Raw genomic sequence first — 43,511 nt, 5'->3', positions numbered from 1 at the left:
GTGAAGACTTCTTTACTACTGATCAATCCATCCTCCTTCCGAAGTTGGTTTGCTAAGTGCTGCTATTGTACCCCTTGAGCCCTTAACAGGCTGTAGTGGTGGCAGTGGAAAATCACCGGCTCGCCAAAGAGAGAAATGAGCTTGCGCTCGCGGTCAAGGCGTAGATGCTCCAACATAGGTGGCTTGAGCTCGAGGCGATAGGAAGGGGCAACAGTTGACGACTTCTACAACCTTAGCCTTTAGCTAGGCAAGGCAATAGGCAAGCGCTCTACCCCCAATACCTCAGATACCGCTTTGTGGAGAATGCGGAGCTCCTGGGGGTTTAGGGTGCCTTTTTCTAGGCGGATGCGGTCAATGCCCGTTTTTAGGGACAAGCGCAGCATGACAAAGTTGGGATCCGGAGCGTAGCGCTTGGCGTAGCTAATCAAAGCCTGAGCAGTGGATAGGGTGCCGTCTTGAACAGGAGGCAGCAGCGGTTTGCCGTCGATGAGGATAGCTTTGATCCGCTCTGAAATTGCTTTGAGGTCGGTGATGGAGCGGGTCAAAAACAAAACAAAGTAGGGACTTTTGGGGAAAGACTTCAGGATCACCCGCACATGAGATGAGCCCGTTGTGAGGTAATCCGTCTCCTCCTCAGGGCTGACCGTTTGGCAAAGGCGGTTGTTGGCTTGGAGCAAATCGCTGGCGTAGGTGCCCAAAAGTTACAGCGCCTGTTCTTCCTGGGCATCGCGGGCGTAAGTTACTTTGGCTACCGTTTTGCCATCCGTGACCCGCCCTACCAAGACGGCGATGAGGCCAGGGAGCCCAGGAATATGCTGCTCAATTACACTTTGCAGGGTGCGAATAGCCATGCTCCTCTCCGAGGTTAAGACTAGGTTCTTCGCTCATTGTAGCGATTAGGAAGCCTAACCCACGAACATTTACTGATATTGACGAAGCTTTCCGAGGAGGCTCAGCCCTCGCGCCACGGATCCCAGTTCTCATGAAATTTGCCTTCCAGGATGGCCTGGCGCATCTTTTGGGTGTAGCGCATCAGCTCCGTGATGTTGTGGATGGAAAGCAAGGTGTAGCCCAGGATCTCTTGGGCGCGGATGAGGTGGCATAAATAGGCGCGGCTGAAGTGGCGGCAGGTGTAGCAGGGACAGTCGGGATCGATGGGATCCAGGCTGCGGCGGTGTTCGGCGTTCTTGATGTTCCAGCGTTGGCCGCGGCTGATCACGGTGCCGTGGCGGGCATAGCGCGTGGGAATGACGCAGTCAAACAAGTCCACGCCGGCGGCCACGGCGGCCCGCATCTCGGCATAGGTGCCCACCCCCATGAGATAACGGGGGCGATCTGCCGGCAGTAGAGGGGCTGTTTGCCGCACAACGGCGTGCATAAACTCGACCGGCTCCCCCACACTCACCCCGCCAATGGCATAGCCCGGCAGATCCAACCGACAGACCTCTTCCACTGCCCGCCGGCGCAGCTCAGGGTAAACTCCCCCCTGCACAATGCCAAACAAAGCCTGATCTGAGCGGCGATGGGCTTCCACGCAGCGCTTCAGCCATTGAGTAGTCCGCCGCACCGCTGCCGCCACCGCCTCAGGGCTAGCAGGATAGGGCGGGCACTCGTCAAAGGCCATGATGATGTCTGCCCCCAGGGCATTTTGGATCTGGATAGACAGCTCCGGGGTGAAACGGATGAGACGGCCATCGCGGGGCGAGCGAAACGTTACCCCTTCCTCGTCGATTTGGCGGATGGCGCTGAGGCTGAAGACCTGAAAGCCGCCCGAATCCGTGAGGATGGGGCCCGGCCAAGCCATGAAGCGGTGCAGCCCCCCGGCCTCTTGGATGATGCTTTCGCCAGGCTGGAGGTGGAGGTGATAGGTGTTGCTGAGGATAATGTGGGCGCCGGTTTCCTTGAGTTGGGCAGGGGTGAGGGTTTTCACATTGGCCAAAGTCCCCACCGGCATGAAGCAGGGGGTGGGGATCTCCCCGTGGGGGGTAATGAAGTATCCTGCCCGCGCCTGGGTATTGGGACAAGTGCCCTCGCAAACAAAGGTAAAAGCTGCCAAAGTTAGCGCTCTGGATCCAGTGAGTGCGCAGCCGAGCTTAGCATAAGAGTAGGATCCCTTTGCAGAACCTGCCTCTGCCCTTGACAGGGATCCCTTTTCTTGGGCAGACTTATAGATCGCTGCGGAACTGGCGGAATGGTAGACGCGCTAGATTCAGGTTCTAGTGGCAGCAATGCCATCGGGGTTCAAGTCCCCGGTTCCGCACTCCTCCAAAATGGGTTTCAGGGGATACTGCCAGGTTGTCCGGCTTCACCTCCACTTCTAGAGGGTCAGCTCCTTTTCGATTTGGCCAAGCTTGATGCGGGCAAGGGCCAAGTTGCTTTTCTCTCGATCCAGAACCAGATAGAAAAACAAACCAGAGATGTGCTGGACTAGATGCATTAGGTGGTACTGAGTCTCCAGCAGGATAAGAATCTCCTCGATTTTGTCAGTAAGCTTAAGAGACTCAGCAGCTCGCATTTTGGCGCGAATTACTTCTGTATTTCCGGCGATTGCCAGCTCCAAGTTAGCTTCAGGAAAAGCGGGGCTGTTGGTGCCCTTATATCCCAAGCACATCCCAGTTTTCCAGTCCCCCAGCGCTACCCCCAGTGCTCCATCGATGCTCAGAGCTTTTACCAAACTGTCTTGGAGTTTTTGCATAACTGAGAGTATTCCCCCTTTACAAAGCTCGTCGCTCTATAGTAAGTCTTCCGTTGAGAAATTTCAACTCGAAGCTTGCTTAATTTGCAGGAGCTAGAGTAGCTGACGCAGGCATGGTGAAAATGTAGCGAACTGAACCAATGGGAAGCTGGTTTGGGGATCGGATCCCTGTAGCTTCCGGTGGAGAGGCCTGGAAGTTATGCTGGGGTTACCTCTTTTACCTTGAGACTATCGACCTCCGAGATCGGTGGATCGGGATCCCTTTCTCTCCGCTTAGTTTGACCTATGCCTAAGGCCCCCCTCCCTCCCAACGAAAAAGAGCGGCTGGCTGCCCTGCGGCAGTACCAGATTCTCGATACGGCACCTGAAACTGCCTTTGACGAGATCGTCCGCCTTGCCGCCTACATCTGCGGCACACCTATCTCTCTGGTGACTCTCATAGACGAACACCGCCAGTGGTTTAAAGCCAAATTCGGCGTCGATGTGCAGGAGACTCCCCGGGATGTGGCCTTTTGCGCCCACGCCATCTTGTCTCCCCAAGAGCCGCTGGTGGTGCCGGATGCCACTCAGGATCCCCGCTTTGCCGACAACCCTTTTGTTACCCAAGAGCCGCACATCCGCTTCTATGCTGGCATCCCTCTGGTAACTCCAGAAGGGCAGACCCTGGGCACGCTTTGCGTTGTCGATTATCAGCCTCGGCACCTGACCCCAGAACAACTGGAGCAATTACAAGCCCTGGCCCATCAGGTGGTGGCCCAACTGGAGCTGCGCCGTACTTTGAGGGAACTGGCTCAAACGCCTCTGCTGCCTAAGTCGGGGGATACTAAACCTGCCCGCAAAAACCGCTTTCTCCTCAAAGTTACCGCCGGTTTTGGCCTGGCTGCCTTGCTTTTGGGCGGGATCACCTACTCAGCTCAGCGGAATGCCTCTCAACTGCCGCAGCTTACAGAACGAGTGGCCCACACTCTAAAAGTGATCCAAAACTTGGAAGGATTGCTGGCGGAAACCCGCGCCGCCGAGGCCGGTCAATATGGTTATCTTCTGACCAATAATCCTCGCTATCTCAGTGAGTACCAAGCCAGCCGTGATGCCACCTCCACCCATCTGCGCTTGTTGAAAGAGCTCACTGCTGACAACCCCCTGCAGCAAGAGCGTCTGAAGCGCCTAGAGCTGCTGGAGCAACGGCTACGAGTCATCCAAGACTTGATCCGGCTGAGGGAGCAAGAGGGGCTACCTGCCGTTCAGGAAGCTCTAGAAAGCAGCGAAGGGCCAAGGTTGGTGGAGCAAATTGTCGAGTTGATTCGGGTGCTGCAGCAGGAGGAAAATCGCCTTCTGCAGCAACGCAATCAGGAACTGCAGTTAACCTGGGTTAGAACCAATCTCATTGCTTTTGGCGGGCTCATTTTTACTTACCTGGTTTTGGCCTCGGTTTACTTCCTCATCCGCCGGGAGACTGCCGAGCGAGAAGAGGCAGAGCGATCCCTTAGGCAAGAGCGGGACTTTACCAACGCAGTTATCGATACAGCAGGGGCGTTGGTGGTGGTTCTGGATCCTGAGGGACACATTTTGCGCTTCAACCGCGCTGCCGAGCAGCTTTCTGGCTACTCGCTGGCAGAGGTCAAGGGCCGGCTGCTGTGGGATTTGGGTTTGATCCCGCCGGAGGACGTGCCCAGTGTAAAGCAAGCTTTTGAACAGCTCAAGGGCAACTATTCCCTCTTTTTGAATCGCCATGAGAACTTTTGGCGCACCAAGCAAGGGGCACTGCGGCTGATTGCCTGGACCAATACCGCCTTAATCGGTGCCAACGGTGAGGCAGAGTTTCTCATGAGCACTGGCATCGACATCACCGACCGCAAGCTGGCGGAGCTGGCCTTGAAAGAAAGCGAAGAGCGCTACCGGGATCTCTTTGAAAATGCCACTGACCTCATCCAAAGCGTGGATGCTGAAGGGCACTTTTTATATGTCAACCGCGCTTGGAAAGAGACCTTGGGCTATGACGAAGCTCAAGTTTATCAAATGACCCTCTTCGACATTCTCCATCCCGACTGCCGAGAGCACTGCCAGGCTCTTTTCCAGAAGCTTCTAGCAGGGGAGAAACTGGAGAGGGTAGAGACAGCTTTCCTCACGGCCACTGGTGAAACTGTTTGGTTGGAGGGCAATGTCAACTGCCGCTTTGAAGATGGAGTGATGGTGGCTACGCGAGGCATCTTCCGCAACATTACCGAGCAGAAGAAAGCGGCAGAGGAATTGGAGCGGCAAAACCGCCGGGCTCAGTTGCTAGCCAATCTCAGCTTGAAGATCCGCGAATCTTTGGATATCGCCGAGATCCTAGAGACGGCGGTAACAGAAATCCAAGCCCTGCTCAAAGCCGACCGAGTCTTGGTCTACCGCTTCCAGCCGGATGGTTCTGGGATCATCTCCAACGAGAAAACCCAGCCGGGGATCCCCTCCTTGATGGGAGAGGTGATCGAGGATCGGTGTTTTCAGGAGAAATACGTCGAGCTCTACAGCCAGGGCCGCGTTCGCGCCGTCAGCAACGTGGAGACCGAAGGGCTGGAGCCCTGTTACCTGGAGCTGCTGCGAAAAATGCAGGTCAAGGCCAACCTGGTGGTGCCCCTATTGATGGAGCAGCGGCTGTGGGGGCTGTTGCTGGCTCACCAGTGCTCGGCACCCCGCCAGTGGCAGCCGTTTGAGATTGAGCTGTTGGCGCAACTGGCTAACCAAATTGGCATTGCCCTCACCCAAGCAGCCCTTTTGGAGCGGGAGAGAAAGCGCAGCCTCGAGCTAGAACAAGCCCGCAAAGCGGCAGAGCAAGCTGCCCAGGCCAAAAGCAGCTTCTTAGCCACCATGAGCCACGAGATCCGCACTCCCATGAACGCGGTGTTGGGGATGACGGGCCTGCTGCTGGAGACGCCCCTTACCCCAGAGCAGCGGGATTTTGTGGAGACTATCCGCGTCAGTGGCGACGCGCTGCTGACTCTCATCAACGACATCCTGGACTTCTCCAAATTGGAGGCCGGGGAAATGGAGCTGGAGATCCTGGATTTCGATCTCCGCTCGTGTCTGGAAGAGGTGGCGGATCTGTTTGCCCCCACTGCCCACGCCAAGGGCCTGGAGCTGGCGGTGCTCGTGCCGCCGGAAGTGCCCCACTATCTGCGGGGGGATGCGTCGCGGCTGCGCCAAATCCTCAACAATTTGGTCAGCAACGCCATCAAGTTCACCCACCAAGGGGAGGTGGTCATCCAGGCCGAGCTGCTGCAAAAAACAGCCACCCACGTCCAACTGCGGCTCTCGGTCAGGGATACAGGGATCGGGATCCCCAAGGATGCTCAAACCAAGCTATTTCAGCCCTTTACCCAGGTGGATGCTTCCACCACCCGCAAATACGGGGGCACAGGGCTGGGCCTGGCCATTTGCAAGCAACTGACAGAGCTGATGGGAGGTCGGATCTTCCTGGAGAGCGAGGAGGGCCGCGGCAGCACCTTCAGCGTCGAGCTGACTCTGGAGCGGCAGCCCTATGCCCAGCAGCTTTCCCAGCCTTCTGCTCGTGTCCCGGTGGATTTGCAGGGCAAGCGGCTGTTGGTAGTCGATGACAACGCCACCAACCGCAAGATTGTCCGCTACCAGGCCACCGCTTGGGGCATGGTGGTGGAAGAGGCCGAGAACGCATATCAAGCTCTGGACAAGCTGCGCCAGGCTGCGCGGGAAGGGATCCCTTTCCCCTTGGCGGTTTTGGACATGCAGATGCCGGAGGTGGATGGGGAGACCCTGGGCCGCTGGATCAAGGCGGATCCCGAATTGTCCCAGACGCAACTGGTGATGATGACCTCGCTGGGGTTGGGAGAACACTCCCGCCGCGCCGCCGAAATCGGCTTTGCCGCCTACTTGGTTAAGCCGGTAAAACAAAGCCGCCTGCAGGAAGCGTTGGTCATGGCCCTGGGGAAATCTTCTGGTTTATCCACTTCGCTCTTGGGAATGAGGCCCGTCCTCCCTCAGACGACCCCCAGGGAGGATCGTCCCCGTCAATCGCTGCGCATTTTGCTGGCAGAGGATAACCCCGTCAACCAAAAGGTGGCTTTGCGCCAGCTCGAGAGTTTGGGCTACAAGGCCGATGTGGTGGCCAATGGTCAGGAGGTATTGGATCTCCTACAGCAGGTCAGATATGACCTTATTCTCATGGATTGCCAAATGCCGGTGATGGACGGCTACGAGGCCACCCGCCGCCTGCGCCAACAGGAACGGAGATCCGGCCACCGCACCGTGGTGATCGCCATTACAGCCAACGCCATGCAGGAGGATCGGGAGCGCTGCTTGCAAGCTGGCATGGACGACTATCTCAGTAAACCGGTGCTGAAGGAGGATCTGGAAAGAGTGCTCAACCACTGGAGCCAAAGGATCGCTCCCTCCGCAGCAGGAGCAGCCAATGGGCCTGCCTCGCCCGATCCCCCTTCTGCTGAGGGCGCCAACGGCAACTCTGCTCCCACGCTGCCCTACCCCATCGACGCCGCCTACTTGGATCGAGTTACCGGCGGAGACCGCCAGTTTCAGCGGGAGCTGCTGCAGGTGTTTGTCCAAGATTGCCAGAACCAGTTGCCGCACCTGCGCCAAGCGGTTACGAAAGGTGACCCTGAAGAGCTGCGGAAAGTTGCCCACCGCCTCAAAGGGGCTAGCGCCAACGTCGGGGCGAATGCCTTCTGTCAAGTGGCCCGCGAGCTGGAGCACCTAGGGGTGGGATTGGCCCAGCCGGGATCCCAGGCTGATGAGCTAGCCTGGACCAGCGCTTCCCAGAAGCTGGAGGAGCTGGAGCGGATCTTGGCCGACATTCGCCAGTACTTGCAGGATTTGGAGGCCTAGGGCTTCTTAGACTTGTCGCCCTCACCCCCAGCCCCTCTCCCAAAGGGAGAGGGGAGATGGGGATCAAGAGGAGCAAATTGGTGCAGCTGTTTGGGCCTCGTTCTGGCTCGAAATTGAGGCAAAAGCCCGGCTGCTTGATCAATCTGGGAGAGGACAGCCGGGCAGACAGTATCTAGCTAGTGCTTCAACCCGATCGATCGGGCGGGTTGGGCTTACATCAGGCCGATTTGAGAGAGGATCCCTTGGCCCGTGAGCAGCTCGGTCAAAACGCCAATTACAAAGCCCAGCATCGCCAGCCGGCCATTCCATTTTTCGGCAAAGGGCGTAAAGCCAAACTTAGCTTCTTGGTTTTCCATGGCTGCAACTCCATCAGTAGGTGACATTCCCAATGTGGCTCAGATATTAAAAAGTGTCAAGTTTTGTGTCGAGAGCTAACAAGCCGCAGGCAGTGGATCCCTAGCTGCTTTTGACGGCAGTCCAGACAGCGTCAACCAGACGTAGCTGCTCCTGCGACAGCACTTTGAGGTACTTTAGCCTGGCAAAGGTCGTCTCATCGGGATAGATAGCTGGGTTTTGGCGATCCCGGGGGTTGATCCTGGGTAGGGCAGCAGCGTTGGGGGTGGCAAAGCGGTTGTAGTTGCTCAGTTGGGCGCCAATTTCCGGCTCCAGAATGAAGTTGATGAAGCGGTTGGCCAGCTCCGGGTTAGGAGCTTTGGCAGGGATAGCCATCACGTCAAGCCAAATGTGGGCGCCCTCGCGGGGGACAAAGTAGCCAATGCTGGGATTTTCTTCGGCAGCTTGCAGGGCATCGCCGCTGTAGACAACCGCCACATTGGCTGTCCCGGAGACCAGTTGATTTTTGCCGCCCACCCCGCCAATGAGGCCGGCGCTGCGGCGTTTGGCTTGAATCAACAGCTCCTGAATCTGTTGCAGCTCCGCGGGAACGGTAGTACTGGGGTCAAAGCCCAGGTAGAAGGCGGCAGCCGCAAGCATAGAGCGCATCTCGTCGATCATCACAAAGGGGCCGTACTGCTGCTTAGGATCAAAGATCAGCCCCCAGGAACGCTCAAAGTTTTCCGGCAGGCGGTCTTTGCGGTAGCCAATGCCGGTGGTGCCCCACTGGTAGGGAACGGTGTAGGTGTTTTCTGGGTCAAAGGGCAAGCCGACAAACTTCTCGTCCAGGTTGCGGAGATTGGGAATGAGGTTTTTGTTGAGAGGCTGCAGCAGGCCCAGCTCCACCATGTTGGGCACCACATAATCGGTGGGCACGACAATGTCGTACTGGCTGACGCCGCCCCCCCGCAGCTTGGCAATCATGTCCTCGTTGGACTCGTACACACTCACCACTACGCGGCTGTTAGTGGCTTTCTCAAAGGCCGTGAGAATGGCTGGGTCAATGTATTCCGACCAGATGTAGAGTTGGAGGGTTGGTTTTCGGGCAGCAGTTCCTAAGCGCCAAAAGAAAAGTAGGGCCAGTAGACAGCAGAGCAAAGCAACGGCCGTGGCAATTCTCTTTTTCATGGGCATTTTCAAACCTAGTGGAGCTGGACGTCGCCCTTACACCTAGCCATGGATCTGGAGCGATCCTGTCCGGCCAACTGCGGTTCAAACCCCTGCTCTAGCCTACCACCTGGACTTCCCCGTTGCTGTTCTCCCCAACCAAGAAGAGCAACTGATATAGCCGCTGCTGCTCGGCAGGGTTACAGTAACGCTGTTGCTGCGTGGGCCAATCTTGGAGAGCCAGCTTCTGTTGTTCCTGCAGCCAGTTCTGCAAGCTTGAGTCGGCAGGTAGCTGGGCCTGTAGAACTTGCAAGTCGTTAAAGCGGCCCAACTGTTCCTGCAGACGCTTGAGGGCCTTCACCCAGCTTTGGAGGGTCTCTCCGTAGAAGGGGGCAAAAAACTCTAGCTGGTAGCGCAGGCGTTTGGTGGCTTTGCGCAGGTCATGCAGTTGTTCAGCCTGAGCTTCGGTTTCGGGGAAGGCCGGGATCCGCCAACCCGGCTGCAGGAACCAGGCAGCCAGCAAAGGGGCCAACAGGTGAGGCAAGCTCTCCCGGAGGGGAAGCTGGGCCGGAGGCCGGTAGCGAGGGTGCTCCAGCCACTCGGCGCAGGCTGCCTGAAACTCTTGAAAGTCGGCATCTTCCAAAATGCGACGGGAACGTTTCTCAGCTTGGGCCTGCCGCTGCCGCAGGTCTTCCTCCAACTCCTTCAGCTCTGCCTGCTCGGCTGCCGGGAGCCCCTGCCAACAGGGCTCCTGGAGGATTTCCAGCAATACGTCCAGATCCCGCTGCTGGCCCAGAGTTCTGGTCAGCTTCTGCAAACGCTTGGGTTTAAGCGGCTTGGGCAGGCGCACGGATCCCTGAAACACCTCCACCCAGGTGCCGATGCGGCGCAAGCTCACCCGGATCTGATGAAGGGATTCTGCCGCCTCCGGGTGGTGCTTGAGCACTCTCCCCACATGCTTCTGCAGCCGCTGCCATTGCTGGCTCAGCAGTTGGTGGGCCAAAGCAGCTAGCGGGGGCAAGCTTGAAGACGAGAGCAAGAGTGACTCCGAGGACTCCGTCTTGCCGAGGCTCTCAGTTTCCGATTCAGCAGCAATGAGGTCCACCGCAAGTCTCCTCTACCCACGACAACAACTCCAAAGAGCGGCAAACCCCCCTGCCCTAGCCTACCTAGGCTAGCTTGAGCCGCCCCCTGCTCCCCCCTTTTTAACCAAATCTTAACCTTTCGTCTAGGGCTTTGGGACTGCTGCCGGCAGGCGAGGCTGGACCACCGACCAGATGCGGGCAGCCACCTCCAGGGGGGATCCCTCGGCGTCAATGCGGACAATCCGCTGCGGCTCGGCAGCGGCCAGAGCTTGGAAGCCTTGGTGGACGCGGCGGTGAAACTCCAGGCGCTCCTGTTCGAGCCTGTCGGCAAGCCCAGACCTAGCTAGCCCCACCTCAGGCGGGAGATCCAGCCATAGGGTGAGATGCGGCTGCAGACCGCCGGTGGCCAAGTGGTTGAGCTGGCGGATCTTCTCCAGGTCCAGCCCCCGTCCGTAGCCCTGGTAGGCCAGGGTGGAATCGGTGAAGCGGTCGCAAACCACCACCTGGCCGGCTGCCAAAGCCGGAAGAATACACTTTTGCACATGCTCAGCCCGGTCTGCTGCGTATAGAAACAACTCTGCCAGCGGTGTCAGGGGATCCCCGTGCAACAGCAGCTCCCGCAGCGCTTCGCCCAGCGCCGTCCCTCCCGGCTCGCGGGTAGACACGCAGGCGTAGCCTTCTCGTTGCAGCCGCTCGGCCAAGAGGGCTTGCTGGGTGGTTTTGCCCACCCCCTCCCCGCCTTCTAGAGTAATGAACACGGCGCCGTCAGGGGGCTAGCGCAGATTAAGCTGCGGTTGCAAATCAAAGGAGTGGCCCGGCACCATCACGTACACGTCGGGGATGTTGGTGGGCTCCAGGTTTTGCAGGGCCAGCCCCTCCACGTTGGAGCGGAGCGCGTTGTTGACGGCGGTTTCCAGTTGGGACAAAACCTGGGCCTCATTACCCTGAGTGGCTAAGCTGGGAAACTGGTTGTAGACGGCGCGGGCCAAGCTGCTGGCCAAGGGGATCTGGATCAGGGTGAGGTTGGATCCGCCCAGTTGCGGGCCCAAGGTGTTTGCCCGCCCGCGGATGCCCAAGGCCTGCAGGGCATTGGCCGTTTGGCTGACAGGAATGGTGCAGGTATCCACTTTGTAGATGGGCACCGAGGCCACGGTGAGGGCAGAGACACTGGTGAGTTGGACCACGGTAAAGGAGGCGGTGCCGTTGTAGGCAAAGCAAAAATCCCGAAAAGCCGCCGGCACATTGGCAGCGCGAATGGGGCGCTCATCGTCAAAGCCGCCCGACTCGGCAAAGATGTTGCGGATGGCAAACCCGCCGAAGAAGGCCAGCAGGGCCACCACCAGCAGGATGGTCAGATCTGAGGAGGAGACTCCCCCTGAAGAGCTGCTGCTGCGTCCTCCCCCTCCATATCCCCCCCTGCCCCCGTAGCTGGGGGTGTAGCCGTAAGCTGCAGAACGGCTGGAGTCGCTCCGGTAGGAGCCGGCATAGGCGTCAGAGCGGGCGGATCCGTCGTAACCCCAGTTGCTGGAGATAGGGCGCCGGGGAACCAAGGCTTGTCCGGCACGGCTGGGCCGGGGCCGAGAGGACTCCGTCTCGGCACCCCGCGAAGATCCGGCGGCAGCTTCTCGGGCTGAGCTGGCCCTCTGTCCTCCGCGCCCAGAGAGACGAGCAGCGGACGTCTTGCCATCGTTTTGCCTCTCCTCATCCTCTAGCCAGTCTTCGGCACCTCCAGTGGAGGGAGTAGAGCCGTCCTCCGGCAAGGGGGGCGGGGAACGCCGGCCTTGGGACTCTGGGCTGTTGGGAGCTTGGCCGCGGCTTCCCTCGCCGGCAGCAGCCGTTGAGTCTGGAATACGGTTTGGATCCCGGCTTGGATCGCGCTCCTCAGAGAAGGTCATTCTTCAGGCTCCCAACGCAAAACTGGCACTCCCATCTTCCTGTACCGAGGAAACCTTTTGACAGGTAGGATCCACAGAGCTGCAGCCTTAGGGTTCAAGGGATCCCCCCCGCGGCCTCGTGAAACCTTTTCTGGCCCAGGCTGCTGCCATTGTCTCGGCCCCCCTCGTGGAGAATGCAGCCGTACCTTCAAGCTAGCCTAGACTGCGCTCCAAGATGAGGAGCTGTTCTTTCAGGGCTCTCAGGGCCTGGCCGCGGTGGCCGACCGCTTCTTTTTGCGCCGGGCTCATCTCGGCGAAGGTCAGCCCCACTTCGGGCACCCAAAAGAGGGGGTCGTAGCCAAACCCTCCCTTGCCCCGCGGCTGAGCCAGGATCTCCCCGTGGCAGATGCCCTCCACCAAGGCCCGCACCTGGCCCTGGGGATCGACAAGGGCAATGGCGCAGTGAAAGCTGGCTTGGCGGTTGGGGATCCCTTCCATCTCCCGCAGCAGCCGCTGGATGCGGGCGGCATCGTCGGGGGCATAGCGAGCGGAGTGGATCCCGGGGGCGCCGCCAAGGGCTGCCACCGCCAGGCCGGAGTCATCAGCAATGGCCCACTCCCCCAGCGATTCTGCCACGGCCTTGGCCTTGAGAAGGGCATTTTCGGCAAAGGTGCTGCCGCTCTCTTCCACAGTCAGCTCGGCAGGCAGGGGGCGCAGCTCCCAGGCAGGGGCATGGAGCTGAAAAAAGGTGCTGAACTCCCGCCATTTGCCGGAGTTGCTGCTGGCCAAGATCAAGGGGCGTGCCATAAGGGTATCTTAGGGGAAACCAGCAGACAGTGGGGGGGCTGCCCAGGGGCTCAGGGGATTTCCAGAACCATGTTGTGCAGCGCCGTGTTGATCACCAGGGTGGATCCGCACCGCTCCACCTTGCCCCCGTCCCAGTGCATGTGGCCGCAGATGTAGTAGCGCGGCTGCAGGTGATCCACCAAGGGGCGCAAGGTGGGCATGCGGCGGTGGTACCATTTTCCGCCTTCGTCCAACAGGCCCCGCGGCGGCGCGTGGCTGAGCAACAGGTCAATGGGGCGAGGAGGTTGACCGTAGAGGGTGAGCAGCTCCTGCAGATGGCTGCGGGTGAGGGTCCAGCTCCAACCACAGGGGGGAGTCCAGGGCACCGCCAGCACTTGGAGCCCCAGCCACTCAAAGCAACAGGACTGGGTAATCGCCCGCCCCCAACTGCCAGCCAGCGGCTCCAGAACAGAGGCTGCCGGATCGTGGTTGCCGGGCAAAAAGAGCCAGGGCTTGCCCAGACTGTCCACCGCCGCCAGAAAAGATTGCAACTGGGCCACCTCGGCTTGGGCTGTGGGGTGAAAGCCTTGAGTGGCTTTGCAGGAGGGCTTGCCGGCCTTGGAACAGAAATCGCCGCAGTTGATGTAAGCATCCACTTGGGGCAGATGGTCAAGGGCCTGCCGGATCAGCCGGTCGTTGCCGTGGTAGTCGGAGCCGAGGAGCAGTTTAATTCCCATAGGCTGGCGGGAAGCGAGGGGTCTATTGCGGACGAGATCCCTGCAGCAGGGCAGCCACTTGTTGCCAAGAGCTGCGGTACCAGGCCCGCTGGGCCTCCAGCTCCTCTTCCAAAGATCCTGTCGGGCCAAACTCTGGACAGGCATACCCCAGGGAGCGCAGGCCGGCCACTAACAGCGCTGGCGACAGCCACCATTGCTGGGCCAAGCGTAACAGATCCACCTGGGCTTGGTTTTGCAGGTAGTGGCGCAATTGCCGTTGTAAGGCAGCGGCGGAGGGCAGAGGCACCGCCTGGTGGTGCAGGACAATCAGCAGCGCGTCGCCGGGAGTGCAGGAGAGCAACCACTTGAGGTGATCCAAAGAGGGAGGCCAACTCCACAGCCACAGTTGGTTGTAGCGATGGCCAGCTTGGGGGCGGTCGTAGTGGAGGGTCAGGGAGGGATGCTGCTTCGGTGGCAGGACAAACGTAGGGCGCCGGAAGCCGTAGAGGAGGATCGTTCCCCGCGCCTGGGGCAGGAGGGCAGAAAATCGAGATACAGCCTGCCAACGCAGCGGTTGGGTGGGCTGGGGGGCAGGGCGGTAGATCAGCAGGGGGGAGGGTGCTGCCTGGGCGCCAGCTTTGGCATCGGAGAGGGTGGGAGCGACGGCGGCGGGCGAAAGATCGGCAGAGCTGGCTTCTGCGGCAGGCCGGATCCCAAGAATCTCCAGCTCCAGTTGGGTTTCTTCCCCCCACCTTTTGGCCTTGAGGGTGTAGGCGATGTCAATCTGCGCCGGCAGGGGATAGGCGGCGGCCCCTCGCCACCAAATGGCCCACAGGGGACGGCTGCGGGCTTTGGCTGGGGCAGCAAGTGAGGATCCTGCCCCGTCTAGGCCCCGGCTGACGGGATCCCGGAGCAGCAGCTTCAGGTGGCCGGGGGTATCCTCCCCCCTTTGGGCAGGCTGTGGGCAAAATCGCTGCTGTTGCAACACCTGCAGGTTGCGGCTGCAAAAGACCGGCTCCGGATTGCCGATGCCACAGGGCTGCAACCGCTGCAGCTCGCGGTAGAGGTCGAAGGTGAGATCCGCCAGTGCCACCTCCGCGTCGATCTGCACCAGGGGACGGATTTGTTCCGGCTGCAACCGCTGTTGGGCAAATTGCCGAAGCCGCTCTTCCAAAAGAGGCCAGTTTTCCGCCCTCAGGCTAAATCCCCCCGCCGCCGGGTGGCCGCCGTGTTTGCTGAACAAATCTTTGCAAAACTCCAACGCCTGAAACACGTCGAACTCCGGGATCCCCTGCCGCGCCGAGCCGGTAATCTCCCCCTGGGGCGACTGGCTGCCGATAAACACCGGACAGCCAAAACGCTCCGCCAGCCGCGAGGCCACCAGGCCAATTACCCCTTTGTGCCAGCGCTGCTGCGGGGATCCCAAAATCGTCAACACTCGCTCTTGCTGCAGATCCCGCCCTTGCCGGGCGATTTGCTCCAGGGCCTCCGCCTCGATGCGCCCACACATCTGCTGCCGCACCTGGTTGAGGCGTTCGCAGCGGCGGGCCAGTTTTTCTGCCTGCTGCGGATCGTCGGTGGTCAGCAGTTGAATCCCCATTGCCGGTCGGCCAATTCGCCCAATGGCGTTGATGCGCGGCCCCAGGCCAAACCCTACCCACTCTGGCCGCAGCTCCTCTGGGGATCCCGTCATTCCCATCACCGCCAAGAGGGCGCGGATCCCGGCCACCTGGGAAGTCGGCAAGAGAGCCAGCCCCTGCCGCACCCAAAGGCGGTTAACTCCCGTCAGCGGCGCCAAATCGGCAATGGTGCCCACCGTAAACAGTTCCAGCGCCACCCGCTCCAAATGTTCGTCCCCGCGGCGCTCTGCCAAGGCCTGGGCCAGGAGGTAGGCCACCCCCACCCCGGCCATCCCCCGATAGGGAGAAGAGAGGGGGAGCTGTTTGGGATTGAGGATGGCGTCGGCAGGGGGCAACTGGGGGGGCAAGTCGTGGTGATCCGTCACGATCACCGTCAAGCCCAGCTCTTTGGCCAGTTGGATGGGCGCATGGGCGGCAATGCCGTTGTCCACGGTGAGGATGAGGCGTACCCCCTCGCGGTGCAGCTCCTGCACCATGCGGTTGTTGAGGCCATAGCCCTCCCTGAGGCGGCTGGGGATGCGGTAATACACTGGAGCGCCCCGCAGCGCCCGCAGCAGCAGAGCCGTGCTGGTCATGCCGTCGGCATCGTAATCGCCGCAGATGGCAATGGGCTCTTGTCGGCGAATCGCCCCCTCCAGCAATTCCACCGCCAGCGGCAAATCGGCAAAATCTTGGCTGGGCGGGGGCAGGTGGACGGGATCCGGCTGCAAATACTGCTGCACGGCAGCAGGGCTGGAGAGGCCGCGATTGAGCAAGATCTGAGCCAAGACGGGCGAGACCCCCACCGCCTCAGCCAAGCTCTGGGCAGCCAGTGGGTTCACAGGCTGAAACAGCCAGCGTTGGTCAGGGATCCCGGCCATGGCCATCGGTCTTCAGATAGCGGGTAGCAGTGCTACAGTTGGCCTATGAGCTATCTTTTGACCCTAACCCAAAAACGCCTCTCTGCTCCTCAGTCCGCTGCCCATGTATTCTCTGCTGCTTACCTATGGCCTCAACCCCTTGGCGGGACTGAAGCTGTTGGTCAAATCTCCTGAGCAGGCCTCTCTGTGGACGTTGGCCCAACAGCTCTGGAGCCGCCCCGGATCCCGGCGACGCGGGCCGCGCCTCCAAATCTCTCTGGGCCGCCTCGTGCCCGAACAGACCGAGCGACTGTCTAAATTGGAGGTGCTGCTGCGCTTGCGGTTTTTCATCGCCATCGAAGCCGCAACGCCGGAGCAGTCTCTGCCAGCCCTCCCCTCCGGCCAGGGATCCGCCATCCAGCTTGCCCGCTACACGGAGGGCTCACAGCAGTACAAGACGGAGATCATCCGCTTTGCTCTGGGGGGATCCCCGGCCCTCCGCCGACCGAGTCGCCAGCGCTATCGTCGCCGTCGCTTCTGAAGACCGCAGGTGACAGGGGTTGTCAAACCCTCCTCGGCCAGCGGCGTGTCTATACTAGAGGTACACTAAATCTGGGCTTCTCCCGTGAACGCTGGGCTGCGTAACCGCCGCAGATGGATTGCTCGCCTGTGGCTTGCCTCAGGGGGGACGACTTGTACAGGCCTCCTTCCATGCGTCCCTTGGCTGCGACCGGCGATGGCGACGGCGCTCGTGGCCGGATCTCTGGCAGCTTTTGCCCTCGCCCTGCCTGCTGCTCTGGCGCTGACGCGTTACCAAGTTCACGTGTTGGCCGATGGGGCAGCCGAGCTGGCCAAGGTGCGCGCCCAGGTGCCGGACGCCTATTTCGTGCAAGGGGATGGACAAGTGTTCATCTTAGCGGGGACGTTCATCAACCGCAACCACGCCCAACGCCGCCAAGCGGAATTGGAACGGCTGGGGTTGCCGGTGCGGGTGGTGAGCCGCCAAGAGACGGATCCGCCCCTGCCGCCCGCTTTTCCCGCTCCCTCCCCCAGTCCTGCCCCGCCAGCGCCAACGGCTCCCCCCTTCGATCCGCAGCGGCCCTTTGCCACCCAAGTGCCCAACCCTACTGGGGATCCCCGGCTGGAAGAGCGGGTGCGCCGCTTCTTTCCAGGGGCTGCTGTGGTGCAATACCGCGGCCAGGCGGCTTTGCAGACGGGCACCTTCTCCCGCCTGTCGCTGGCGCAGGATCAGGCCCGCTGGCTGACCGCCCAGGGCCTGCCGGCGGTGGCGGTGTCGTTGGCAGGAGAGGAAGCTGTGGGGGATCCCGACTCCAACCCACCTCAGGGGGAGCGCTACTGGGTGTTGGTGGCCGATCCCAGCGGTGAAAAATGGCCTGCACTCCAACAACTGCTAGAGGGATCCCTGCCCTTGATCTACGACGACCTGCGGGTGGTGCGCACCGGCGGGTTTGCCGACCCCGCTGCTGCCGCCGAACAGGTGCGGTACTTGGCCGACCAAGGCTACGAAGCCGGGATCTTCCCCGCCGATCTGCGCCGCTCTCGACCGCTTCTGGTTCAGGATCCCACCCCCTCTGCCGCATCCCTGCGCGCAGAAGGCACGGGCGGATTTTGGGTGGTGGTATCCGCCGGGGCAGAGGCGCTGCCCAAGCTCCAGCAGTTTGCCCCTGACGCTTTTGTGCGCGGCTCAGTGATTCAGGTGGGCACCTACCGGCAACGGGCCAATGCCGAACAGGCGCGGCGTGCTCTGGCTGAAGCAGGGTTTGACGCCCGCATCCTGCCCGTCGAGTAGCGGCAGCCGGATTCAGCCCCTCTCCCTCAGGGATTCCCTCACCCCCAGCCCCTCTCCCTCAGGGAGAGGGGAGATTAGGAACCGTTTCGCGGCTGTTGGGAATAGCTCCATCGGGCTGCTTGGGCCTCGCTGCCCTTTGCACCACTGGTTGGAATCGCCAGGGATCCTTCTTCCAGTGAGATCGCCGCCAGCGTGAGGCGCAAGGTTTCCGCCTGCAATTGGGCTGGGCTGGCCAAGGGATAGGCCAACTGTTGCACCAGTTGGGGGCGATCCCCGCCGCCAAGATCTAGGCCGGGATCCAACCAATCCAACTGCCGCTCGCGGGCTTGCTTTTCCTCGACGCCGCCGAGGCCGAGCCAACGCCGAAAGCTGGGCCAAAGGTGCTGAGGCAAGGGTCGCACCCGCCCCGGCACGGCTCTGTCAAAACAAATGAGAAAATCCGCCTTCCAGCCGTTGCAGGCTGGACAAAGAGGCTGCAGGTTGGCAGCCGTGTTGGGCCCCCCACGGCTAAGGGGGATGATGTGATCCTGGACAGGGGCGGATCCCACCTCCGGCCAGGGCTTGCCACAGCAAGGGCAGCAGGGGTACCAACGCAACAGTTGCCAGAACTCGGCGGCGGCCACCTGGCCCGTCAGGTCGTAGCTGCCCCGTTTTTCCCTGGCGCGGGCAGCCTTCTGTTTCTGGCGTTCTCGGCTGGCACAGGTGGGGCAGGGATCCGGCCGAAACAGGAAACTATCTCCGCACTCTGGGCAACGATAGGGACTCGACATCTGGACTTGAGGCTCTAACCGGGCTAGAGGGCTTGCTTGGCCTGTTGCAGCGTCTGCTCAAACACCTCCAAAGGCTGCGCCCCCGAAAAAGAAAGGCCGTTCAAGATGAAATGAGGGGTGCCGCCGATGCCCAGTTGAGAGGCCAGATCCATATCTCGCTGAATGGCGCGCTCCGCCGCCCGGCTGCGCCGATCCCGATTGAATTTCTCCACATTTAGGCCCAACTTCTCGGCGGTAGCTACATAAAATTCATCCCCAAGCTGGGATTGGTTGGCAAACAGCTCGTCGTGGAACTCCCAGAACTTGCCCTGACGGTGGGCAGCCCAGGCCGCGCGAGCCGCCGCCATCGCCTCGGGGTGGATGCTGGTCAAGGGCAGGTGCTTGTACACCAAGGTCACCTCATTCCCGTGCTCGGCCATGAACTGTTTGAGGGTGTCGTGGGCGCGGGCGCAGAAGGGACATTGAAAATCGGAAAACTCCACCAACACCAACCGCAAAGCGTCGGATCCCAGTTGAGGAGAGTCTCCGATGACGGCACGCGGGTTCTCCCGCAACTGCCGGCCAAATTCTTCCGCCAACTTCTGCTGTTGTTGCTGCTGCTCTTGGTACTGCCGCTGCTGGTACTCCTGCACCGCCTCCAGGATCACCTGGGGGTGCTTGCGAATGATCTGCAGCACCTGCTCCTCCAAATCGGCTGGAGCTGCGAGGGCAACTTGGACAACGCTGCTCATCCCCAGCCAAACCAGCAGCGCGCCGAGGAACCCAGCTTTGGCCAAGCACTGTCCCCACGCGCGAAAAACCCTTGCCAGACTATCCATCCCAAAACCCCCTCTCGAGTATGCCCAGAGCTGTACAGCTCAACCAGGCTAACGCCAGATGGCGGCGATGTCCACCACGCTTTTGGGGGGATCAGGAGTTGGTCGCTTGGAGAAGCTGCTCCTTAATCCGCTGCAACTGACTGGCCCAACGGGGATCCGGCTCAAAGGCCCCTTCAGTCTCGGCAACGACATTGCCTCCACTCCCTTTGTTGCCCCGCTGGCGTTGCTTTTTGCTGGGAGCGGACTTTTCCCCAGACTCTTTGGAGCCTTTGGAAGAACCTCGGGGCTCAGGATCCCCGGGCGCCCTAGAATCCTTGCCAGCATCTTTGGCAGACTCCTTAGCTGGGGAGCTGGAGGCTGCTGCCCTGGCTTCGGCGTCTTCCCGTTTCTCCCGCCGCTGGGCAATCTCGATGCGCAGGTTGACATCGCCAAAGCTGTGGCCGTTGAACTTTTCGATGTACTGCTGCGCCTGCTCTTCGGTGCTCACGGTTACAAACCCGAAGCCGCGACATTTGCCTGTCCGCCGATCCCGAATCACCTTGGTGGAAATGACCTCACCTGCAGAGCTAAAGAGCTTCTCCAATGCCTGACGATCTACCTCTTCCGGCAGATTTCCGACATACAGACGAACGGGCATGATGCAGCGAAGCTCCTATCGAAATAACAAAAGGCAGCCAAAAAGCAAGGTGCTAGGTCAAAGGCGCTCAAGCCGACAGCAAATTTCAAAACCCAGTAGCCTTCGGTGGTCTATTGTTGCACCACAGCGGGGCACAAAGCACAACCTTTGCAAATCACAAGGCTATCTTCTAATTTACCTTAACTTGGAGCCACCCAGACGAGCAGAACGGTTTCCGTCATGGATTGCTTTGTACAGTCGGCCGCTGCAGCAGGCCCTGATCCCTAAGACAAACCGGTGGTGTTCAGGCGATCTCGATGTTGAAAAGGTCGGGCCTGGGGGCCTGTATAGTCGGATACAAGATGGCCTCGCCCTCGCAGTTGGTAGCGGTAGGTCACCAAGCCCTCCAAACCCACCGGGCCGCGCGGCGGCAGCTTTTGGGTGCTGATGCCCACTTCTGCCCCCAAGCCGTAGCGAAAGCCATCGGCAAAGCGGGTGGAGGCATTGTGAAAGACCCCTGCTGCGTCCACTTCGTCGAGGAAGCGCTGGGCAGCGGCGGCATCTTCGGTCACGATGGCCTCGGTATGGCGGGATCCGTACCGCTCGATGTGGGCAATGGCTTCGTCGAGAGAATCCACCATTTTGATGGCCAGAATCAGGTCGGCGTACTCCGTGCGCCAGTCGGCCTCGCTGGCCGGGATCAGATCGGGCACCAGTTGGCGGCAGCGGGGATCCCCGCGCAACTCCACCCCCTTCTCGCGCAGCGCCTGCACGGCCAGGGGCAAAAACCGGGGGGCGATCTCTGCGTGCACCAGCAGGGTTTCGATGGCGTTGCAGGCGGCGGGGTACTGGGTTTTGCTGTCCAGGGTTAGCCTCACCGCCATGTCCACATCGGCAGCCCGATCTACGTACAAGTGGCAGAGGCCATCGGCATGGCCCAGCACCGGGATGCGGGTATTTTCCATGATGTAGCGGACAAAGCTGCTGGAGCCGCGGGGGATGATGAGATCCACCAGCCCTTCCAGTTGCAGCAGGGCCTTGACCTCGGCACGGCTGGTGAGCAACTGCAAAGATCCCTGGGGAAACTCGGGGATCTGCTGCAGCCCCGCCTGGATGGCCGCCATCAATGCCTGGCAGGAGCAGAGCGCCTCCGAGCCACCCTTGAGCAGGACGCTGTTGCCGGTTTTCACCGCCAGGGCGGCAATTTGCACCAGAGCATCGGGCCGCGACTCGAAGATCACCCCCAGCACTCCCAGAGGGTAGGTGCGCCGCTCCAGCACCAGCCCCTCATCCAGTTCCCAGATCAGCAAGGCCTGCCCCACCGGATCCGGCAGCCGCAGCACCTGCCGCACCCCGGCCACCGCGTCGGCCAATTTCTGGGCGTCCAACTTCAAGCGGGCGTAGGCCGAGGCGGACAGCTCACCGGCCTTGACCTGCTCCGCTGCCTGCTCCAAATCCGCCTGGTTGGCTGCCAAGATGGCCTCTTGGTGTTCCAGCAAAGCGGTGGCCATGGCCTCTAGGGCGGCATTTTTAATGGCAGTGGGCAAGGTAGCCGTGCGTCGAGCGGCAGCGCGAGCCAACTGCACCTGGGCCAGCAGGGGCGAGTCAGCAGCAGCTTCCGGCAGGCTGGGAGAGTCGGTTACAAGAGACATGGACTCCAGAAGAAAAAGCGCCTTTGCAAATGTGATCGCGAGAGCACCTTTGCAGGGATCCCTGTGCTACGTTGGGCACAGTTGGGCTGTACCATTTGCAGCCTACCAAACTTTGGATACCACCGGCTGGGGCAGGCAGCACTGCTTTGTCCCTGAGATAAAGTTGGGGCAGGGAAGAGCCTCTGGGCGAAACCCCCAAAAGCTGGAGATTAACCTCGACTTTTAGACCTTGTCTTCCAGGAGAGCCAATGAGAAAGCGTGGGTTTGTGGTGAGTGCAACGGCTGCAGTGGTCACAGCCGTGTCGCTTGTCGGGGTGCAGCTATCCATGCCGGGTTGGGCAGGGTTTCGCCGGGATCCCAAGGAAGTGGTGGACGAAGTTTGGCAGATTGTTAATCGCGAATACGTCGACCCTTCCTTCAACTCCGTCGACTGGGAGGCGGTGCGGCGGGATCTGCTCAGCCGAGAATATGCCACCCGAGAAGATGCCTATGCAGCCATTCGCGAAGCCCTGAAGAAACTGAACGATCCCTACACCCGCTTCTTGGATCCCGACCAGTTCGCCAGCATGCAAATTGACACATCCGGTGAGCTGACCGGGGTGGGGATCACGCTGGGCATGGATCAAGAGACCAACGAGCTGGTGGTGATCTCCCCCATCGAAGGATCCCCCGCCGACCGGGCCGGGATCAAGTCCAAAGATGTAATCGTGCGCATCGACGACAAATCCACCGAAGGGATGGACACCAACACCGCCGTCAGCCTCATTCGCGGCGAGCCGGGCACACGGGTGCGGCTGACCATCCGCCGCGAGGGGGAAGGGCTGAAGGTGTTCGACCTGGTGCGGGAGAGAATTGAGCTGGCCACCGTGCGCTATGCGGTTCACCAGGAAAATGGCCTGCCCATTGGCTACATCCGCATCACCCAGTTTTCCGGCAATGCCGCCGACAAGGTGCGCCAGGCCATTCGCGAGCTGGAGAAACAAGGGGTGGCCGCCTATGTGCTGGATCTGAGGGCCAATCCGGGGGGGCTGCTCTACTCCAGCGCCGAGATCGCCCGCATGTGGATCGACCGGGGCAGCATTGTCTCGACGGTGAACCGGCAAGGGGAGCAGGATCGCCTCACGGCCAACAACAGCGCCCTCACCGACAAGCCTTTGGCTGTCTTGGTGGATGGAGGATCCGCCAGCGCCAGCGAGATCTTGTCGGGGGCTTTGCAGGATAACCGGCGCGCCGTGATCGTGGGCACGCAAACCTTTGGCAAGGGCCTAGTGCAGTCGGTGCATCCCCTCTCCGATGGGTCGGGCCTGGCGGTGACCATCGCCCGCTATCGCACCCCCAAAGGCACCGATATCGATCACAAAGGCATCACCCCTGACATTGTCGTGGAACTGTCCGAAGAAGATCTCAATCGCCTCAGCCGGGATCGCGAGTTGGTGGCGACTCCCGCCGACCCGCAATATGCCGCCGCTATCCAGGCCCTCCAGGCGCAGATCTCGGCCCGCCAGCAACAGGCCAAGGAGCCAATGCGTTCCTCTTCCCTCTAGCCAGCGTTGGGGCCCAGGCTGCGAGACCTTGCTGAGTAGCGGCCTTGCGCTGGCGAGCAGGCAGCAGCGCGGGCCGGAAGTTGTTTGCGGAGGCGGTGAAGCGCGATGGCGGGGTTGCAAGCTGTAGGATCCATCAACTTAGCCGGGCGGGATCTGCTCAAACTCAGCGACCTGAGCCCGGCGGAGCTAGCGGCCTTGCTGGTCCAAGCGGCGCAACTGAAGCGGGATCCCTATCGGGTGGATCTGCGCGGCCGGGTGCTGGGGCTGTTGTTTCAGAAGGCTTCTACCCGCACCCGCGTCAGCTTTACCGCTGCCATGGCCCAGTGCGGGGGCAGCACCCTAGATTTGGTGCCGACGGCGATGCAGATGAGCCGCGGCGAGCCTCTGCAGGATACGGCCCGCGTTCTCTCCCGCTACCTGGACGCCATTGCCATTCGCACCTACAACCAGCGGGAGCTGGAAATCTTTGCCGAATATGCCGAGATCCCCGTGATCAACGCCCTCACGGATCAGTTTCACCCCTGCCAAGTTTTGGCCGATCTGCTCACCATCCAGGAGAACTTCGGCCAACTGGCGGGCCTGACCTTGGCCTATTGCGGCGACGGCAATAATGTTGCCCATTCCCTGCTGCTGGGCTGTGCCATGAGCGGGATCCACATCCGCGTCGCCACCCCCCCCGGCTACGAGCCAGATGCGGCAGTAGTAGCAGAAGCGCAAGCCTTGGCCCAGGGATCGCAGGTGTGGGTGTTGCGGGATCCCTACGAAGCGGTCGCGGGAGCCCAGGTGGTCTATACCGACGTGTGGGCCAGCATGGGCCAAGAAGACCAGGCCGAGGCGCGCAAAGCCGACTTCCTGCCCTACCAGGTCAATGCTAAGCTGCTGAAACAGGCGGCTCGCGAGGCCATTGTGCTCCACTGCCTGCCCGCGCACCGGGAAGAGGAGATCACCGCCGAGGTCTTGGAGGGATCCCAGTCCCGGGTGTGGGATCAAGCAGAAAATCGCCTCCACGTGCAAAAAGCGCTCCTGATCCAACTGCTGGGGGCAGGGTGATGGCCCTCACCCCCGGCCCCAGAGGGGAGCCTGTCAACGGTTATTGGCAGGGCGGCGGGCAGCGATGGCCAGGCTGACGTTGGGCAGTCGCTGCAGGGTATCCATCACCTCCACCACCTTGCCGTGGGAGAGAGCCAAATCGGCGTTGATCACCACCAGGCGGCGCCCTTCAGCCGGCTTCTCGGCCAGGACGCGTTCCACCTCTGGGATCAGGGCGGCAAGATTGGCAATCGCCTTGCGGTTGACGGCAATTTGGCCTTCAGCGGTGATGCTCACCGTAACGTCTGGCTGGCGGCGGGCTTCGGCTGTGGAGGCCTCTGGCAAATTGACATCGAGGGCCTCCGAGCGGGTAAGCACCAGGCTGGCGATGACGAAAAACACCAAGATCGAGAAGATGACATCGATCAGGGGCACGATGTTGATCTCGCCGGATCGAAAGTTTTCTTCGGGGATGCGCATAGGCTAGGAGGGCTCAAGGGGGGAGTAGGGAGGAAGAGTGGAGCTGCCGCTGGGGCTGGGCTTGGCGTAAGAATACTGGGAAAGCTGTTGGGCTTGCATCTCTTGCCGCTGGCGATGCAGCAACTCCAGCTCGCCGCCGTACTCCTGGATCTTGGAGAGCTGCCGCAGGTACAGAGAGCGGAAGACGTTGGAGATTAGCAAGGTGGGAATGGCCACGATCAGCCCAAAAGCGGTCGAGTAGAGAGCTTCGGCGATCCCCTGCCCTACCCCTTGCGTATCGGTGCCGCCGATATCCCCCAGTTGGATGGAGCTGAGGATCTGGATGATGCCGGTAACGGTGCCCAGCAGGCCCAGGAAGGGGGCAACGGTAATGACGGTGTCGAAGACCGTATTGAAGCGCTTCAGCAGGGGCACCTCTGCCGCCAAGGCTGTCTCCAGGGCCAGCTTAAAATCTTCGGGGCTGGCTTCGTTCAGCTCCAGGCCGGCCAAAAAGATGCGGGCAATGGGGAGATCCGCATTTTGCTCCAGCAGGTACTGGGCAGCGCGTGGGTTGCGGCGGTACTGGCTCAGGGCTTGCCGCACCACCTCCTCCTGCCGGTGGGTGACTTTCCACCAAAACAAGGCCCGCTCGATGCAACAGGCCACCGAGAAGACTGAGAACGTCAACAGGGGGATGGAATAGTACCAACCCTGGATCAGGAGCTGCAAGACTCTATCCATACGATCCTAGTTACCCCCTTCTAGCGGCAATTCACGCTCATCTTGTCATAGCACTTTCTCGGCAGGGCTGGGATCCCTTTTGAGTGGCTGGAATTGCACCTTCTGGCATCCTGGATCATCCCACGTGAACCCCAGCCACCTCTCCGACCTCTCAGTAGTGGCAACAACCTCCTATCCCCCTCCCGGCAGGGGCGCTATGCTGGGGCGTGGGATCTCCACCTGTTGGGATCTCCTAGGCAACTCTGCTCTCTTGAGATCGCTAACAACCGATGTCTGCTCAGCCCTTCCCACCTTTGGCTCTCCTAAGTGTCTCCGATAAGACCGGCCTGATCCCGCTGGCCCAGGCCCTCGTGCAGGAGCACGGCTTTCAGCTGCTCAGCAGCGGAGGCACAGCCAAGGCGCTGTCAGAAGCTGGGATCCCGGTCACCCCTGTTTCGGAGCATACCGGCGCGCCGGAGATCTTGGGGGGACGGGTAAAAACGCTGCACCCCCGCATTCACGGGGGCATTCTGGCCCGCCTGGAGCGCCGCGAAGACCGGGCGGATCTGGAGGCGCTGGGGATCCCGCCCATCCAGTTGGTGGTGGTCAATTTCTATCCTTTCGAGCAGACGGTGGCCCGGGCAGGGGTGTCGCTGGAGGAGGCTTTTGAACAGATCGACATCGGCGGGCCGACGCTGGCGCGGGCGGCAGCCAAGAATTATCCCCACGTTACCGTGCTCACCGATCCCAGCCAGTACCCTCAGTATTTGCAATTGCTCTCTAGCCCCTCCAGCGAGGCGGAGCGGCTGGCCTTTCGCTTCCAGTGTGCCCGCCGCGCCTTCGAGCAGGTACTGGCCTACGACCGCGCCATTGTCGACTACCTAACTCGCTCAGAGCTGTCCCGCCCCTCTCAAGCTCCAGCTCCTGCAACCGCTGCCGAGCAGGTTTTTCAACTGCAAGGGATCCCTTGGCAACGCCTGCGCTACGGGGAAAATCCCCACCAAGCCGCCACCTGGTATGTGGTGGATGCGGCTGCTCCCGGCTGGCATCGGGCCAAACAGTTGCAGGGGAAGGAGCTCAGCTACAACAACCTGCTGGATCTAGAGGCGGCCCGCGCCCTGGCGGCAGAACTGAGCCTAGGGCTGGCCAACGGCCCTAGGCCAGCGGTGGCGGTGATTGTCAAGCACAACAACCCCTGTGGGGTAGCCGTTCGCCCAACTCTGGCTGCCGCTTTTGAGGCGGCTTTGGCCGCCGATCCCGTTTCCGCCTTCGGGGGCATTGTCGCCCTCAACCAAACCTTGGATGGGGAGGCTGCCCGGCGGCTGGCGGAGCCCTTTTTGGAATGCGTGGTTGTCCCGGACTGCACCCCCGAGGCGGCTGAGCAACTGGCAGCCAAAAAGAACTTGCGGCTTTTGGTTCTGCCGGACTTTGCGGTTGGGCCGGCCCAAACCATTCGCACCCTGGCTGGGGGCTTCCTGGTGCAGGAGGCTGACTTGGCCCAGGGATCCGACCGCCGCCCGTCCTGGCGGGTGGTGAGCGAGCGCCAGCCGACACCGGAAGAGTGGGCGGATCTGGAGTTTGCCTGGACGGTCTGCAAACACGTGAAATCCAACGCCATCGTCGTTGCCCGGCAGGGGCAGACCCTCGGCATTGGCGCAGGCCAGATGAACCGGGTAGGCGCCGTCGAGCTTGCCCTTCGCCAGGCCGGCTCGCAGGCAGCAGGAGCGGTTTTGGCCAGCGACGGCTTTTTCCCCTTTGCCGACAGTGTGGAGGCGGCAGCCCGTGCTGGGATCCGCGCCATCATCCAGCCGGGAGGCAGTCTCCGCGATGCCGATTCCATTGCTGCTGCCAATGCTGCTGGGATCGCCATGGTCTGCACTGGCATCCGTCACTTTTTGCACTAGGGCAGACCCCAGGCTCTGGCCCGCTCCGCCAGCCAGCCCTCAGCGCGCAGGTTCTCCAGCTCGCGGCGCACCCGCAGCCGCAATTCAGCATGCTCCAGCCCCTTGGGCAGGGCAATGCCCAGCCCCACCGCCGCCAACGGGGATCCCAAAAACTGAAACTGGGGGTGCTCCGCCAGCCACCCTGCCAGCACCGAGCGATCCGCTGCCCAGGCCTGCACCGCTCCCTTTAGGAGCAATTCCGCCCCTTCCCGGTAGGAATCCACCGCCACCAACTCAACCCCTGGGAGGTAGCGCTGGAGGTAAGGAATAGCAGCCGATCCGCGCAGGACGGCAATCCGCGCGCCGCCCACATCCGACCACCTTTCCCAGTTGTGGGAACGGGCCACAACCAAGCTGGGGCCATCCTGATAGTAGGGCGAGGTAAACTCCACTTGTCGCGCCCGATCCGGCGTAATGCCAAGCTGGGCAATAGCCAGATCTACCTCCCCAGCGGCCACTGCCTGCAGCCGCTTCACGTTGGCTACCGGCACCAGCTCCACCGCCTCCGCGGATCCCAAGAGCCGGGATCCCAGCTCGCGGGCCAGCTCGATCTCAAACCCCTGCAGCTTGCCCATGGGATCGCGAAAGCCCAACGGCCTCAGGTTGTCTTTGACCGCAATTCGCACCTGACCCGAACGCACAATCTCTGGCCAGGGGCGGGCAGCCGCAGGGATCCCCCTCCCCAAGCAAGCCAAGGCCAGGCCGGCTGCCATGCAAGACCTCTGGATTGCTGCGGCCAACGGAGACCGAGACCCCATCTCTTTAGGAGGCGCGGGCCTGGCGAGCTGCTTCCACCACTTGGGTAAAGGCTTCTGGATCCAGGAAGGCCAAGCGGGCCAGCATTTTGCGGTTCAGTTGGATATTGCCTTTTTTGAGGCCGTCGATGAACTCGCTGTAGCGCAGGCCCTGGGCGCGGGTGGCCGCGTTGATGCGGGCAATCCACAGGCGGCGAAAATCCCGCTTCTTGCGCCGGCGATCCCGGTAGGCGCTGCGCAGAGCCTTCATCACCTGCTGGTTGGCAGTGCGGAACAGCTTGGAGCCGGCTCCTCGAAAGCCTTTGGCTAGCTTGAGGATCTTCTTACGACGCTTGCGGGCAACATTGCCGCGTTTGACTCTCATGGCAGTAACCCAATACAGACGGATATAGAAGTTGGCGAGCCCCCGGCAAACCTTGAGACTTCAACCCGTCCCCAACGTGCCGAGGCGTCGGGGAAGCGGCGCGTAGCGCGAACAGGACCCAGCTAGTGGGTGTTGGGCAGCATCAGGCGCACATTGGCCAGATCCTGCTTGCTTACCAGGGCTACACCCGCCAGCTTGCGCTTACGGTTGCTGGTTTTGTGCTCAAGTAGGTGGTTGTGCCCGGCCCGGCGGCGCATAAACTTGCCGCTGCCGGTGAGGCGAAAGCGCTTGGCGGCTGCCTTGCGAGTTTTGATTTTGGGCATGGCAGTACCCCCAGAATGGGTGGGGCTGGAGAAAAGGTCACAGCCTCCCAGCATAGAGCAGGAAAGTCCAAGAAGGCAAATGCTGCCACCGGTCTTGGCTGCCCACATTTGCTCAGAGGCACTCAAAGACAGCCCTCCCGTGGCTCCAAGAGCAGCACTTGCCAGCGCAGCAACTGCTGCAACTGCGGCCAGCCCAGGGGAGACTCCAGGCTGTCTTGAAGGGCTTGGACGGTGCGGATCCCGTCCACCTGCTGCAGGAAGGCGAAGGCTTCCTCGCTGAGGGAGATTGCCTCGTAGGCGTAGTTGAAGATGCTCCGGCCCGGCCACAGGCCTAGACATGGGCTGAGGTGGGCAACAGCCGAGGCCACCGCCTCCGGACTGGTCCATTCCCAGCGGGGGAGGGGAGGCTTGCCGAGGAAGAGCTCGTAGTGGGCCACCACCGGATCCAGCAGCTCGATCAGGCGGTAGCGCTCCGGCTCTGGCAGTTGAGCCGCCTGGGCCAGCAGGGCCTCATCCTGGCCCAACACCCGTTCCAGCCGCCAGAACTCCGGGTTGGAAAAGCGCAAAAACTGCAGCCCGGAGGCGCGGATCAGCTCAAACAGGGTCTCAATGTTGTAGTCCACTTCCTGCGGGTGCAGGTACATGTCGGCAAAGCATTCGTCGTCCACGTTCTCAACGGCCCAGCGGGCGCGTTCCTGCTGCTGGATGCGGTTGCTCTCCGGCAAAATCCGGAAGAGGCGGCGGCCTACCTGTAGCCCTTGTTGCAGGTGTTCTGCGGAAGCCAGGGGCTGGTGTTCGGAGCCGGCGACCAGTAGGCGGATGGCCTTTTGCATCAGGCGAATTTCGTGGCGGCCCAGCTCGCCATAGACAAACAAATGCAGGATCCCGCCAGGGGCCAATTTGCTCGCCAGCGCCTGCAGCCCCGCCAGCGGATCCGGCAGGTGGTGGAGCATGCCCACGCAGTTGATGAAGTCGAACTGCCCCGGCAGTTGGTCGATGTCGTAAACGTTGAGCTGGCAAAACTGCACCGGCGGCGCCTGGGAAGCCCGGCAGCGGGCCTTGGCAATCTCCAGGGCGCGGCCGCTTAGGTCAAAGGCCCAGATCTCCGCTTCCGGGTTTTGGTGGGCGATGTATTCTGTCCCTACCCCAGAGCCGCAGCCGGCATCCAGGATGCGCACCTTGCGCCGGCCCGGATGGGATCCGGTGCAAAAGGCATAGGCCTGGGGCCAGCTCCAGCGCCAGTTCCACCCCGGCGGGGGAACGGTGCCGATGGGCTGTGGTGGGAAGGGGTAGAGGTCGTAGAGCTGCCGCACTTGCTCAAGGATCTGTTCGGCGTTGCGGGACTGCATAGGCTCTCCGGCCAGACTATCCAGACTATAGTGACGATATCCCCCTCACGAGATGTTCTGCCGCCCCCTATGGCTGTTCGCTCCTCTCACCCGTTGCAAGCTGGCCTCACCTTCGATTGGCTCAAACTGAGGGCTGAGCTCAAAAAAATTCTCGATCCCCGGCGGGTGATCAGCAGGCCGGAGGAGCTGCTGGTTTACGAGTGCGACGGGCTGACCAGCTACCGGCAAAGGCCGGCTCTGGTGGTGTTGCCGCGCACCACGGAGGAGGTGGCGCAGGTGGTGAAGCTGTGCAGCCGCTACCAGGTGCCCTTCGTGGCGCGGGGATCCGGCACCGGCCTTTCGGGAGGGGCGCTGCCGCTGGAAAATAGCGTCGTCATCGCCACCACCCTGATGAAACAGATCCTGGAGATTGACCTAGACAACCGCTGCATGGTGGTGCAGCCGGGAGTAATCAACGCCTGGATTACCCAAGCGGTGGCCGCCCAGGGCTATTTTTATGCGCCGGATCCCTCCAGCCAGTCGGTTTGCTCCATCGGCGGCAATGTGGCGGAAAACTCCGGCGGCGTCCACTGTCTCAAGTACGGGGTGACGGCCAACCACATCCTCGGCCTGACGGTGGTGCTGCCGGATGGGGAAGTGGTGCGCTGGGGGGGCAAGATCCCGGAGATGCCCGGCTACGACTGGGTGGGCCTGTTCGTCGGCTCCGAGGGCACTCTGGGCATTGCTACCGAGATTACCCTGCGCTTGCTCAAGGCGCCGGCCCAGGTGCAGGTCTTGCTGGCGGATTTTGACAGCGTCGAGGCGGCAGGAGCCACCGTTTCCGACATCATCGCCGCCGGGATCATCCCCGCCGGCCTGGAGATCATGGACAACTTCAGCATCAATGCTGTGGAGGATGTGGTGCAGTTGGGCTGCTACCCGCGGGATGCGGCAGCCATCTTGCTGGTGGAGGTGGACGGGCTGGAGCTGGAGGTGGAGGAAGTCGGCCAACAGGTGAGGGCGCTCTGCTTGAAAAACGGGGCCCGCCAGGTGCAGGTGGCCGTCGATGCAGAAGAGCGGGCGCGGCTGTGGAAGGGGCGCAAGGCGGCCTTTGCCGCCATGGGCAAGCTCAGCCCCAACTACTACGTCCAGGATGGGGTGATCCCCCGCAGCCAGCTAGCCTATGTCCTCAAAGAAATCGAGCGCCTCAGCCGCCAGTACGGCTACCCGGTGGCCAATGTGTTCCACGCCGGCGACGGCAACCTCCATCCGCTGATTCTCTACGACGAGTCGGTGCCGGGATCCCTGGAGCAGGTGGAGAAGCTGGGGGGTGAGATCCTCAAGCTCTGCGTGCGCCTGGGAGGCAGCATCTCTGGCGAGCATGGCATCGGGGCCGACAAGCGCTGCTACATGTCGGAGATGTTTACGCCCACGGATTTGGAGAGCATGCAGTGGGTGCGGCAGGTGCTCGACCCGCAGCACATCGCCAATCCCGACAAGATCTTTCCCACCCCCCGCACCTGCGGCGAGGCGGCCCACGCCCACCGGCAGCCGGAATGGCAAGGGATCCCGGTCTTCTAGGTGGCCTGGCGCTGCTGCTGCAGCTCGGCAAAGGCCTGGGCAAAGTCCTCCTGGCGGATGACCAGGGTCTTGGGATCCACCGACTCGGCAGTGGCCCGGTGGCGGCGAATGGCGGCAATTGCCGCCCGGTTGCTCAAGAGAGCCAGATCGGCGCCGCTCCAGCCTTCCGTGCGCTCAGCCCATCCTTCCAGATCCACATCCGGCCCCAGGGGGCGCTTGCGGTTGTGCACGGCCAAGATCTCCCGCCGCCCGGCCCGATCCGGCAGCTCCACACTCAGGTGCAGCTCCAGCCGGCCGGCGCGGGTGAGGGCGGGATCCAAGCTGGCTTTGCGGTTGGTGGCGGCCACCACCAACACCCCCTGGCTGGGGCGGATCCCGTCCAGTTCGGCCAGCAGTTGCCCCAGAACGCGGTCGCTGACGCCGCTATCGCCGGAGTAGCTGCCCCGCGCCGGGGCGAGGGTGTCGATCTCGTCGATGAAGATGACACAAGGGGCGCACTGGCGGGCGCGGGCAAAGAGCTCTCGCACCGCCTGCTCGGAGGATCCCACCCATTTGCTCAAGAGCTCTGGGCCGGAGACGGCGATGAAGTTGGCCTTGGCCTGGGAGGCAATCGCCTTGGCCAGCAGGGTCTTGCCGGTGCCGGGAGGGCCGCTGAGGAGGATCCCTTTGGGCGCTTGCGCCTGGGCCTGCTCGTACAGCTCCGGGTGCAGCAGGGATCCCTCGATGGCCTCCTGCAGAACCTGCTTGGCCTGCTCCAGGCCGCCGATCTGATCCCAGCTCACCTGGGGCGACTCGATTTCCACTGAGCGCAACACCGCCGGCTTCACCTGTTGCAGGGCCTGCTGAAAGTCCGCCGCCGAAACTGTCAAGGAGTCGGGGATGGGGGATCCCAGATCCGGCACCTGCCGCCGCAAGGCCGCATAGGCTGCCGCCTGGCACAGGCCGCGCAGATCTGCCCCCACAAAGCCCAGCGTCTGATCCGCCAGGCTGTCCAAGTCCACATCTTCTGCCAGCGGCATGCCGCGGGTGTGGATGGCCAAGATCTCCCGCCGCCCCTCCCGATCCGGCACCTTGAAAATGACCTCGCGGTCGAAGCGGCCCGGTCGCCGCAGCGCCGGATCCAGGGCCTCGGGCCGGTTGGTGGCCGCCAGCACCACAACACCTTTTTGGGCCACAAAGCCGTCCATCAGCCCCAGCATTTGAGCCACCAGGCGCTTTTCCACCTCTCCCTCGACGGCGGCGCGGTTGGGCACAAGGGCGTCGATTTCGTCGATGAACACCAGACAGGGGGCCGACTTGGCCGCCTTTTCAAATACCTGCCGCAGGCGCGCCTCCGCCTCCCCATAGTACTTGCCGATCAGCTCCGGGCCGACGAGGGCAATGTAGTTCACCCCCAGGCTCTCGGCCAAAGCGCGGGCCGTCAGGGTCTTGCCAGTGCCAGGGGGGCCAACCAACAGCACGCCACGGGGCGGCTCCAAACCCAACTTGGCCAGCAGATCGGGCCGCTTGAGGGGGATCTCCACCAGCTCCCGCAAAGCTTGCAGTTGTTCCTTCAACCCCCCCACATCCTTGAGGCGCGGTCCCGGCCAGGTGTCTGGGCTGCCGGGGGGGTCGGCGACAGTGGCCTCAGGCGTAGGGTCAGCCTTGGGCGGCTCGCGCCAGCCTGACGTGGACATCACCTGAGGCTCGCTGCTCCAGGAGGGATCCCCCGTCTGGGCACTGCGGCGGCGGGGGATAGAACCAGAAGGGGGGATGGAGCTGCCCAGGGATCGGGCCTGGATGCGCACTTCGGTTCGCAGCCCCCCCGTGTTTTTTTTCTCGTCCAGCTTCTGGGCTAGCTCGATGAGCTGCTCAATACCCTGGATAAAGTCGCTTAGATCCGCCACAGCCCGGGTTTTCCGTCTACAAATGACCCACCAACAGAGGTTTTAGCCCATCCCTTGCCGGCTGAGGCTCTCCCCAGTAAGCCAGGGATCCGGCGCCGGCAAGCTTTCTGGTCAGCCCACAGCCTAGAGAGAGCGGGATTCAGCCACAGCCGAGATGGGGGAAGGGCTGGCGGAGAGCTTGCGCACCTCGGAGCAGAAAGAGGCCATGCTGAAGCCGCCGAAGCGCTTGACGGTGCTGGCCCGCAGGCGCAGGTTGGGGCTGGCAAACCAGATGCGCTCCTCCGACTCGGTCATCTCGTACTCGGTGTAGAGGGTGAGGGCGCCGTCCGATCCCATGACGTAGGTGCCGGCCACCGGCACTTTCTCGGCATAGCCCTGATCCCGCAACAGTTGCCCCCGCATGGGGTTGTCGGGATCGGGAATGGGAACCAGCACCACATCGCCTTTGTACTCTTCGTTGTCCCACTCCTGCTCCCCATTCCACTGCACTCGCGCCGCCCCCACGGCCCGCCGTGGATCCACCTTGAACAGCTCACAAACCTGGATAACTGCCGGATCGGCGGGCGAAAGGGTAGCAATTTGCATCCGCGATCTCCCCCCCTCAGAGCGGCGAAAGGCCAAGTGATGGCTGGTACGCTGACACATCCACTCGCCAGCGCTGAGGGCAAAAAACTCCATTACGGTCATCATGGCCGACGCGGATCCTCCTCGATAACAACCGAAATTTGCCGATTCTAACTTGCGCTGTAGCCGTAGATTGGCTCTTGCCGGCTCTGCTGTTCGCGCCAAAACTGCTCGGCAAAAGCCACCGTCGGGTGGAGGGGGGCGCGGGGTTTGCTGCGCAGAACCATGCCCGCCTCTTCGGGCGTGCGGTTGCCCTTGCGCTGGTTGCAGCGCTCGCAGGCAGTCACCACATTGTCCCAAGTGTGGGATCCCCCGCGAGAAAGAGGCACGACATGATCCAGGGTTAGGTTGTGGGTGCTGCCACAGTACTGACAGGTGTGGTGATCCCGCCGCAGAACCTCCCGCCGGTTAACAGGGGGCACTCGCCAGGCCCGCTCTTTGCCCTTGATGGTCAGGCGGATGTGCTCGGGCACCTCGATCACCTGGCTGGGGGAGCGCACTTTCCATACCGGCACATTCATCATCGCCAGCGGCTCTGCCTTGCCCGTCAGCAGCAGCACAATCGCCCGCCTAATGTTGACCCGGCTAATGGGCAAGTAGTTTTGGGAGAAGACAACGATCGACTGTTCCAGGACGTGGGTAGCAGCAGTCATGACTTAGCTCTTCCATTTGCCGCCATTGTCCTGAGAAATCCGGCGAATGACAAGGTTTTCCCGCAGTGGGCACCATCCAGGCGGATCCCCACCGTTCAACATTCCAGAGTTTCTGACGATCGGGAGCCGGACAGATGGGCTAGTATCCGGGTGATGGTCGGATCCCGTGCCTCCCATGACCTACCCGCTGCATATCGCCTTGGTTTGGCACCAACACCAGCCCCTCTACAAAAGTCCGATAGCGGGTAAATATCGCATGCCTTGGGTGCGCCTACACGGGATCAAAGACTACCTCGACTTGGTTCTGCTGCTGGAGCGCTATCCTCGCCTGCACCAAACGGTCAACCTGGTGCCCTCTCTGATTGTGCAAATCGAAGACTACGTGGCCGGCTCCGCCTTCGATCCCTATTTGGAGCTGACTTTATCTCCTGTCGAAAAGCTGACCCCGGAGCAGCGGCGCTTCATTGTCGAGCGTTTCTTCGACAGCCATTACCCCACCATGATTGAGCCCTATCCCCGCTACCGCCAGCTCTACGAACAGCGGGAATCGCAGGGGATCAACTGGTGCCTACAGTACTGGACACCGCAAGACTTCAGCGACCTGCTGGCCTGGCACAACCTCTCCTGGTTCGATCCCCTCTTCCACGAGGATCCCGAGATCGAGGGCTGGATCAAGATGGGATCCGGCTTTACCCTGGCGGATCGGCAGCGGATCTATGCCAAGCAGCAGCAGATCCTGGCCGCCATCTTGCCCCAGCACGCCAAGCTGCAAGAGAGCGGCCAACTGGAGCTGACCACCAGCCCCTACACCCATCCCATCTTGCCCCTGCTGGTGAGCGAGCGCTCGGCGCGGGTGGCTCGGCCCGGCTTGCCCCTGCCCCGCTACCCCTTCCACTGGGAGCAGGATGTCCACAGCCAACTGGAGCGGGCCAAGCAGATCTACCGGGAGCGCTTTGGCCGCGAGCCGCGGGGTCTGTGGCCTTCGGAGCAATCCGTGAGCCCGGCCATTGTCCCCATCGTGCAAAAGCAGGGTTTTGAGTGGATCATCTCCGACGAGGGCGTGCTGGGCTGGAGCCTGGGCCAACCCTTTCATCGCGACGGGCAGGGCCATATCCTCGAGCCGGAAAAGCTCTATCGGCCCTACCGTCTGGAGAGCGAGGCAGGGGATCTGGCCATTGTCTTTCGGGATCACCGCCTCTCCGATTTGATCGGCTTCAGCTACAGCGCCATGCCCGCCGATGCTGCCGCCAAGGATCTCATCGGCCACCTGGAGAGCATCCGCAACCGCCTGCCCCAGGAACAGCCCTGGCTGGTCACCATCGCCCTAGATGGGGAAAATTGCTGGGAGTACTACCCCCAAGATGGCCGGCCCTTCCTGGAGAACCTCTATGCCCGCCTCAGCCAGCACCCGGCGCTGCGCTTGGTGACGGTTTCGGAGTTTTTGGACCAGTTTCCCCCTACGGAGTTTCTGCCAGCCGAACAACTGCACAGCGGCTCCTGGATTGAAGCTGACTTTACCACTTGGATCGGGGATCCCGTCAAAAACCGCGCCTGGGAGCTCCTGGCCCAAGCCCGCCAGGTCATTCAGGATCACCCTCACGCCAATCCCGAAGCCTGGGAAGCCCTCTGGGCCGCCGAGGGATCCGACTGGTTCTGGTGGTTTGGGGCGGGCCATTCCTCGGCCCACGATGCCGTTTTCGACCAGTTGTTTCGGGAACATCTGCAGGCCCTCTACACCGCTTTGGGAGAGGCCGTGCCGGCAGTGCTGCAGTTCCCTCTCGAGGATCACGATGGGCTGGGGGATCGCCTGCCGCAAGGATTTATCCACCCGGCCATCAACGGCCGCCCCGCCGAACGGGAGTGGAGCCAAGCCGGGCGGGTGGAGATCGGCGCCGCCCGCGGCACCATGCACCGCAACAGCGTCGTCCGCCGCCTCTGGTACGGGTTCGATCACTTCAACCTCTACCTGCGGCTGGATTTTAACTCGGTGGTGCAGCGGCCCAAGCAACTGCAGGTGCTGTGGTTTTACCCCAACTGCGTCACCGTCAACAGCCCCATTCCCCTCCAAGGGTTGCCGGCAGAAGCCCCCCTCAACTACCACTACCGCCACCTGTTGAAGCTATCGCTGCCGCCCCCCGGCACCGGCCAGCATCCCGCCCCTGTCGAGGCTCAGCTCTTGCAGGCAGGGGAGTACCACACCTGGCACGCCATCAGCCACCAAGTGAAAGCGGTGGTGGATGCCTGTTTGGAGGTGGCTATTCCTTGGAGCAATCTGGGCGCCCAGCCGGGACAAGAGCTGCAGTTCGTCATCGTGGCCGCCGATGGCGAGACCTTCCAGGAAGGGATCCCGCCCAAGGCCACCATCGCCCTGCGCAGGCCTTGAGCGGCTGGCCGTTGATCCTTAGAATCTCTGGTTATGCAGCGCGACCTCTACCCGCCCATCGAGCCTTACGATCACGGCTTTCTCCCCGTCTCTTCCCTGCACACCCTCTACTACGAGCAGTGCGGCAACCCAGACGGGAAGCCGGTGGTGTTTTTGCACGGAGGGCCCGGCGGCGGCATCGATCCCCTTTACCGGCAGTACTTCGAGCCCAGCCGCTGGCGGGTGGTGCTGTTCGATCAACGCGGCTGCGGCAAGAGCCGCCCCTACGCCGAGCTGCGGGAGAACACCACCTGGGATCTGGTGGCCGATATCGAAAAGCTGCGCCGGCACCTGGGCATTGAGCGCTGGTGGGTGTTCGGGGGCAGTTGGGGCAGCGCCCTCGCCTTGGCCTATGGGCAAACCCACCCCCAATCCTGCCTGGGGTTTATCTTGCGGGGCATTTTTCTGCTGCGCTCGTTTGAGATCCGCTGGTTCTACCAGTCGGGGGCCAGCTACCTGTTCCCCGATGCTTGGGAACATTACCTGGATCCCATCCCCCCCAACGAGCGGGATGACCTGCTGGCAGCCTACCACCGCCGCCTCAACGACCCCGATCCCCAGGTGCGCCTGAGGGCGGCCCGCGCCTGGGCCATCTGGGAGGCCAGCACCAGCAAGTTGATCCCCAGCCCTGAGCTCATCGAGCGCTTTGGCCGGGAAGAGTTTGCCGAGGCCTTTGCCCGCATCGAGTGCCATTACTTCGTCCACGGCGGCTTTCTGGATCCTGAAGATCAGCTCCTCAGGGGGGTGGAGCGCCTGCGCCATCTGCCGGCTGTCATTGTCCAGGGGCGCTACGATGTGGTCTGCCCCCCCATTTCCGCCTGGGAACTGCACCAGGCCTGGCCAGAGGCGGAGTTTCATCTCATTCCCGATGCCGGCCATTCCATCACCGAGCCCGGGATCCGCACCGCCCTGCTGCAGGCCACCGATCGCTGCGTTGGTCTGTGAGCCGCTGAGATAGGCCGGGTTGAGGATCCCAAGAGCTTGAAGAATTGCTACAGAAATGCCGGCAAAACCTTGGGATCTAGCCCCAAAGCACGGCCAAGCCTATCGACAGTTGGCGATTTTGGGTTTATCACTGAGGGAAGGGCGGTGCAAGCTGCCCGGTTGATGGCTTCCGCTGTCTCTCTCGGGCTGGTCGATCCATCCCGATGCTTTTGCGGATCTCAACTTGTTATTCTTCGCCGTTTCCAGGCTCGAACTATGCAGAAACCGAACACTCTGTTCAAGCTTGCCCTCGCCCTGCCCGCCTCCCTCCTGCTGGCAGATGCTGTTGTGGCCTACCCCTGTGACTTGGTTGGGGGTGAAGCTTACAACTTCTACAGCCCCACGGTTCAGGTTGACAGTTTCGGGGCTCAGGTGTCGCCTGCTGTCGTAGGCAACGGTTTCATCGGGGTTGCCATCGAAGCGGTGGATGGACAGCCGGCTCAAGGCGCTATCAGCCGTCGCCTGTTCGGCCCTGCGCCTCGAGTTCAAGGGGTGCAGGTGGTTGGCCTGCTCCAGGATGGCCCGGCTCAACGAGCGGGTCTGGCCCAGGGGGATATTTTGATTGGGGTGGACGGGCAGCGGGTCACCTCGGTGCAACATGTGCAGCAAATTATCCAAAACACCCCCGTGGGCCAGCGGGTACCCATTACCTTCCGGCGCAGCGGACAAGTGCTATCGACGGTGGTTGTGGTCGGCGATGGCCGTGTGTTGCGCCCCTTGATGCTGCAGCAGCAGTGAGTGTTGCCAGGGATCCCTTGCTGAGCTCTCTGTGACTGCTGCACTAGGGACAGAGTGGGCAGTTTGGGCGGTTTGCGGCCTCAATGGGCTGCTGTTTTTAGCCATGCTTGCCCTGATTCCTGTCCTCTTGAACCTGCGGTCGGCGCTCTGGGTTACGGAGCGGGCTATGGCTGATTGGCGGGAAGCCGCTGAGCGGGCTTTGGCTCCCACGCCAGCTGAGTTGCTGCGCCTGCGGGATCGGCTGCGGGAGAATCGCCATACCCTCGACCGCTGGCAGCGCCGTCTGCAGTTTTGGCAAGGGATCCGCAGGGTGGCTGTTTGGCTGGGGCGCAGGCTGTGAGGGGCATGGATACCCATCCCATCCGGCTGCAGGTGATGGCCAATGCGCTGGCGGGGATCGCCGAGGAGATGGGGGCGCGCCTCATCCGCGGTTCTTACTCGGCCAACATCAAGGAACGGCGGGATTGCTCGACAGCCCTGTTCGACGCCCAAGGGGCCTGTATTGCCCAGGCGGCCCACATTCCAGTTCACCTGGGAGCTCTCTCGGAGGCGGTGCGGGCGGTGGTGGCAGCCGGCCCGCGGCCCGGCGATGTGTTCGTCCTCAACGATCCCTACCAGGGGGGATCCCATCTGCCGGATATCACGGTGGTTACGGCCATCCCCGGCCTGCGGGATCCAGAACAGGTCTGTGCCTATGCGGTGAACCGCGCCCACCATGCCGATATTGGGGGGATGCGCCCCGGCTCCATGCCCGCCGACTCTACGGAAATCTGGCAGGAGGGGCTGGTGATCCCGCCGCTACGGCTGGCCCAGATGACCTCGACAGGGGAGCTGCGCTGGCAGGAGGATCTGCTGCGCCTGATCCTGGCCAATGTGCGCAACCCTGAGCAGCGGCGGGGAGATTTGCAGGCCCAGGTGGGGGCCAGCGCGGTGGGGGTGAGCCGGTTTGGCGAGCTGCTGGCCCGGTTCGGGGAAGAGGAGGCCTGGCAGTTGATTGCCGGGGTGATCGCCTACAGCCGACGGCGGATGCAGGCCCAGATCCGCGCTCTGCCCGATGGGATCTACACCGCCTGCGACTACCTGGAGGGCTACGGGGATCCGCCTGAGCCCATTGAGATCCGGGTGCAGGTAGAGGTCAAGGGGGAGAGGCTGCGGGTGGACTTCGCCGGCACAGCCCCGGCCACCGCGGGGAACCTGAACGCGCCTCTGGCCGTGACCCGCTCGGCGGTGCTCTTTGCCCTGCGCTGCCTGTTGGATCCCACTGCCCCCAGCAATGTCGGCCTGGAGGATCCCATCGAGATTGTGGCCCCGCCCGGCTGCCTGGTCAATGCCCAATTTCCGGCGGCGGTGGTGGCCGGCAACGTGGAAACCTCGCAGCGCATTGCCGATGTGGTGTTCAAAGCCCTGGCCCCGGTGGCCGGATCCCGTGCCATCGCCCAGGGGCAGGGCACCATGAACAACTGCGTGCTGGGCAACCGCCACTTCACCTACTACGAAACCCTGGGGGGCGGCCAGGGGGCCAGCCAGCAGCGACCAGGCCTGGATGGGGTGCACGTGGGCATGAGCAATACCCTCAACACCCCCATCGAAGCCCTGGAGCTGGAGTATCCCCTGCGGGTGCTGCGCTACGAGTTGCGCCCAGATTCCGGCGGCCATGGCCGCCAGCGGGGCGGGTGGGGGCTGATCCGCTCCATCCAGACCTTGCAAGATTGCACCCTCTCCCTGCTCACCGACCGGCGCCACCATGCCCCGCAAGGGGAAGAAGGCGGCGAACCTGGCCAGCTGGGGATCAACCTCGTCAACGGGGATCCCTTGCCCAGCAAGATCAGCCGCCCCCTGAAAGCCGGCGATGTGCTCACCCTCTACACCCCTGGCGGCGGGGCTTGGGGGTCCAGCGAGGAGGAGCAGGCACCCGAACCCACATAGCGCAGGCGAGCGAGAAACAACTGCTCGCAGCGGCGGAGCACATCATCGCGGCTGGCGAAGTGCTCCAGCCTTTGCACTTCTTGACCCTTCTCAAACAAAATTAAGGTCGGCAGCGAGCGCACCCGATAGCGGCGCGGCAGCCAAAAATTGTCGTCCACATTCACCCGCAGCACCTTGACCGCGCCGCCCCACTCTGCTGCGAGACGGTCGGTAATCGGCTGAATGAAGCGACACAGGCCACACCAAGGGGCACCAAAATCCACCAACACCAACCCGTCACTTGTCAAAAGTTCTTGATTAAAAGCATCTAAAGCAACTTGCAAGTTCATCACTCCCAGACTAAAGAAGTTGTTTGGGATCATGCTACCAGGCAACCCCGCTGGCTGCAGAAACCATTTGCGGATGAAAGGCATAAAGAATCACAACAAAGCTGAACACCCCCAGATAGGCCCAGCGCAGAAACTCTCGCGGTTGCAGGTGTTGTCGCCGCTGCAGAATGGCCAAGCCGGGGATCACAGAAGTACGGGCCTTGAGATCGCGGAAGGCCTGGCCGTATTTCCGCTCCAGACGGTGATCCCCGTGCCAGACGGCGAACAGGTGGTAGGCCACCAGCCCCAGGGAAGTGACCAGCATAAAACTGGAGCCAATCCAAAGGGAATGGGCCACACACCAGATCACCTGGCCCACCATTTGGGGGTGGCGGGTGATGCGGATGATCCCGGTCTCAAACAGGTGAATCTCCGGCTTGTGAATGGCAGCAATCTCCAGTAAGTTGAAGGTAGCCGGATACAAAAAGAAAAACGAGAGCGCCGACAAAAGAACAACGGTGGTGTGAATGCCGGGGACAGCATGGAGATCCCAGAGGATCACCCCGTCGTAGCGATGGTTCAAAAAGTAGATCAGCAACAGCGGAGCCAAGCTGAGGCTGACCAGCGCAAAAAGAAGGCGGTACAGACGGGATCCCAGCCAAGCTTCCCCCCAGGGGCGCAAGTGGGCCAGCCCACTGTGAGCACAGGCAAACCCCAAGATCATGCCCAACATGATCGCGTGGGATCTGTACCGGGCGAGCTCCGGCAGCAAGTGGTTGAAGAAAGTGGACAGCATCTTTTCGATGGCTCCTCTTCCGGTGTCGCTGTGACTTATGCTTAAAGATAAGTTACATTGGGCAACCTTCCGATGCTGAAACCTTTTTTTCTACGTTTTCTCGGCCTGCTCCTCTCGGTCACCCTGATGCTGGGCTGGGCGACCGCAAGCGCTCAGGCGGCCCGCCTCACCGGCAAGTACTACGAAGACAGCATGACCCTGATCCAAACCCTGCGCACCGTTCTCTCGGAAGCGGATCCCGTGATGAATCCAGAGGAGGCGCAGGTGGAAGCGATGGAGGCCATTCAAGAATTTGCAGGGCGCTACCATGGCCATCGCTACGACAAGCTGCAATCCTTTACGACTCTGCGCACCGTGTTCAACACCGTGGCCTCCCACTACCGCACCTCCAAGCGGCCTCTTGACCCAGAGAAGGTGGAGCGGGTGCTGATGCAACTGGATCGCGCTGAGCTGGCCTTGCGCCGCGAAGGTTAAGCTTTTCAGATCTCCCAGATCCAAATCACTGGGCGAGGCGCAGGATTACCTTGATGACAACCCGGTGGAGGCTGCTTTCGCCAAGCTCCAGATCGCCCCCCATTTCTCTCAGGAGCCGTTCGCTCACCCGCCAAGCAGCGCAACCCTTTGTTTGGATGGGCACATGGCACCGCCCTTCCAGATTCCACTCCAGGCACAGGCGCCCCTCCGCTGCTGCGACGGGATAGAGGTGTAGAGCCATCGAACCATAGCGTAGGGTGCGAATACCCCAGCGACACACCCCCAGCAGAGCCTGCACCAAACCGTGGGGATCCGCCCAAACCATAAGGCTGTCCGGGAGGGCGGGCAGCTCAGAGGCAGAAGGCGGTTGTAGGATCGGCCATTCGTAGCGAATGCCCTGATCCTGGGCCTGTAGGCGAGTTAGGCTGTACACATCCTGAAGGAGGGGACGGAGTCGGGTCGGCTTCGGTTGCAAGGGTTGAATGGGCAGGTCGTGGCGGGCCAGGCGGCTGTACTCCTCGAGCAACTGGATCAGGCGCTCCACCGCTTCTTTGGCACTTTGAAGGTACTCCCGCTCTTCTTCGCGGGAATCGCACAGATCGGACAGCACCAACTGCAGGGATCCCATCTGGCTGCTGAGGGGGTTGCGCAGCTCGTGGCCAATGCTGACGAGCAGCTCCTGCTGAAAGGCGCGCATCACCTCCGAGCGCTCAAACGCAAACTGCCAATCCACCGCCTCTTGCCTGACGGCAGCAGCGGCCTGCTGGGAGGGAGGATCGGGTTTTGCTGCGGGCAAGGGTTTCCTCCAGAGGTACTTCGGACAAAAGGTAGGAGATCCCGTTGATGTTCGAAGCAGGGCGTTCGGATGGAGAGCCTTGGGTTTTAGCTAGTTTGACAACGGCGCGCTGATACATTTACGCTGAACACTGCTGAGCATTACTGCTCAGCGGTGAAGCGATAGCATTCTGTCCGTTTCCGTTGTCACTACGCGACGCTGAC

Annotated in this window: 41 protein-coding genes and 1 tRNA gene; 14 read left to right on the top strand and 28 right to left on the bottom strand. The window is 61.8% G+C overall.

Features of this window, described 5'->3' with window-relative positions:
- Nucleotides 1–239 precede the first annotated feature (239 nt).
- The 3 genes from ACVWXC_RS09575 to tgt form a co-directional block, all read right to left on the bottom strand.
- Nucleotides 240–698, bottom strand: a complete 459-nt coding sequence (locus tag ACVWXC_RS09575) for a hypothetical protein (RefSeq protein WP_240527776.1) — start codon at nt 696–698, stop codon at nt 240–242.
- A gap of 3 nt (nt 699–701) precedes the next feature.
- The gene (locus ACVWXC_RS09570; protein WP_240527777.1) at nt 702–851 is read right to left on the bottom strand and encodes a hypothetical protein; all 150 of its coding nucleotides are present in this window, start codon (nt 849–851) and stop codon (nt 702–704) included.
- A gap of 101 nt (nt 852–952) precedes the next feature.
- On the bottom strand, nt 953–2,056 hold the full coding sequence (gene tgt, locus ACVWXC_RS09565; RefSeq protein WP_457392283.1) for a tRNA guanosine(34) transglycosylase Tgt: 1,104 nt from the start codon (nt 2,054–2,056) through the stop codon (nt 953–955).
- A gap of 121 nt (nt 2,057–2,177) precedes the next feature.
- Here tgt and ACVWXC_RS09560 point away from each other — a divergent pair.
- Nucleotides 2,178–2,260 (top strand) — tRNA-Leu (locus tag ACVWXC_RS09560).
- A gap of 57 nt (nt 2,261–2,317) precedes the next feature.
- Here ACVWXC_RS09560 and ACVWXC_RS09555 read toward each other — a convergent pair.
- Nucleotides 2,318–2,695, bottom strand: coding sequence for a hypothetical protein (locus ACVWXC_RS09555; RefSeq protein WP_457392286.1), 378 nt, complete (start codon nt 2,693–2,695; stop codon nt 2,318–2,320).
- Nucleotides 2,696–2,980: 285 nt separating this feature from the next.
- Here ACVWXC_RS09555 and ACVWXC_RS09550 point away from each other — a divergent pair, with 285 nt between their 5' ends.
- Complete coding sequence (locus tag ACVWXC_RS09550) at nt 2,981–7,549, top strand: response regulator (protein WP_457392289.1); 4,569 nt, start codon at nt 2,981–2,983, stop codon at nt 7,547–7,549.
- Between the two features lie 212 nt (nt 7,550–7,761).
- On the opposite strand, the gene ACVWXC_RS09545 is transcribed toward ACVWXC_RS09550, so the two are convergent.
- The 8 genes from ACVWXC_RS09545 to recJ form a co-directional block, all read right to left on the bottom strand.
- Complete coding sequence (locus ACVWXC_RS09545; protein WP_414346668.1) at nt 7,762–7,905, bottom strand: high light inducible protein; 144 nt, start codon at nt 7,903–7,905, stop codon at nt 7,762–7,764.
- Between the two features lie 100 nt (nt 7,906–8,005).
- The gene (locus ACVWXC_RS09540; RefSeq protein ID WP_457392292.1) at nt 8,006–9,070 is read right to left on the bottom strand and encodes a polyamine ABC transporter substrate-binding protein; all 1,065 of its coding nucleotides are present in this window, start codon (nt 9,068–9,070) and stop codon (nt 8,006–8,008) included.
- Between the two features lie 97 nt (nt 9,071–9,167).
- The gene (locus ACVWXC_RS09535) at nt 9,168–10,154 is read right to left on the bottom strand and encodes a CHAD domain-containing protein (RefSeq protein ID WP_457392295.1); all 987 of its coding nucleotides are present in this window, start codon (nt 10,152–10,154) and stop codon (nt 9,168–9,170) included.
- Nucleotides 10,155–10,277: 123 nt separating this feature from the next.
- Nucleotides 10,278–10,892: a dTMP kinase gene (gene tmk / locus ACVWXC_RS09530; protein ID WP_457392298.1), complete on the bottom strand. Its 615-nt coding sequence runs from the start codon at nt 10,890–10,892 to the stop codon at nt 10,278–10,280.
- Nucleotides 10,893–10,907: 15 nt separating this feature from the next.
- The gene (locus ACVWXC_RS09525) at nt 10,908–12,029 is read right to left on the bottom strand and encodes a hypothetical protein (RefSeq protein WP_457392301.1); all 1,122 of its coding nucleotides are present in this window, start codon (nt 12,027–12,029) and stop codon (nt 10,908–10,910) included.
- Nucleotides 12,030–12,221: 192 nt separating this feature from the next.
- Nucleotides 12,222–12,815, bottom strand: a complete 594-nt coding sequence (gene rdgB, locus ACVWXC_RS09520) for an RdgB/HAM1 family non-canonical purine NTP pyrophosphatase (protein WP_011431600.1) — start codon at nt 12,813–12,815, stop codon at nt 12,222–12,224.
- Between the two features lie 50 nt (nt 12,816–12,865).
- Nucleotides 12,866–13,531 (bottom strand): metallophosphoesterase family protein, encoded by a 666-nt coding sequence (locus ACVWXC_RS09515; RefSeq protein WP_011431599.1) that lies wholly within the window; start codon nt 13,529–13,531, stop codon nt 12,866–12,868.
- A gap of 22 nt (nt 13,532–13,553) precedes the next feature.
- A complete protein-coding gene (recJ, locus tag ACVWXC_RS09510; RefSeq protein ID WP_457392306.1) occupies nt 13,554–16,016 on the bottom strand; it encodes a single-stranded-DNA-specific exonuclease RecJ in 2,463 nt (820 codons plus the stop codon).
- A 97-nt stretch (nt 16,017–16,113) separates the two neighbouring features.
- On the opposite strand from recJ, the gene ACVWXC_RS09505 reads away from it, so the two are divergent.
- Nucleotides 16,114–16,530, top strand: a complete 417-nt coding sequence (locus tag ACVWXC_RS09505; protein ID WP_011431597.1) for a hypothetical protein — start codon at nt 16,114–16,116, stop codon at nt 16,528–16,530.
- 195 nt (nt 16,531–16,725) lie between these two features.
- Complete coding sequence (locus ACVWXC_RS09500) at nt 16,726–17,799, top strand: SPOR domain-containing protein (protein ID WP_187147160.1); 1,074 nt, start codon at nt 16,726–16,728, stop codon at nt 17,797–17,799.
- Between the two features lie 74 nt (nt 17,800–17,873).
- On the opposite strand, the gene ACVWXC_RS09495 is transcribed toward ACVWXC_RS09500, so the two are convergent.
- From ACVWXC_RS09495 to ACVWXC_RS09480, 4 genes are all read right to left on the bottom strand, one after another.
- A complete protein-coding gene (locus tag ACVWXC_RS09495; RefSeq protein ID WP_099884437.1) occupies nt 17,874–18,569 on the bottom strand; it encodes an HNH endonuclease in 696 nt (231 codons plus the stop codon).
- A 23-nt stretch (nt 18,570–18,592) separates the two neighbouring features.
- Entirely contained in the window at nt 18,593–19,387 is a 795-nt protein-coding gene (locus ACVWXC_RS09490; protein ID WP_011431594.1) for a DsbA family protein, read from the bottom strand.
- A gap of 91 nt (nt 19,388–19,478) precedes the next feature.
- Nucleotides 19,479–20,024: an RNA recognition motif domain-containing protein gene (locus tag ACVWXC_RS09485; protein ID WP_011431593.1), complete on the bottom strand. Its 546-nt coding sequence runs from the start codon at nt 20,022–20,024 to the stop codon at nt 19,479–19,481.
- A gap of 263 nt (nt 20,025–20,287) precedes the next feature.
- Nucleotides 20,288–21,655, bottom strand: a complete 1,368-nt coding sequence (locus tag ACVWXC_RS09480) for a glutamate-5-semialdehyde dehydrogenase (protein ID WP_457392312.1) — start codon at nt 21,653–21,655, stop codon at nt 20,288–20,290.
- 248 nt (nt 21,656–21,903) lie between these two features.
- Here ACVWXC_RS09480 and ctpC point away from each other — a divergent pair, with 248 nt between their 5' ends.
- Both ctpC and argF read left to right on the top strand, forming a co-directional pair.
- Complete coding sequence (gene ctpC, locus ACVWXC_RS09475) at nt 21,904–23,199, top strand: carboxyl-terminal processing protease CtpC (protein ID WP_011431590.1); 1,296 nt, start codon at nt 21,904–21,906, stop codon at nt 23,197–23,199.
- Between the two features lie 132 nt (nt 23,200–23,331).
- Nucleotides 23,332–24,249 (top strand): ornithine carbamoyltransferase, encoded by a 918-nt coding sequence (gene argF, locus ACVWXC_RS09470; protein ID WP_187147178.1) that lies wholly within the window; start codon nt 23,332–23,334, stop codon nt 24,247–24,249.
- 33 nt (nt 24,250–24,282) lie between these two features.
- Here argF and ACVWXC_RS09465 read toward each other — a convergent pair whose 3' ends face one another.
- Entirely contained in the window at nt 24,283–24,708 is a 426-nt protein-coding gene (locus ACVWXC_RS09465) for an ExbD/TolR family protein (protein WP_011431588.1), read from the bottom strand.
- Nucleotides 24,709–24,711: 3 nt separating this feature from the next.
- Nucleotides 24,712–25,428: a MotA/TolQ/ExbB proton channel family protein gene (locus ACVWXC_RS09460; protein ID WP_011431587.1), complete on the bottom strand. Its 717-nt coding sequence runs from the start codon at nt 25,426–25,428 to the stop codon at nt 24,712–24,714.
- 269 nt (nt 25,429–25,697) lie between these two features.
- On the opposite strand from ACVWXC_RS09460, the gene purH reads away from it, so the two are divergent.
- Nucleotides 25,698–27,311, top strand: a complete 1,614-nt coding sequence (gene purH / locus ACVWXC_RS09455; protein WP_457392317.1) for a bifunctional phosphoribosylaminoimidazolecarboxamide formyltransferase/IMP cyclohydrolase — start codon at nt 25,698–25,700, stop codon at nt 27,309–27,311.
- Here purH and ACVWXC_RS09450 read toward each other — a convergent pair.
- The 4 genes from ACVWXC_RS09450 to ACVWXC_RS09435 form a co-directional block, all read right to left on the bottom strand.
- Nucleotides 27,308–28,063 carry a transporter substrate-binding domain-containing protein gene (locus ACVWXC_RS09450; RefSeq protein ID WP_071813541.1) on the bottom strand — a complete coding sequence of 252 codons (756 nt, stop codon included), beginning with the start codon at nt 28,061–28,063 and terminating at the stop codon, nt 27,308–27,310. The two genes, purH and ACVWXC_RS09450, sit on opposite strands and share 4 nt — an antisense overlap.
- A 49-nt stretch (nt 28,064–28,112) precedes the next feature.
- Complete coding sequence (gene rplT, locus ACVWXC_RS09445; RefSeq protein WP_011431584.1) at nt 28,113–28,469, bottom strand: 50S ribosomal protein L20; 357 nt, start codon at nt 28,467–28,469, stop codon at nt 28,113–28,115.
- 122 nt (nt 28,470–28,591) lie between these two features.
- A complete protein-coding gene (rpmI, locus tag ACVWXC_RS09440) occupies nt 28,592–28,792 on the bottom strand; it encodes a 50S ribosomal protein L35 (protein WP_011431583.1) in 201 nt (66 codons plus the stop codon).
- Between the two features lie 122 nt (nt 28,793–28,914).
- Nucleotides 28,915–30,141 carry a class I SAM-dependent methyltransferase gene (locus ACVWXC_RS09435; RefSeq protein ID WP_049749799.1) on the bottom strand — a complete coding sequence of 409 codons (1,227 nt, stop codon included), beginning with the start codon at nt 30,139–30,141 and terminating at the stop codon, nt 28,915–28,917.
- 69 nt (nt 30,142–30,210) lie between these two features.
- On the opposite strand from ACVWXC_RS09435, the gene glcD reads away from it, so the two are divergent.
- Complete coding sequence (gene glcD / locus ACVWXC_RS09430) at nt 30,211–31,701, top strand: glycolate oxidase subunit GlcD (protein WP_240527783.1); 1,491 nt, start codon at nt 30,211–30,213, stop codon at nt 31,699–31,701.
- Here glcD and ACVWXC_RS09425 read toward each other — a convergent pair.
- The 3 genes from ACVWXC_RS09425 to ACVWXC_RS09415 all read right to left on the bottom strand — a co-directional run bounded on the left by ACVWXC_RS09425 (nt 31,698) and on the right by ACVWXC_RS09415 (nt 34,864).
- The gene (locus tag ACVWXC_RS09425) at nt 31,698–33,587 is read right to left on the bottom strand and encodes an AAA family ATPase (RefSeq protein ID WP_099834738.1); all 1,890 of its coding nucleotides are present in this window, start codon (nt 33,585–33,587) and stop codon (nt 31,698–31,700) included. The genes glcD and ACVWXC_RS09425 overlap by 4 nt on opposite strands.
- Nucleotides 33,588–33,710: 123 nt before the next feature.
- A complete protein-coding gene (locus tag ACVWXC_RS09420; RefSeq protein WP_011431579.1) occupies nt 33,711–34,274 on the bottom strand; it encodes a phycobiliprotein lyase in 564 nt (187 codons plus the stop codon).
- Between the two features lie 47 nt (nt 34,275–34,321).
- Complete coding sequence (locus tag ACVWXC_RS09415; protein WP_011431578.1) at nt 34,322–34,864, bottom strand: HNH endonuclease; 543 nt, start codon at nt 34,862–34,864, stop codon at nt 34,322–34,324.
- A gap of 175 nt (nt 34,865–35,039) precedes the next feature.
- Here ACVWXC_RS09415 and ACVWXC_RS09410 point away from each other — a divergent pair, with 175 nt between their 5' ends.
- The 5 genes from ACVWXC_RS09410 to ACVWXC_RS09390 all read left to right on the top strand — a co-directional run bounded on the left by ACVWXC_RS09410 (nt 35,040) and on the right by ACVWXC_RS09390 (nt 40,934).
- Complete coding sequence (locus tag ACVWXC_RS09410; protein ID WP_099812693.1) at nt 35,040–37,247, top strand: glycoside hydrolase; 2,208 nt, start codon at nt 35,040–35,042, stop codon at nt 37,245–37,247.
- A gap of 33 nt (nt 37,248–37,280) precedes the next feature.
- A complete protein-coding gene (pip, locus tag ACVWXC_RS09405; RefSeq protein ID WP_011431576.1) occupies nt 37,281–38,231 on the top strand; it encodes a prolyl aminopeptidase in 951 nt (316 codons plus the stop codon).
- A 255-nt stretch (nt 38,232–38,486) separates the two neighbouring features.
- Complete coding sequence (locus tag ACVWXC_RS09400; RefSeq protein ID WP_457392325.1) at nt 38,487–39,008, top strand: PDZ domain-containing protein; 522 nt, start codon at nt 38,487–38,489, stop codon at nt 39,006–39,008.
- Between the two features lie 31 nt (nt 39,009–39,039).
- On the top strand, nt 39,040–39,348 hold the full coding sequence (locus ACVWXC_RS09395) for a hypothetical protein (RefSeq protein WP_457392328.1): 309 nt from the start codon (nt 39,040–39,042) through the stop codon (nt 39,346–39,348).
- A 5-nt stretch (nt 39,349–39,353) separates the two neighbouring features.
- Entirely contained in the window at nt 39,354–40,934 is a 1,581-nt protein-coding gene (locus ACVWXC_RS09390; protein ID WP_041439269.1) for a hydantoinase B/oxoprolinase family protein, read from the top strand.
- Here the strand turns inward: ACVWXC_RS09390 and ACVWXC_RS09385 are convergent.
- Entirely contained in the window at nt 40,871–41,263 is a 393-nt protein-coding gene (locus tag ACVWXC_RS09385; RefSeq protein ID WP_011431572.1) for a thioredoxin family protein, read from the bottom strand. The two genes, ACVWXC_RS09390 and ACVWXC_RS09385, sit on opposite strands and share 64 nt — an antisense overlap.
- Nucleotides 41,264–41,297: 34 nt before the next feature.
- Nucleotides 41,298–42,038, bottom strand: a complete 741-nt coding sequence (locus ACVWXC_RS09380; RefSeq protein ID WP_049749798.1) for an NnrU family protein — start codon at nt 42,036–42,038, stop codon at nt 41,298–41,300.
- 72 nt (nt 42,039–42,110) lie between these two features.
- Between ACVWXC_RS09380 and psb27 the strand changes: the two genes are divergently transcribed.
- A complete protein-coding gene (gene psb27, locus ACVWXC_RS09375) occupies nt 42,111–42,512 on the top strand; it encodes a photosystem II protein Psb27 (protein WP_011431570.1) in 402 nt (133 codons plus the stop codon).
- 25 nt (nt 42,513–42,537) lie between these two features.
- Here the strand turns inward: psb27 and ACVWXC_RS09370 are convergent, their stop codons facing one another.
- Nucleotides 42,538–43,308 carry a sensor histidine kinase gene (locus ACVWXC_RS09370; RefSeq protein WP_457392333.1) on the bottom strand — a complete coding sequence of 257 codons (771 nt, stop codon included), beginning with the start codon at nt 43,306–43,308 and terminating at the stop codon, nt 42,538–42,540.
- Nucleotides 43,309–43,511: the final 203 nt, after the last annotated feature.

It is taken from the genome of Thermostichus sp. OS-CIW-20, assembly GCF_054061455.1.
The sequence above is the reverse complement of the archived record's forward strand: the minus strand, read 5'-3'. Positions and strand labels throughout refer to the sequence as shown.

Bases quoted from the DNA above. Each gene is read 5' to 3' on its own strand.
- psb27 (WP_011431570.1), top strand. From the start codon at position 42,111: ATGCTGAAACCTTTTTTTCTACGTTTTCTCGGCCTGCTCCTCTCGGTC.
- recJ (WP_457392306.1), bottom strand. From the start codon at position 16,016: ATGGCCATGGCCGGGATCCCTGACCAACGCTGGCTGTTTCAGCCTGTG.
- ACVWXC_RS09435 (WP_049749799.1), bottom strand. From the start codon at position 30,141: ATGCAGTCCCGCAACGCCGAACAGATCCTTGAGCAAGTGCGGCAGCTC.
- ACVWXC_RS09515 (WP_011431599.1), bottom strand. From the start codon at position 13,531: ATGGGAATTAAACTGCTCCTCGGCTCCGACTACCACGGCAACGACCGG.
- ACVWXC_RS09570 (WP_240527777.1), bottom strand. From the start codon at position 851: ATGGCTATTCGCACCCTGCAAAGTGTAATTGAGCAGCATATTCCTGGG.
- pip (WP_011431576.1), top strand. From the start codon at position 37,281: ATGCAGCGCGACCTCTACCCGCCCATCGAGCCTTACGATCACGGCTTT.
- ctpC (WP_011431590.1), top strand. From the start codon at position 21,904: ATGAGAAAGCGTGGGTTTGTGGTGAGTGCAACGGCTGCAGTGGTCACA.
- ACVWXC_RS09490 (WP_011431594.1), bottom strand. From the start codon at position 19,387: ATGGATAGTCTGGCAAGGGTTTTTCGCGCGTGGGGACAGTGCTTGGCC.
- ACVWXC_RS09555 (WP_457392286.1), bottom strand. From the start codon at position 2,695: ATGCAAAAACTCCAAGACAGTTTGGTAAAAGCTCTGAGCATCGATGGA.
- ACVWXC_RS09500 (WP_187147160.1), top strand. From the start codon at position 16,726: ATGGCGACGGCGCTCGTGGCCGGATCTCTGGCAGCTTTTGCCCTCGCC.
- rpmI (WP_011431583.1), bottom strand. From the start codon at position 28,792: ATGCCCAAAATCAAAACTCGCAAGGCAGCCGCCAAGCGCTTTCGCCTC.
- ACVWXC_RS09390 (WP_041439269.1), top strand. From the start codon at position 39,354: ATGGATACCCATCCCATCCGGCTGCAGGTGATGGCCAATGCGCTGGCG.
- ACVWXC_RS09415 (WP_011431578.1), bottom strand. From the start codon at position 34,864: ATGACTGCTGCTACCCACGTCCTGGAACAGTCGATCGTTGTCTTCTCC.
- ACVWXC_RS09525 (WP_457392301.1), bottom strand. From the start codon at position 12,029: ATGACCTTCTCTGAGGAGCGCGATCCAAGCCGGGATCCAAACCGTATT.
- ACVWXC_RS09540 (WP_457392292.1), bottom strand. From the start codon at position 9,070: ATGAAAAAGAGAATTGCCACGGCCGTTGCTTTGCTCTGCTGTCTACTG.
- ACVWXC_RS09460 (WP_011431587.1), bottom strand. From the start codon at position 25,428: ATGGATAGAGTCTTGCAGCTCCTGATCCAGGGTTGGTACTATTCCATC.
- ACVWXC_RS09505 (WP_011431597.1), top strand. From the start codon at position 16,114: ATGTATTCTCTGCTGCTTACCTATGGCCTCAACCCCTTGGCGGGACTG.
- ACVWXC_RS09420 (WP_011431579.1), bottom strand. From the start codon at position 34,274: ATGACCGTAATGGAGTTTTTTGCCCTCAGCGCTGGCGAGTGGATGTGT.
- ACVWXC_RS09495 (WP_099884437.1), bottom strand. From the start codon at position 18,569: ATGTCGAGTCCCTATCGTTGCCCAGAGTGCGGAGATAGTTTCCTGTTT.
- ACVWXC_RS09400 (WP_457392325.1), top strand. From the start codon at position 38,487: ATGCAGAAACCGAACACTCTGTTCAAGCTTGCCCTCGCCCTGCCCGCC.
- glcD (WP_240527783.1), top strand. From the start codon at position 30,211: ATGGCTGTTCGCTCCTCTCACCCGTTGCAAGCTGGCCTCACCTTCGAT.
- purH (WP_457392317.1), top strand. From the start codon at position 25,698: ATGTCTGCTCAGCCCTTCCCACCTTTGGCTCTCCTAAGTGTCTCCGAT.
- ACVWXC_RS09545 (WP_414346668.1), bottom strand. From the start codon at position 7,905: ATGGAAAACCAAGAAGCTAAGTTTGGCTTTACGCCCTTTGCCGAAAAA.
- ACVWXC_RS09480 (WP_457392312.1), bottom strand. From the start codon at position 21,655: ATGTCTCTTGTAACCGACTCTCCCAGCCTGCCGGAAGCTGCTGCTGAC.
- ACVWXC_RS09380 (WP_049749798.1), bottom strand. From the start codon at position 42,038: ATGCTGTCCACTTTCTTCAACCACTTGCTGCCGGAGCTCGCCCGGTAC.
- ACVWXC_RS09485 (WP_011431593.1), bottom strand. From the start codon at position 20,024: ATGCCCGTTCGTCTGTATGTCGGAAATCTGCCGGAAGAGGTAGATCGT.
- rdgB (WP_011431600.1), bottom strand. From the start codon at position 12,815: ATGGCACGCCCCTTGATCTTGGCCAGCAGCAACTCCGGCAAATGGCGG.
- ACVWXC_RS09465 (WP_011431588.1), bottom strand. From the start codon at position 24,708: ATGCGCATCCCCGAAGAAAACTTTCGATCCGGCGAGATCAACATCGTG.
- ACVWXC_RS09410 (WP_099812693.1), top strand. From the start codon at position 35,040: ATGACCTACCCGCTGCATATCGCCTTGGTTTGGCACCAACACCAGCCC.
- ACVWXC_RS09385 (WP_011431572.1), bottom strand. From the start codon at position 41,263: ATGAACTTGCAAGTTGCTTTAGATGCTTTTAATCAAGAACTTTTGACA.
- ACVWXC_RS09450 (WP_071813541.1), bottom strand. From the start codon at position 28,063: ATGGCAGCCGGCCTGGCCTTGGCTTGCTTGGGGAGGGGGATCCCTGCG.
- ACVWXC_RS09550 (WP_457392289.1), top strand. From the start codon at position 2,981: ATGCCTAAGGCCCCCCTCCCTCCCAACGAAAAAGAGCGGCTGGCTGCC.
- rplT (WP_011431584.1), bottom strand. From the start codon at position 28,469: ATGAGAGTCAAACGCGGCAATGTTGCCCGCAAGCGTCGTAAGAAGATC.